Source organism: Pseudomonas sp. GP01-A4, assembly GCF_058780865.1.
This window is the reverse complement of sequence record NZ_JBYSWF010000045.1, coordinates 1-55,539: the sequence shown is the minus strand read 5'-3', so window position 1 is coordinate 55,539 and position 55,539 is coordinate 1. Positions and strand designations below refer to the sequence as shown.

Below are 55,539 nucleotides of genomic sequence, written 5' to 3'. Positions count from 1 at the left end.
GTTTTGCCGAGCTGCAGTTGGTGAAGCTGCGAGTGGCCGAACTGGGTGGGCTGGTGATGGAAGAAACCTTCACCGCCAATGGCGTCGACCTGCAGCTGGCCCTCGGCGAGGCACATATCGACACCCTGCAAGCGCAGCTCGCCGACCTGAGTCGCGGGCGCATTCTGCTGGAGCGCTGAAACTGCCCACATCTACTGTGCACCTGCCTGTGGATAACCTGAGCACACTCGCCTGTAACCCTTCTGTCACAAGGGTTTCAGGCGGTTGTACAGTTTTTGTTCAAGGCACTGCACGAAAGTATTAATCCAGCTCAAAAACAGTCAGTTAGGCGGGTTATGTCCTTTAGAACAAAGGGCCACAGCGCTTATATCCACCGGTCACGCTTGCGCACAATTACTGTGGAGCAACCTGTGGATAACCCGTGCAAGAGTCACCCCGCAGCAGAGCCTGCAACGTTCCGGCACAACTGAGCATTTTTTGATCAACTTGTTACTCGGCGCACCGGTATCAACTGAGCCACCGCCCACAGCACTTCAAACACCACGACAATCACCAATACAGTACTGGCACCATGGGCCAGCGCGTAGATCTGCCAGGTGGCAAACAGCACTCGGCCGGCGGCGTCGTAGCGGCCAAAGATCGCTTGTGGGTCGCGGATTCGCAGCACCGACCACACGCAGACAATCGAGCCCATCAGGTTCGCCATCAACATATGCACAGGCGCGAACGGCGGCAGCTCGCCGGGCAGGTTCAACGCCACCAGGGCGTTATGCAGCAGGACAAACGTCCAGGGTGTGACCAGTGCGGCGGTGACAATCAGGTCGTACCAACCGCTGGCCCGAACCAGTCGACGGTATTGGTGTGCGGTCCACATAGCCGTAAGCTCCTTAAATTCAAGAAGCCAGCAGGCTAAAGCCTGGAGTATACTCCAGGGTCAAGCCCCCTTGAGCCCTCTACATGCGTATCGGCGAATTAGCCCAGGCCAGCCAGGTCAGTCGCGACACCCTGCGTTTCTACGAGCAACGCGGGCTGATTGCCGCGCAACGCAGTGCCAACGGTTACCGTGACTACCCCGCCGACATGGTGCAACTGGTGCTGTACATCAAGACCGCCCAGCGCCTGGGCTTCAGCCTGGGTGAAATCGGCAACAGCGTCGGCGCATTATGGCAAGCTCCAGACCCCGACAGCGCCGTGACCCAGCTCCTGCAAGACAAGCTCAACCTGATCGAAACCCGCATCGCCGAACTCGACCAACTGCGCCAGGAGTTGCAGCAAAGGCTCGGCCAGCGTTGTCCACTGAACCCGTGAACCTCCACCGTCAAAGGAAGCCATTCATGTCCACTTCAAAAACCGCACTGATTATCGGCGCCTCCCGGGGCCTGGGCCTTGGCCTGGCCAAGCAACTGCTGACGGACGGCTGGGAGGTGACCGCCACCGTGCGCGACCCGCAAAAGGCCGATGCCTTGAAGGCCTTGGGCGAGGTGCAAATCGAAAAGCTCGACATGGATGACCAGCAGGCGGTAATCGCCCTCAGCCAGCGCCTCAAGGAAAAAACCTTCGACCTGCTGTTCGTCAACGCAGGTGTCAAAGGCCCGGCCAACCAGGAACCGGGCCACGCCACCCTGGCTGAAGTCGGCCAACTGTTTTTCACCAACGCCGTGGCGCCGATCAACCTGGCCCAGCGTTTTGTCGGGCAGATCCGCCCAGGCACCGGCGTGCTGGCCTTCATGAGTTCGATCCTGGGCAGTGTCACCATTCCCGACGGCTCGGACCTGGCGCTGTACAAGGCCAGCAAGGCCGCCCTCAACTCCATGACCAACAGCTTCGTCACCCAATTGGGCGATCAGAAACTGACCGTGCTGTCGTTGCACCCGGGCTGGGTGAAAACCGACATGGGTGGCGAAAACGCCCACATCGACGTGCCCACCAGCGTGCGCGGCCTGGTTGACCAGGTGAATGCCTACACCGGCAAGGGCGGCCATCACTTTGTGGACTACAAGGGCGACACCATCGCCTGGTAAAAAAACCGGGATCGTTATCGGCCGATTGCCGTCGATAACGATCCACACGTAAACTGCGCACCTCGCCCTCCCCGGCGACCCTGGATCAGCAGACAGGGCAACACTGAGCTGGCAAACCTGAACCCATCATTCAGAGGAGCCGGCCAATGCCTGCGACCCGTATCTGGTTAAAAAACCCCCTCGCGATTTTCACTGCCAATGGCCTCGACGCCCGTGGCGGCCTGGTGCTGCAAGACGGTGTGATCACCGAAGTGCTGGGCTGGGGCCAAGAACCCTCCGTGCCCTGTGGGCAAGTCTTTGATGCCCGCGAGCATGTGGTGCTTCCGGGGCTGATCAACACCCACCATCACTTCTATCAAACCCTGACCCGCGCCTGGGCGCCGGTGGTCAACCAGCCGCTGTTTCCCTGGCTGAAAACCCTGTATCCGGTCTGGGCCCGACTCACCCCGGAAAAACTCGCGCTGGCGAGCAAAGTGGCCCTGGCCGAACTGCTGCTCTCGGGCTGCACCACGGCGGCAGACCACCACTACCTGTTCCCTGACGGCCTGGAACAGGCGATCGACGTGCAGGTCGACAGCGTGCGCGAACTGGGCATGCGCGCCATGCTCACCCGCGGCTCCATGAGCCTGGGCGAGGCCGACGGCGGGCTGCCACCGCAACAAACCGTGCAGCAAGGCGAAGTGATTCTGGAAGACAGCCGCCGCCTGATCCGCCAGTACCACGAGCGCGGTGACGGCGCACAAATCCAGATCGCCCTGGCGCCCTGCTCGCCGTTTTCCGTTACCCCGGAAATCATGGAAGCCAGCGCCGAGCTGGCCAACAACCTCGACGTGCGCCTGCATACCCACCTGGCGGAAACCCTCGACGAAGAAGACTTCTGCCTGCAGCGTTTCGGCCTGCGCACCGTGGATTACCTCGACAGCGTCGGCTGGCTAGGCCCGCGCACGTGGCTGGCCCACGGGATTCACTTCAACCCGGAAGAAATCGCACGCCTCGGAGCTGCCGGTACCGGCATCTGCCATTGCCCGAGCTCGAACATGCGCCTGGCTTCCGGGATATGCCCAACGCTGGACCTGCTGGCCGCCGGCGCACCGATTGGCCTGGGGGTGGACGGTTCGGCATCCAATGATGCATCGAACATGATCCTCGAAACGCGCCAGGCCCTGTACATCCAGCGCCTGCGTTACGGGGCAGAGAAGATCACCCCGGAACGGGTGTTGGGTTGGGCGACAAAAGGTTCGGCGCAGTTACTCGGTCGCAGCGACATCGGCGAACTGGCCGTAGGCAAACAGGCCGACCTGGCGTTGTTCAAGCTCGATGAACTGCGCTTCTCCGGCAGCCATGACCCGATCTCGGCGCTGCTGCTGTGTGGCGCCGACCGAGCGGACCGGGTGATGGTCGGCGGCAAATGGCGGGTGATCGACGGGCAGGTCGAGGGCCTGGACCTGAAAGGCTTGATTGCCGATCACAGCCAGGCGGCACGGGAACTGATCAACCGGACTTAACTGAAGAAACACTTTTCAAATGTGGGAGCGGGCTTGCTCGCGAATGCGTTGGGTCAGTCAACATATCTGGCGACTGACACTCCGTATTCGCGAGCAAGCCCGCTCCCACACAAGCCCGGTTTCCACAATTATTTCTGCGGTGTTTTCAGGATTGGTTACAGTCCAAGCAGCGACAGCATGATAAACGTCGCAAACAACACAAAATGGGTCATCCCTTCGATGGCGTTGGTTTCGCCATCGTTGAGGTTGATCGCGCTGACAATCAACGTGATAAACACCATCACGGTCTGCACCGGCGTCATCGCCATCTGAAACGGCTGGCCGGTGTACAAGGCCATGGCTTCCATCACCGGCACGGTCAAAATCACCGTCGACAGAGAAGCCCCCAGCGCGATGTTCACCACCGACTGCATGCGGTTGGCCAGCGCTGCGCGCAACGCCGTCAAAATCTCCGGGGCGGCGGAAATCGCGGCCACGATGATCGCCGTGATCACGGGTGGGGCACCCGTTCCTTCCAGGCCCAGGTCGAGGGTCTTGGACATCACCTCGGCCAACGCGCCAATCACGATCACGCCAAACACCAGCGTCCCGATGGAAAACGCCAGGTTGATCGGCGGCGACTCTTCTTCCGGCTGTTTCTTGCGGCGTTTTTCCGGGTAGCTGTAGCTGAAGAAATAACTGTGGGGCCCCACCTGCATCCGCAGGAACAACGTGTAGAGCACTACCATCGCGCCGATGGTGAAGGCCGAGTAAATTTTCCAGTCGGCCTCGGGGATAAATTCCGGCACCACCATCGACACACCCATGGCGGTAAGGATCATCACGCTGTAGGTGCGCGCCGAATCGTCGTTGTAGGACTGTTCACCATGCTTGATGCCGCCCATCAGTGCAGCCAGGCCGAGGATGCCGTTGATGTCGAGCATCACCGCCGAATAAATGGTGTCGCGCACCAGGGTCGGCGAGGGCTCGTTGCTCATCATGATCGCCAGGATCACCACTTCCACCAGCACGGCGGCGAGGGTCAGGATCATGGTGCCGTAGGGGTCGCCGACCTTTTCCGCCAGTTGCTCGGCGTGATGGGCCACGCGCATCGAGGCCACGACGATAAAGCCGATCAGCGCTATGCCAGCCAACAGCGCCACCATCTGCCCGCTGTGCAGCATCCAGTGCTCCAGCGGGTAGGCAGCGATGGCGGCAATCAGCGCCAGCAGCATGAATTTTTCTTGCTTGATAGATGTGAGCATTGCAGGCCTTTTGAACGCGGCGAATCCGTCATTGATGGGGTACAGACTGCACCGCGCCGCTAACGTTTCGTTACACCTTAGTTCATGCACTGCTTGCACGGTGCCTGTGGATGCTCACCGCTTGGTCAGGTTTTGCCGATTATTTCGGCGTGCGCCTGTAGAATGCCGCCATTGCACCTGATGAGAATTTATAAATGTACGATTGGCTCAACGCCCTGCCCAAGGCTGAATTGCACCTGCACCTGGAAGGCTCGCTGGAGCCTGAGCTGCTGTTCGCCCTGGCCGAACGCAACAAGATCGCGCTGCCGTGGAACGACGTCGAAACCCTGCGCAAGGCCTACGCCTTCAACAACCTGCAAGAGTTTCTCGACCTCTACTACAAGGGCGCCGATGTACTGCGCACTTCCCAGGATTTCTACGACCTGACCTGGGCCTACCTGCTGCGCTGCAAGGCGCAGAACGTGATCCACACCGAACCGTTCTTCGACCCACAGACCCACACCGACCGTGGCGTACCGTTCGAAGTGGTGCTCAACGGCATTGCCGCCGCCTTGAAAGACGGCGAGCAACAACTGGGCATCACCAGCGGTTTGATCTTGAGCTTCCTGCGCCACTTGAGCGAAGAAGAGGCCGAAAAAACCCTCGACCAGGCACTGCCATTCCGTGATGCGTTTGTTGCCGTGGGCCTGGACAGCTCGGAAATGGGCCACCCACCGAGCAAGTTCCAGCGCGTGTTTGATCGTGCCCGTCACGAAGGTTTCCTGACCGTCGCCCACGCCGGTGAAGAAGGCCCGCCGGAGTACATCTGGGAAGCCATCGACCTGCTGAAGATCCAGCGTATCGACCATGGCGTACGCGCCATTGAAGACGAGCGCCTGATGCAGCGGATCATCGACGAACAGATCCCGCTGACGGTGTGCCCGTTGTCCAACACCAAGCTCTGCGTGTTCGACGACATGTCCCAGCACAACATCCTCGACATGCTTGAGCGTGGGGTGAAAGTGACGGTGAACTCGGACGATCCGGCGTACTTCGGCGGTTATGTCACCGAGAACTTCCATGCGCTGTACACCTCGCTGGGCATGACCCAGGACCAGGCCAAGCGCCTGGCGCAAAACAGCCTGGATGCACGGTTGGTCAAGCCTTAATCAGCGACCGGTCTGGCGAGCCGGGCAATTTCCAGTTGCCCGGCTTCACTGACCTGCAACGCCTGGGACTCATTGATCACGCTGACCCAGTTCGACTGCAGGCACAACTGCAACAACGCGGCCCCCAACGCACCACCCAGGTGTGGCTGCTGTTCGCTCCAATCAAAACAATCGCACACGATCGGCTGAGCCAGTGCCTGGGTAAAAATCCCCAGCGCTGCGAGTTTGCGCGCACCTGACGGCGTCACGTCCGTACGCTGTTCCGCGCGCTCGATCCACCCGGCCGCCATCATCCGTTGATACAAACCCGCTGCCAGCTCGCCCCCCAGGTGACCATGGCACAGCCGCGCTCGCCGTAAAGCCGCAGGCGCAGTCAATGACCGCGAATGAATGGGCGTGCTGCGGGCGACGCTGGCCATCGTGGTGCAGGCCAATGCATCCACGGCGGCCGCCACATCGGCGGCGGCCACCCGGAAAAAGCGTTTGCCCCTGCGGGCTTCGACACGCAACAGGCCACCGGCCGTCAATCGCGTCAGATGCGCATTCGCCGAGGCCGATGACAGCCCGGCAAGTGCCGCCAATTCATCGGAGGGTTTGGCCGAGCCGTCCATCAATGCCCACACCATCGCGGTGCGTTTCGGGTCGGCCAGCAAGGTGGCGATCTGACTGATGCAAGGTGCCTGTTCCATGTGCTCATTCACTCCCTGTTGAATCATTTGTCTGCTGCGTCTGGCGGAAAAGTATAAGCGTGAAAACGCCGGGTTCCGTGCCGTCTTACAGCGCAACCAAGGACAGAAGCTGAAGGAAATTTCCCGATATCCCCGGGGTTATGGTGTAGAAGCTGATCGCTCCGGCAATTGCGCAGTCAATGTCGCACAACGGGCAACGAGCATTTCCCGCAGAAGATTGATCGGCTTGCTCAGTTGCGCGCGATGGGCACACAACAGATTGAGCGGCGTACGTTCGCCCCGCAGCTCCGGCAGGATCAGCCGCAGGCGCCCCGCCAGCACATCCGAGCTGACATCCAGCCAGGACTTGTAGGCGATACCTACCCCCGCCACCGCCCAGCGTCGCACCACATCGGCATCATCACTGAAGCGGTCGCCCGTCACCGTCAGGCCGACATCACGCTTGCCATCGTTAAACCCCCAATGGTCATGCACCCGGCTGCCGAGCATGTACAGCAGGCAATTGTGCTGAGTCAGTTGCTCCAGGTGGCGCGGCTCGCCGTGCCGCGCCAGATAGCTGGGAGCAGCGCAGAGCACGCGGCAGTTGTCCGGGGCGATGGGCAACGCGATCAGGCTGGAGTCTTCGGGTTCGCCGTAGCGCAGGGCGATATCCACCGGCTGGCGGAACAGGTCGGCAATCCGGTCGCCCAACAACAGGCGTACGCTCAGGTCGGGGTATTCGCGCTGGAACTCATCGAGCCAGGGCAACAACTGGTTACGGCCAAAGTCCGACGGCGCCGAGAGTTGAAGCACCCCGCTGACCTGATCCTGGCCGCTGGCCAACAATCGTCGGCCTTCATCCAGGCTGCTCAAGGCGGCCCGGGCGTATTCCAGGAAGCCTTCGCCCTCGGCCGTCAGGCGCAGGCTGCGGGTGGAACGCGCCAACAACCGTGCGCCCAACTGCTGCTCGATGCGCTTCAACGCCGCGCTGGCCACCGCCGCCGACATGTCCATCACCCGTGCTGCCGCCGAAAGGCTGCCCAGGTCTGCCGCACGCACAAACAACTGCAAGTCATCAAAACGCAGCACGCCGACCGCCCATTATCAAAAAAGCATTGAAAGAGACTGCTCTTTTAGCGGGTTTTATCTTCCAGAGAAATAGCCAATCATCTGTCCATCCCGTTCATCACGTGTCTGGAGTCGAATATGTCTGCTGCCTTTAACGTCATCGCCACGCTGATCGCCAAACCCGGCCAACAGGCCACCCTGGAAACCCTGCTGCGCGAGCTGCTGGAACCGACCCGCATCGAAGCCGGCTGCCAGCAGTACGACCTGCACCAGGACCTGCAACACCCCGAGACCTTCTACATGCTCGAACGCTGGAGTGACGACGCCGCGCTGGCCGACCACGACCAGAGCGCGCATATCCAGAATTTCCGCACCAAGGCTGCCGACGTGCTTGAGCATTTCGAACTCAAGCGCCTGAAGTTTATTGCCTGATCAACCGCCCCCTTTTTGGAAACCATCATGAAAGCCATCGCCTACTACGCCGCACTGCCGATCAACGATCCAAAATCCCTGCAAGACATCGAACTGCCCGAACCGGTCGCCGGCCCCCGCGACCTGCTGGTGGAAGTCAAAGCCATCTCGGTGAACCCGGTGGACACCAAGGTGCGCCAGAACGTCGCCCCGGAAAACGGCGCGGCCAAAGTGCTGGGCTGGGACGTGGCCGGTGTGGTCAAGGCCGTGGGCAGCGAAGTCAGCCTGTTCAAGGTCGGCGACAAGGTGTTCTACGCCGGCTCCCTGGTACGCCCCGGCGGCAACAGCGAACTGCACACTGTCGATGAGCGCATCGTCGGCCATATGCCGAAAACCCTGGGTTTTGCCGACGCTGCTGCACTGCCGCTGACCGCCATCACCGCCTGGGAATTGCTCTTCGAACGCCTGCAAGTGCGTGAAGGCAAGGCCGATGAAGGCCAGAGCCTGCTGATTGTCGGTGCTTCGGGTGGTGTGGGATCGATCCTGACCCAACTGGCGAAACAGCTCACCGGCCTGAAAGTCATCGGCACCGCCTCCCGTCCTGAAACCCAGGCATGGGCCAAGGACCTGGGCGCCGACCTGGTGATCGACCACAGCAAACCGTTGAGCGAAGAGCTGAAAAACGCCGGCCATCCGCAGGTGAACTACGTCGCCAGCCTGACCCAGACCGACCAGCACCTGGACCAACTGGTGGAAGCGCTGATTCCCCAGGGCAAACTGGCGCTGATCGACGATCCCAAGGCATTGGACGTAAGCAAGCTCAAGCGCAAGAGCCTGTCGCTGCATTGGGAGTTCATGTACACCCGTTCGATGTTCGAGACCAGCGACATGATCGAGCAGCACAACCTGCTCAATCGCGTCGCCGAACTGATCGACGCCGGTACTCTGAAAACCACCGTGGGCGAGCACTTTGGCGTGATCAACGCGGCTAACCTGCGCCGCGCCCACGAACTGCTGGAAAGCGGCAAGGCCAAGGGCAAGATCGTGCTGGAAGGGTTCTAACGAAAGGTTCTGTCAGTGTCGTCTGTTATTCATGTGAGTAATGGACGACACCGCTAGTCAGAGACTTGATCCTTGTCATATTTGTGAGCGTATTCGGGTTTATATTGGCCGCCTTTGCCACGCAATTTACGTGAGGAAGTCAGCAATGAAGATCCTGATAAAAGCGCTAGCAAGATCCGAAGGCAACAAATGGCAGGTCCGTCTCGACCAGAACGCCTTTACCTTCCGCAGTGAGGCCGAGGCCCGCGCGTTTGCCGACACCCTGCAAACCCGTATCCAGGCGCCTCACCGATTCCCCGAAAGCCAGCAGCGCTCTGCTGGCTGATCCTGATCAGTCCGCCGCTTGCAGTGCCCGTTGGCGCTGCAGGCGCCGGGTCAGCATCGCGAACGTTACGGCCAATACGCCACACAAGCTGATGACCATTGCCATCGGCATCGCCGTGCCGTCGTGCAGCACGCCGACCAACGACGCTGCGCCTGCGGCCACACCAAACTGAATGCAGCCGAGCAACGCCGACGCGCTGCCCGCCCGAGCGCCCTGCCCGCTCATGGCGCAGGCCGAGGTATTGGGCAAAATGCAGCCCAGGCTGGCGATGCAGATAAACAGCGGTACCAGCAGTGGCCACAAAGCGTCCGTACGCAGCGCAGTAATTGCCAGCAACGACAGACCCGCCGCCAGGTAAACCCACACCGTGCGCGACAGCAAAAATGCCGGACCACGCGACGCGAGCAAACGCGCATTGACCTGTGCCACCAGGATAAAGCCCGCGGCATTCGAGCCGAATACCCAGCCATAGTGTTCGGCGGGCACGCCATAAAGCTTGATAAAGACGAAGGGCGAGCCCGCGATGTAGGCAAACATACCGGCAATCGAGATGCCGCCGGTCAAGGCATAGCCCAGGTACACCCGGTCCGACAGCAACCGGCCGTACTGGCGCAGTGCGCCTGACAGCGGCTGGCGCGGTTGATGGGCCGGGAAGCTTTCCGGCAGCCCGACTGCTACCGCAATGGCCGCCATCACACTGAACACCGTCAGCGCCAGGAAGATCGACTGCCAGCCCCAGACGCCAACCATCACCCCGCCCGCCAGCGGCGCGAGGATCGGCGCCAGCCCGGTGACCAGCATCAGTTGGGAAAACACCTTGGCCGAGCCCACCGCGTCGCATTTATCGCTGACCACCGCCCGCGAGATCACCATGCCCGCGCAGCCGCCCAGGGCCTGGACGAAACGCGCGCCGATCAGCCATTCCAGGGACGGCGCGTACGCACAGGCGAAGGACGCCAGGGTAAACAGGGTGACGCCGCTGAGCAGCGGCCCGCGCCGGCCAAAACGGTCTGCCAGCGGTCCATAGATCAACTGGCCGATCGCCAGGCCCGTGAAGTACACGGCCAAGGTCAGCTGAATATGTTTTTCGTCGGTGCCGAATGCCACGGCCATGGCCGGGAAACCCGGCAGGTAGAAGTCGATGGCCAGCGGCGCGAACGCGCTCAAGGCCCCCAAGATCAGGATTATACGAAGGTTCATCAGGCACCCAGGTGAGTCGGCAGCCCAACAGTCTAGCCGGGCTCGGGTGCCTTGAACATTAAGTTAGCTCGCTAACTATTCAAAAAGTCAGGCGAGCTTGGCGCTGTAGCCTTCTTCACTGATCAGGTTGATCACCTCTGCCGGCGACAGCAGGCTGCTTTCCACGCCGACTTCCTTTGTCGCGAGGTCGACGCGCACGCTGGCCGCCGGGTCCTTATCCTGCACCGCCTGGGTTACTGAGCGGACACAGTGGCCGCAGGTCATTCCTTCAACGCTGAATACTTGCATGACATGACTCCTTTAATGAGGTTGCCCGCAGTGTTGACCTTGCCACGATGGCAAGGTCAAGTTCTGAAAACATCGGCCGGGCTGGCATTCATTCGCGCCCTCGGCCAAGCTGCACTTATCCACGATGTGAACCTCGGAGAATTCGCCATGCGCTGGTCATTTTTTGGCCTTGTCAGCCTGATGGGCTTTTTTGCTGCTGTGCCACCGGCCAGCGCAGATGAAGATTATGCGGTGCTGATCATTTCCCGGGAGCGCCTGGAAGTGCCGACCAACTGCGAGATTGGCTTGTACATTCAGGACCAGTTGGCCGGGCGGCTGTTCCAGGAGCAGGCCACCTCCTTCAACTTGCCGGCCGGGAATGTGTCGTTGCGCCTGAAGTTGTTACCGGGGCAATCCCAGGGTTGCTTGCCGGGCATGCTCGCGCCACCTGCGCAAAACATCACGTTGAAGGCGGGTGACGTGCGCAAGTTGCGTATCGCGCAAGGGCCGGACGGCATGTACCTGAAACCGGCCGCATTGGAATACTGAAACATTGATCTAACGCCTTGACCTTCCCCACAGGTCAAGGTTGATCCTAGGGGCAATCTCTCCTGGAGTACTGCCCATGAACGGATCCACCACCTTCGACCTGCCGATCAGCGGCATGACCTGCGCCAGCTGCGCCGGGCGGGTTGAACGGGCACTGGGCAAAGTGCCCGGGGTGCAAAGTGTCAGCGTCAACCTGGCCAACGAACGCGCCCACATTGAAGTGCTCGGCCAGATGGACCCCGGCGTCCTGATCGCCGCCGTCGACAAGGCCGGCTACACCGCCACCCTGCCCCAAAGCGAAACCGCCACCCAGGCCAGCCAGGAACAACGCCTGAGCCATGAACGCTGGTCGCTGCTGCTGGCAATTCTGCTCGCCGCGCCGTTGGTGCTGCCGATGCTGGTGCAACCGTTAGGGCTGCACTGGATGCTCCCGGCCTGGGTGCAATTTGCCCTGGCCACCCCGGTGCAATTCATCTTCGGTGCGCGCTTCTATATCGCGGCCTGGAAAGCCGTGCGCGCCGGAGCGGGCAATATGGACCTGTTGGTCGCCATCGGCACCAGCGCCGGTTACGGCCTGAGTATCTATGAATGGCTCACGGCGTCCGCCGGCACAATGCCCCACCTGTATTTCGAAGCCTCGGCGGTGGTGATCGCCCTGGTGCTGCTGGGCAAATATTTGGAAAGCCGCGCCAAGCGCCAGACCGCCAGTGCCATCCGCGCTCTGGAAGCCTTGCGCCCCGAGCGGGCGATTCAAGTAATCGACGGCCGCGAGCAGGACGTCGCCATCACCGCCCTCAAGCTGAATGACCTGGTGCTGGTCAAACCCGGCGAACGCTTCCCGGTGGACGGCGAAGTGGTCGAAGGCCAAAGCCACGCCGACGAAGCCTTGATCAGCGGTGAAAGCCTGCCGGTGCCGAAGCAGCCTGGCGACGCAGTCACCGGCGGCGCCATCAATGGCGAAGGCCGGCTGCTGGTGCGTACCCTGGCCCTCGGCGCGGAAAGCGTGCTGGCGCGGATCATCCGCCTGGTGGAAGACGCCCAGGCCGCCAAGGCACCGATCCAGAAACTGGTGGATAAAGTCAGCCAGGTGTTCGTGCCGGTGGTGCTGGTGCTGGCCTTGGCCACGCTGGTCGGCTGGTGGCTGTATGGCGCACCGCTGGAAGTCGCGCTGATCAATGCCGTGACCGTATTGGTGATCGCCTGCCCTTGCGCCCTTGGCCTGGCCACACCTACCGCCATCATGGCCGGTACCGGCGTTGCCGCCCGCCACGGCATCCTGATCAAGGACGCCGAAGCCCTGGAGCGCGCCCATGAAGTCAGCGCCGTGGTGTTCGACAAGACCGGCACCCTGACCTCCGGCGCACCAAAAATTGCGCACCTGGCCGCCATTGACGGCAATCAAGGAGCGCTCCTGCAACAGGCCGGCGCGCTGCAGCGCGGCAGTGAACACCCATTGGCCAAGGCGGTGCTGGATGCCTGTGCCGAACAAGGTTTGAACGTCGCGGATGTCAGCGCCAGCCAGTCCCTTACCGGGCGTGGCATTGCAGGCACCCTAGATGGCCGGCAACTGGCGCTGGGCAACCGTCGCCTGCTGGAAGAAACCGGCTTGAGCACCGGTGATCTCGCCGATTCGGCCAGTGCGTGGGAGGCCGAAGGCCGCACCTTGTCCTGGCTGATCGAGCAAGGCCCGCAGCCCCGCGTGCTGGGTTTGTTTGCCTTCGGTGACACGCTTAAACCGGGCGCCCTGCAAGCGATACAAGCACTCAAGGCTCGGCATATCAGCAGCCACCTGCTGACCGGCGATAACCGTGGCAGCGCCCGCGTGGTGGCCGAAGCCCTGGGCATCGATGACGTGCACGCCGAGGTGTTGCCTGCGGACAAGGCGGCTACCGTCGCCGAGCTGAAAAAGACCGGCGTGGTGGCAATGGTCGGCGACGGCATCAACGACGCACCGGCCCTGGCCGCGGCCGACATCGGCATCGCCATGGGCGGCGGTACCGACGTGGCGATGCACGCGGCAGGTATTACCCTGATGCGCGGCGATCCACGGCTGGTGCCGGCAGCCCTGGAAATAAGCCGCAAGACCTATGCGAAAATTCGACAGAATCTGTTCTGGGCCTTTGTGTATAACTTGATCGGCATTCCGCTGGCGGCGTTCGGCCTGCTCAACCCGGTGATGGCTGGCGCGGCCATGGCCCTGTCCAGTGTCAGCGTGGTGAGCAACGCACTGCTGTTGAAAACCTGGAAACCCAAGGACCTGGAGGACGAGCGTCCATGAACATCGGCCAAGCAGCACGCCAAAGCGGCCTGAGCGCGAAGATGATTCGTTACTACGAGTCCATCGGCTTGCTGAAAGCCGCCCATCGCACCGACAGCGGCTACCGCATTTATGGCGCCGATGACTTGCACACCCTCGCGTTTATCAAGCGTTCGCGGGACCTGGGGTTTTCCCTGGAAGAGGTCGGCAAGTTGCTGACGCTGTGGCAGGACCGGGGACGCGCGAGTGCCGACGTCAAGGCGCTGGCCCGCCAGCATATCGATGAGCTGAACCAGAAGATCCTCGAGTTGGGGCAGTTGCGCGACACGTTGCAGGACCTGGTGGAACACTGCCAGGGCGATCATCGGCCGGATTGCCCGATTCTCAAGGAGTTGGCGTCGGGCAGTTGTTGCACCTGAGCAAGTTTAACCAGGCATGCACGGAACCTAATGTGGGAGCGGGCTTGCTCGCGAATGCGGAGTGTCAGTCAATACATCAGTTGACTGAACCAGCGCTTTCGCGAGCAAGCCCGCTCCCACATTTGGATATCCACTCGCCGTTGGATCACTGCATCCAGGGCGGCGGTGGCGGTTCTTCCGACGCCTTGCTCGGTGGCGCATCGTCTGCCGCACGAGTTGCTGACCCTCTGGCAGGACCGGGGCCGTGCGAGTGCCGACCTGAAGGCGCTGGCCCGCCAGCATATCGATGAGCTGAACCAGAAGATCCGCGAGCTGGGGCAATTGCGCGATACGTTGCAGGACCTGGTGGAACACTGCCAGGGCGATCACCGGCCGGATTGCCCGATTCTCAAGGAGTTGGCGTCGGGCAGTTGTTGCACCTGAGCAAGTTTAACCAGGCATGCACGGAACCTGGGAGCGGGCTTGCTCGCGAATGCGGAGTGTCAGTCAATACATCAGTTGACTGAACCAGCGCTTTCGCGAGCAAGCCCGCTCCCACATTTGGATATCCACTCGCCGTTGGATCACTGCATCCAGGGCGGCGGTGGCGGCTCTTCCGACGCCTTGCTCGGTGGCGCATCGTCTGCCGCGCGAATCGCCTGGCGACGCTCTTCATCGAGCCGCGCCGCTTCGATCTCGCGGATAACACCGCCCACGTCAGCCAGCTCTTCCGGTTCGTCGAACTCGCCGGTCAACACACTGGCCGGGTGCAGAGTGCCGGCTTCATACAGCGCCCACATCTCCTTGGCGTACTTGGTCTTCTTCAATTCCGGGGCAAAGCGCCCGAAGTAGGAAGCCATGTTGCCCACATCCCGTTCCAGCATGCTGAACGCGTGGTTGTTGCCCGCGGCATCCACCGCCTGAGGCAGGTCGATGATCACCGGGCCCGTCGGCGTCAGCAGCACGTTGAACTCGGAAAGGTCACCGTGCACCAGGCCGGTACACAACATCAGCACGATCTGGGTAATCAGGAAGGCGTGATATTCACGGGCCTGGTCCGGCTCCAGCGTCACGTCGTTCAAACGTGGCGCCGCGTCGCCGTATTCATCGGCCACCAGCTCCATCAGCAGCACGCCTTCGAGGAAGTCGTACGGCTTGGGCACGCGAACACCCGCACCGGCCAGGCGAAACAGCGCCGCTACCTCAGCGTTCTGCCAGGCATCTTCGGTTTCTTTCTTGCCGAACTTGGAGCCCTTGGCCATGGCCCGGGCCTGACGGCTGTTGCGGACCTTGCGGCCTTCCTGGTATTCGGACGCCTGACGAAAACTTCGTTTATTCGCCTCCTTGTAGACCTTGGCGCAACGTAACTCGTTGCCGCAGCGCACCACGTAAACAGCTGCTTCTTTACCACTCATGAGTGGGCGCAGCACCTCGTCGACCAGACCGTCCTCGATCAGGGGTTCAATGCGTTTAGGAGTCTTCATCAGCTTTTATTGTGGGTCCTTTATTACCAAACACGCGTATGGCACTCGTTATACGGCAATCCTCTCGCCGCGGGGAGAGGGTACCGACCTTTGACCGCTTAAGAATGCATCCAATATGCCAAATTGACCGGCGGCCCGATCATAGCCGAGATCAGCGCTCAATAATCGCGGTGACGCCCTGGCCCCCGGCGGCGCAGATCGAGATCAGGCCCCGGCCCTTACCGGCTGCGTCCAGCAGCTTGGCCAGGTTGGCGACGATACGCCCGCCCGTGGCAGCAAACGGATGGCCGGCGGCCAATGAGCTGCCCTTGACGTTCAAGCGGCTGCGGTCGATAGAGCCCAGCGGTGCATCCAGCCCCAGGCGGGTCTTGCAGTATTCCGGATCTTCCCAGGCTTTCAGCGTGCACAACACTTGGGCAGCGAAGGCTTCGTGAATCTCGTAGTAATCGAAGTCCTGCAGGGTCAGGCCATTCCTCGCCAGCAGGCGCGGCACGGCGTACACCGGCGCCATCAGCAGGCCTTCGGCGCCGTTGACGAAATCCACCGCCGCCGCTTCGCCATCGCGCAGGTAGGCGAGAATCGGCAAGCCGCGCTCCTTGGCCCAGGCTTCACTGCCCAGCAGCACCAACGAGGCGCCATCGGTCAGCGGCGTCGAGTTACCGGCGGTGAGGGTGCCCTTTTCACTGCGCTCGAAGGCGGGCTTGAGGCTGGCGAGTTTTTCCAGGGTCAGGTCGGGGCGCAGGTTGTTGTCGCGGGTCAGGCCAAGAAAGGGCGTGAGCAAATCGTTTTGCCAGCCTTCGGCGTAGGACGCGGCCATTTTCTGATGGCTTTCCAGCGCCAACTGATCCTGCTCGGCGCGGGGGATCTGCCAGGTCTGCGCCATCAACTCGCAATGCTGGCCCATGGACAACCCGGTGCGCGGTTCGCCGTTGCGCGGCAGCTCCGGCTTGAGGTGATGGGGACGAAGTTGTAACAAGACTTTAAGTTTATCCGCCATGGATTTGCTGCGATTGGCTTGCAGCAGGATTTTGCGCAGGCCCTCATTCACCCCGATAGGCGCGTCGGACGTGGTGTCGACGCCGCCGGCAATCCCGCTTTCGATCTGCCCCAGCGCAATCTTGTTCGCCACCAGCAACGCGGCTTCCAGCCCCGTGCCACAGGCCTGCTGAATATCGTAGGCCGGGGTTTGCGGCGACAGGCGCGAGCCCAGCACGCACTCGCGGGTCAGGTTGAAGTCGCGGGAATGCTTGAGCACCGCCCCGGCGGCCACCTCGCCAATACGCAGGCCGTGCAGGTTGTAGCGTTCGATCAGGCCTTCGAGGGCGGCGGTCAACATCGCCTGGTTGCTCGCCGTGGCGTAAGGGCCGTTGGAGCGGGCGAAGGGGATGCGGTTACCGCCAATGATCGCTACACGGCGCAATTGAGTCATGGAAAGCTCCCTTGAGGTTATGGGGTGAATCTCTGAGCCTAGCCTAGGCTCAATCGAACGACTTTCACCTATTGATGGTCCACCGTTTGAACCCCAGCACTCGGAGAGCGTTCCATGTCTGACCGTTATATCGACTTCGCCAACTCCAGCCTCGGCCATCGCCTGGTCGCCGCCATTGGCCTGCCGTCACCGGTACGCCTGGAACGCTGGCAGGCCGGACGCCTGCGCCCGGTGGAGGGTGCGCTGCTGATCGGCGGCGGCCCGCTGGCGACAAAAATCCTGCCGTTCGCCAACAAGCTGACCGACGCTATCTATAGCTACGGCACCGAACCGTCGACGGCAACCACCTGGATTCCCGGCCACGGGCCCAAGCTCAAGGCCGTGGTATTTGACGCCAGCCAACTGCAGCACACCGATCAACTCAAACAGGTGCGGGAATTCTTTCAGCCGCTGATGAAAAATCTCGATCACAGCGCGCACCTGGTGATCCTTGGCCGCGCCCCGGAAAGCCTCGGCGACCCGTTTGCCGCCAGTGCCCAACGGGCCCTTGAAGGCTTCAGCCGGTCGCTGGCCAAAGAGCTGCGCAGCGGCGGCGTCCTGCAATTGCTGTACGTGGGCGACGGGGCCGAGGATCAATTGGAGGGTGCGTTGCGGTTCTTCCTCTCGCCGAAAAGTGCCTATATCTCCGGCCAGGTCATTCGCCTGAACCCTTGCGCGACTCAGGTCGCGGACTGGACGCGCCCGCTCGCCGGGCACAAGGCCCTGGTGACCGGCGCCGCCCGCGGCATCGGTGCCTCGATCGCCGAAACCCTGGCCCGCGACGGTGCCGAGGTGATCCTGCTGGACGTGCCACAAGCCAAGGCCGACCTCGATGCCCTGGCCGCGCGCCTGGGCGCCCGCAGCATCGCCCTGGATATCTGCGCCGAAGACGCCGCCACCCAACTGATCGAACACCTGCCGGACGGCATCGACATCGTGGTGCACAACGCCGGCATCACCCGCGATAAAACCCTGGCCAACATGACGCCGGAATATTGGGACGCAGTCTTGGCGGTCAATCTCAACGCGCCGCAAGTGCTGACCAAGGCGCTGCTGGACAGCGGCACCCTGCACGACAACGGTCGCGTGGTGCTGCTGGCATCCATCAGCGGCATCGCCGGCAACCGCGGGCAAACCAACTACGCCGCGAGCAAGGCCGGGCTGATTGGCCTGGCCCAGGCCTGGGCGCCGTTGCTCGGTGAGCGCGGGATCAGCATCAATGCCGTGGCCCCCGGTTTTATCGAAACCCAGATGACCGCACACATTCCCTTCGCCCTGCGTGAGGCCGGGCGCCGCATGAGTTCGCTGGGCCAGGGCGGCTTGCCCCAGGACGTCGCCGAGGCGGTGGCCTGGCTCGGCCAGCCGGGCTCGGGCGCGGTGAGCGGGCAAGCGTTGCGGGTGTGTGGGCAAAGTCTATTGGGAGCGTAAGCATGGAGTGGCACACATTAGGCAGCACCCCGTTCCTGCCACCGCTGTATTGGCGCGCGGCACTCAAGCGCAAGATCACCGGCACCACGCTGCCCGAGCAAGGGTTGCGCTGCCGGGTCAGTGTGAACCCCAGGGAAGTCGCGGCCTATCGCAAGGTCTGCGGGTTTGCCGACAGCCCGGTCTTGCCGGCCACCTATCCGCATATCCTGGCATTCGGCCTGCAGATGCAATTGCTCACCGACAAGGCATTTCCTTTCCCGCTGCTGGGATTGATCCACCTGAGCAACCGGATCCGCATCCTGCGCCCGTTGGGCGGTGTGAGTGACTTGACGGTCGGCGTTTACGCGCAGAATTTGCAGCCCCATGCCAAGGGTGCGACATTCGATATTGTGACCACGGTCGAAGATTCACTGGGGCTGCTGTGGGAAGCCGAAAGCCGAATGCTCTGTCGTGGGGTGAAACTCGATGGCGCAGCAACGGACAACCCGCTGCAACCCCCTGCCGCTGTCGCCGAACTGACCCGCTGGAAAGCCCCCGCCGATGTTGGCCGTCGCTACGCCCGGGTGTCCGGCGACTACAACCCGATTCACTTGAGCGCCCTCACTGCCAGGTTATTCGGCTTTCCCCAGGCCATCGCCCATGGGCTGTGGAACAAGGCCCGCACACTGGCGGCACTGAGTGAGCATTTGCCAGCCGCCAATCTCGAGATAGATGTCGAGTTTAAAAAGCCGGTGCGTTTGCCCAGTGAGGTAACGTTGTTCACGAGCGCCCCCGGCTCCAGCGGTGAGCTGCAACTTAAAGGCGCCGGGGACATTGAACACATGGTCGGCCGCTGGCGGCCCATCGCCTGATAAATTGTATATATACATCTTAAGTTATAGCGAGCTATCGATAGCTCGCTACTCTTATCAACTCATTGATTTTAATAAACTTACAACTTAAACACCGCTGCCTTCTACACCCTTGGTATTAGTCGTTAAGTAAACTAACTCTTCGTGTATATAAATCGTTAATACCAAGTTGAGCGTTGCGAGAGTGCGCACCCGGGACTGTTATAGCCATAACGGACGAATGTATCGCTGCCCCTAGAAACAGCGAACTTCGAAAACAACAAAGGCTGTACCAGGTGCAAGGAACTCAATCATGAAAACTCAAGTCGTGTTGTGGAAAGCAAGTACCGCGCTGGCCCTGATTCTGGCAGTAAGCCTCGGAGGCTGCAGCAGCGGTGGTGGTGGTCATCACAGTAGCGTCGCAGCCTCCTCTCCGGATGCTGGCGGCGGTACTGGCGGTGGAACAGGTGGAGGCACCGGCGGCGGTACCGGTGGTGGCACTGGCGGCGGCACTGATGGAGGTACCGGTGGTGGCACCGGTGGTGGCACCGGCGGCGGCACTGGTGGAGGTACCGGCGGTGGTACTGGCGGCGGCACCGGTGGTGGCACCGGCGGCGGTACTGGTGGAGGTACCGGTGGTGGCACCGGCGGCGGCACTGGTGGAGGTACCGGCGGTGGTACCGGTGGCGGCACTGGCGGTGGTACTGGCGGCGGCACCGGCTCGACCACTCCCCTGGTCACCGGCCAGATAGTAGGCGCTGTGGGCGGTGTCGTCGGTAATGTCGGCACCACGGTAGGTAACCTGGGCACAACCCTGACCACGGTTCCCATTGTCGGCACCACTGCCGGCGGGCTGGTCACCGCGACAGGCACCGCCGTCAACAGTATCGGCGGCGGCTTGAGCAACGGCCTGGGCACGCTGGGTACCAATAGCAACTCCGTGGGCACAACCGTTGCCGGTGTGGCCGATGGCGTTGCCGACCTGGGCACCGGCGTTTCCAACACCGGCAAATCCCTGGGCACCACCCTCGGCGGCATTCCCGTCGTCGGCGGCTTGACCGGTGGCGTGGGCGGTGCGGCAGGTGGCGTGGTTGATCAGGTCGGCCAGGCCGTCACCATGCTCGGCGATACCTTGAGCACTGCCAGCACCACCGGGCCATTGGGCAGCGTGACCAATACGGTGGGTAAAAGCGTATTGGTACCGGTGGTCTCCCTGGTGGAAAACACCACCGGCAACCTGGGCAATAAAACAGGCCTGGGCAACCCGGTCGGCGGCGTACTGGATAAAGTCGGCTCCACTGTCACCGGCCTTGGCGGCCAGGTGGCCAGCGCCGGCGGCGCAGGCAACCCTGTCGGGACACTCGTCGGTGGCGTGTTGACGGGTGTTGGCACCACCCTTGATAAGTCGAGCGGTTACGTCAACCCGGCCACCACGACCCCTCAATCGGGCCTGCCTGAACTCGTCGGCGGTCTTGTCGCCAACGTCGGCAACGGCCTGAATGCCGGCAACACCAACGGCACTGTCAGTGCAGCCGGTGTAACCGGTGGCCAAGTGGGTAACACCGTCGCGTCGCTCGGCACCCTGATCGGTGGCAATGGCGTGGCCAACACTGCAGCCACGGCTCCTGTTGCAGGCCTGGCGACCAATGTCGGCACCGCACTCAACCCAGTGACCTCGGGTGTTGCCAACCTGACGCAAAACATCGGCACCAGCACCGGGATCGGCGCACCGGTGAATGGTCTGGTTACCCAGGTCGGCGGCGCAGTCAGCAGCCTGGGCACCAACCTGACGGCGGCGAATGCCAATCCGGTGACTAACGCTGTGGGCGGTACCCTGAATGCCGTCGGCAATACCGTCGGCTCGGTGGGTGGCCTGGTAACCGGCGGCACCAGCAGTAACGGTGGCGGTCTGCTCGGTGGCTTGAACGTGGGTGCCGGTGCCACCGCTACGGGCACTGCCAATGCAAATGCAAACACAGGCGGCGGCCTGGGAGGTCTGCTCGGTGGGCTGACCGGCAAAAAATAGAATTGCACCTGGCCATTAGACGGCCTCCCCTACAGCGCCTACGCTTGGTTGAGACGAGAGATTCCAACGAGTCTCTCGTCTTTTTTATTGGCCAATGAATGGCTTTGCGAACCGTGTCCCAGAACCCGGCGGGCCTAGCGAAAACGCTGCAGCAGTTTTGACCATGGAGTGTCCTATGCGCGCCTTGACGCCTTTGTTTCTGCTCACCCTCATTGCTGCCAGCGTCCATGCCGAGACCCTGCCCAGCTACCTCAACAGCAACGACACCATTCGCAACCTGCCGGTACCCAACCTCCCCGCCGATGCCTATCGCCCGGTCACCCCACAGACACAACTGCCCGAGCCGGCGGCAACACAGGGCCAGCCATTGTTGATGGACACCAAAGTGACCATCCGCAAGCTGCAAATCGACGGTGGGGCGATCTACCCGCTCCAGGATGTGGCCAAGGTTTTCGAACCGCTGATTGGCCATGAAACCAACCTGGCACAACTGATCGAAGCCACCCGCGGCATCACCCGCCGCTACCAGCAGGACGGCTATCTGTTGTCCTACGCGTACCTGCCCGACCAGCGCTTCGAAAACGGCCTGGTGCGCGTGGTGCTGGTGGAGGGCTACATCAAGGATTACAACGTGCAGGGCGACATTGGCTCGGTCTCGGCCTACGTCGACAAACTGGCGGCCAAGCTGCTGGCCGAGCGCCCGCTGACCCGCAAGACCTTCGAACGCTACACCACCTTGATGGGCCGCATTCCAGGTGTAACGCTGCAGGCGCAAGTACCGCCGCCGGGCACCACCGATGGCGGCACGCGCATGCAGATCCAGGCCTCGCGCAAACCCTTCACCAGCAGCATGAGCATGACGGACGACAGCCGTGGCGGCCTGCAAGCCCTGATCACCGGCACCAGCAATTCCCAGACATCCATGGGCGAACAACTGAGCGTCAGCGGCCTGTTCCCGCCCGGCGAGGACAAGGAGCACTACTACCGCCTGGGCTACAGCCAGTTCGTGAATGCCGAGGGCACTCAACTGGTGGTCAACGCCGAGCGCTACCGCGCCGACCCGCGCAGCAACGTGCAGCTGGACGGCGGTTTTGAACTCAAGCCACACCAGGAGGTTGACCGCTACTCCGTCGGCCTCAGCCATCCGCTGATTGCCTCCCCTACCGAGTCATTGACCCTGGGCACGCGACTCTATGCCGTGGACCAGACCACCCGTTATCAACTGGTGGGTTTCCCGCAACGTTTCGACCTGGAAACCAACCTGCGCGCCCTGGCGTTCGAAGGTGACTGGCGCAAATCCGACACGCGCCAACTGCGCATTCTCAGCGCCGGCCTGTACCAGGGCATCGACGGCCTGGGCGCCAGCACCCGGAGTGACTTCGAGGGTATAAAACCCGACATCGACTTCTTCCGCCTGCGCGTCTCGGGCGTACAGAGCGACAAGTTCTTCGACAACTGGCAAGGCGTGGCATCGGGTGCCTTCTACTGGAGCAACGACACCCTGCCCGACAGCGAACGCGCGACGTTCGGCGGGCAGAATTTCGGGCGTGGCTACCCGGATGACCAGGGCTCGGGCGACAAGGGCTGGGGCGTGGCGTATGAGGTCAACTACAGCTTCAACCGCAGCGGTGAATGGGTAAAAATCCTGCAGCCGTACGTGGTGCTCGACAAGGCCAAGACCTGGTTCAACGAACTGCCGGCCAAGGGCAACAACATGTCATCGGCAGCGGTGGGCCTGCGCTTCGGGGATAACAAGTACTACAACATCGCGCTGGAAGCGGCCAAGCCAATGTCGGATATCGCCCTCGACAGCTTCAATCGGCGGCCACGGTATACGCTGAGTTTCAGCTACCAACTCTGAACCCTGTGGGAGCGAGCTTGCTCGCGAAGAACGTCCAGCCAACGCGGGGAACCAGACTGCCCGCGTTATCGTTGACGTTTTTCGCGAGCAAGCCCGCTCCCACACAAGCTCACTCCTACATCAATCTGATCTTGGGGATGGGGAAGAGGTTGTTGAGGGTATCGATCAAGCGCACCAGGTAGATCGGCTTGCGGAACAGGTCCAGCACCTGCAGACGCAGCATGTCACTGACATCATCCATCTCGGCGTGGCCGGACATGACGATCACCGGCAAGTGCTGGCGAGCGGTGTGTTCGCGCAGACGCTTGATCAAGGAAATACCACTTTCCTCGGGCATGCGCAGGTCGGTAATCACCAGTGCGATATCGGGGTGCAGGGTCAGCTCCTGCAAGGCAAAGGTGACCGAGGTCGCGGTAAAACAGACAAAGCCTTCATTCTCCAGCGACTCGGCCAGTTCAATAAGGGCGTCCTCTTCGTCATCCACCAAAAGGATTTGTTGCCGGGGAGGCGAAGAGGAGTTCATGTGGAAATGCCTGATACGCAATAGATCATTCAGCGGAACCTGCACGTGTTTGCGCGAGTACCTGGGTCAGGTATGAATGGCGCCTTGTATCGAAGTAAATACGTTGGTTACCGCCGTCTTGATGGGTGTAATAAAGGCAGCCAGCGCCACGGCAACCATCGCCGCAACCAGTGCGTACTCGATACCCGATGCGCCCTCTTTGGAATAGAAAAAAATCTGGACTTTGATGAAACCCATGCGAATAAGATCAAGGAACATAATGACTTCTCCTTTGCGCCCACGGCGCTGGTATCGCGGCATCACAAAAATGATTTCGGTGTGCCACTAGAGCATTGTCAACAAACCCCAGACCAACAACTGTAAGAACTGATTAATCACAAAGTATTAGTCGGCCGGCTGACGCCAAAAATCCCACTTTCGCAGAGGTTTCTGGAGATATTTTTCGCCCGGTAATGGCGTTTTGTCTTAGCTGAACTACCTTCAAATAGCGAAATAGTTAGAAGCTTGAAGCGATCCGGATACGCAAGCATTAGTGGGAACAGCAGTGGATGCAGCAGGAAAGGGAGAGCCTTCATGAACAGTCGGATTAGCTTGATCCTCGCCGGGCTGCTGTTGGTAGGTGCACTGATTGCAGGCTACTGGGGCCTGGTACTCAGCCGCCCTGCCCCTGTCGCACCGCCCGTGCCCCAAACGCCTGAAGTCGTGCAACCCGTAGCCGAAGACCAGACACGCCAACCCGTGGTGGTGCTGGCCCATGACGTTGCACCTTTTGTTGCGCTCACCGCCGCCGACCTGACCCTGGAAAAACTGCGCACGGTTCCCGCCGGCAGCCTCACCAGCCTCGACCAGGCCGTGGGCAAGATCCCGTGGCGGCCGCTGTCGGCCGGGACCTGGCTGACCGAGGAGAGCTTCAACTCCGGCGGCACCCTGGCGCGAATGATCCGCCCTAACGAACGCGCGCTTGCCGTCGCCGTGGATGAAGTGATCGGCGCCAGCGGGCAACTCTCCCCGGGGGACTATGTGGACGTCCTGCTCTTCCTGCGCCAGGAAGCCAGCAACCCGCAGCAGTCCGCACAAATCGTGGTGCCCGCCTTGCGCCTGCTGGGCGTCGGCGATCAACTGGGGCTGACCAACGACGGCACGCCCGGCTCCGTGCCACCGACCACCCCAGACGAAAAACTCAAGGCGCAGCAGAGTCGCGCCAGCGCGCGCACGGTACTCCTCGCCGTACCGGAGGAGCTCCTGAGCCGGCTGATGCTCGCAGCCCAGTCCGGCGTATTGCGCCTGGCTGTGCGCAGTGCCGACGAACAACTGCTGAGCCAATACTGGGCCGGTGAAACGGAGTCCGCGACCCACCTGGAAAACACCCGGCGCGAGCTCTACCAGTTCAACCAGCTGGCCTTCAGTACAGCGCCGGTCAACGGCCTGAGTCCCGCCGGCAATGGTGCGCCAAGGCGTTCAGGCGTCGAAGTAATACGTGGCAATCAGGTTACCCAACAAACGCCCTGAAAGAGCTAAGGATGCCTTGAATGAGCAGTCGTTTCGTGTGGTCTTTTTCGCGAATTTTCTGGGCACTTCTCACCCTGAGCCTGCCCGTCGGCGTTGCACTGGCAGCACCCGGCAACTGCACGGGCCTGGGCCAGCTGCCGGCGGTGCTGGAGGTGGGTGAAGGCGCTCAACAGGCTATCCAGTCGCCGGTGCCGATTACGCGGCTGGCCATTGGCGATCCGAAAGTGGCCGATGTGCAGGTCAACGGCAACCAGGCGTTCCTGCTCACCGGCATCGCCTCGGGCACCACCAGCCTGATGGTCTGGACGGCCTGCTCCAGCAGCCCGCGCCAAAGCATGGTGTTCGTCAAGGGCAAGGCCACGTCAGCCCTGACCAGCCTGGCCCTGGCGCCGTCCGATGACCCGACGCTGCCCAGCCAGGTGCAAACCGACATCCGCTTTGTGGAAGTGAGCCGCACCAAACTCAAGGAGGCCAGCACCTCGATCTTTGGCCGGGGCGGCAACTTTCTGTTCGGCGCCCCGAACAATGTTGCCAACGCGGCGGCCACAGGATTCCGTGGGCTCCCGGTGAACAACGACACCTTCAACATTGGCTTTGGCGGCGGGCGTGTCTCGGCCATGATCAACGCCCTGGAAAGCAGCGGTTTTGCCTACACCCTGGCCCGGCCGAGCCTGGTGGCGCTCAGTGGACAAAGTGCGACCTTCCTCGCCGGTGGTGAAGTACCGATCCCGGTGCCCAGCAGCGGCAGCAACAGCATCTCCATCGAATACAAAGAGTTCGGTATTCGCCTGACGCTGACCCCGACCGTCATCGACCATGGGCGGATTTCCCTGAAGGTCGCGCCAGAGGTCAGTGAGCTGGACTACAGCAACGCGGTCACCATCCAGGGCATCTCCGTGCCGGCCCTGACCATCCGGCGCACCGACACCAGCATCTCCCTGGCCGACGGCGAAAGCTTCGTGATCAGCGGCCTGATCAGCACCAACAACAGCTCCAACGTGAGCAAATTCCCGGGGCTGGGTGACATCCCGGTCCTCGGTGCGTTCTTTCGCGACTCCAGCATCAACCGCCAGGAAAAAGAGCTGCTGATGATCGTCACCCCGCACCTGGTACAGCCGCTGGCCGCCAACGCCCAGTTGCCCTCGTTGCCTGGGGAAAAACTGCGCAATTACGACCCTAACTGGTACCGCCTGTATTTCCTCGAAAACGGCAATTTCGACCGCCGCAGTGGACTGTCCGAATGAGTGAGAGCCTGAGCCAGACCTTTTTGGCAATTACCCGCAACACCACGGATCTGGAATGGCTTCAGGGCGCACTCGCGCCCCTGGGGCAAGTGGTCAGCGCCGGTGCCGGCAGCCTCGACGAACTGTTGGCACTGGTAGACGTGACGTTCGCCAACCTGGTGTTCATCGGCCTGGACCGGGAACACGTCACCACCCAGTGCGCCCTGATCGAAGGTGCCCTGGAAGCCAAGCCGATGCTTGCCATCGTGGCCTTGGGCGATGGCATGGACAACCAGCTTGTACTGAACGCGATGCGCGCCGGCGCACGGGATTTCGTGGCCTACGGCTCGCGCTCCAGTGAGGTTGCCGGCCTGGTTCGGCGCCTGAGCAAACGCTTGCCGGCGGTCACCCCGAACGCCCATTTGGGCGGGCTGACCGTGCTCTACGGCACCCAAGGCAATGCCGACGGCGCGCTGATCGCCAGCCACCTGGCGCTGGTGGTGCAAAAAAGCGGGCAGCAAACGCTGTTGCTCGACCTGGGCCTGCCACTCGCTGACAGCCTCGCACTGCTGGGGCTGGAGAGTTCTTTTCATTTCGGCGACGCCCTGCGTCACTTGCGGCGCCTGGACTCAACCCTGATCAACAGCGCCTTCACCACCGCCGAAGCCGGTCTGCGCATCCTCGCCTACCACAACAACGATGAGCCCCTGGAACGAACCAGCGCGGCCGAGCTGTACATGTTGCTCAGCGCCCTGCGCCAGCACTTCCAGCACATCGTGGTGAACCTGACCGGCCAACCCGACAGCGAAGCCTTGCGCACCTTTGTCAGCCATTGCGACAAACTGCTGTGGTGCACCGACCAAAGCGTGCCGGACTGCCGTCGCAACCTGGCCGTACTCAACCTGTGGCGGGAAAAAGGCATGAAACTCGACCATGCCCGCCTGCTGGTCGACCGCTACCTCAAGGGGGCCGCCCCGGACTCGGAGGCACTGGGCAAGAGCTTCGGGCTGGAGGTAATCGCCGTACTGCCCTGGAGCCCGGAAGTGCGCCTGAGTGCCAAAAACCAGGCCCAGACCCTGTTCGCCCTGGCCCCACGGGAAGCCCTGACACAGACGTTGCGCAGCTTGGGCGAGCGCCTGGCAAAACGCTCCGAGGGCCTGGAAAAACCCTCCACCAATTGGCTCAACCGCCTTCTGGGGACCAAATGAACGGCGAGAAGCTGTTTGGCGTCGCCCCGCGCGGCAGCGTCGGCAACACCGATCACGACGGCCTGAAGCTGGTGCTGCATCGCTACATCATCGATGCCATCGAGGATTCGGGAAAAAATCTGCTGGAAGGCACACGCCAGTCCCTGGCGCAGTTTGTGATCGACAAGGTGGCCGAATACATCACACGTATGCACCTGGCGATTTCCCGCTATGAGATGGAGCGCCTGGCCGAAGAGATCGTCGATGAGCTGACCGGTTTCGGCCCGCTGGAAGTGCTGCTGCGCGACCCGACCGTCACCGAGATCCTGGTCAACGGCCCGCACCGGGTATTCGTCGAGCGCGATGGCCTGCTGCAACAAAGTGACTTGCGCTTCATTGACGACCACCATGTCGAGCGGGTCATGCAGCGCATCCTCGCGCCCCTGGGACGCCGGCTGGATGAGTCGTCGCCGATGGTCGATGCGCGCCTGCCCGATGGCAGTCGGGTCAATGCGATCATTCCGCCGATTGCCCTGGACGGGCCGTGCCTGTCGATTCGAAAGTTTCGCAAGGACATGCTTAAAAGCAGCGACCTGGTGGCCATGCAAACCATCGACCAGGCCATTTTCGACTTTTTCAAGGAAGCCGTCGGCAAGCGCTGCAACATCCTGATCAGCGGCGGTACCGGCACCGGTAAAACCACACTGCTGAACATTCTCAGCCAGTTGATCAACCCCCGCGAGCGCCTGGTCACCATCGAAGATGTGGCCGAGTTGCAACTGGGCCATCCCCACGTTGTGCGCCTGGAAACCCGCCCACCCAATGCCGAGGGGCATGGGGAAGTGAAGGCCAGTGACTTGATCCGCAACGCCCTGCGGATGCGCCCCGACCGGATCATCCTCGGCGAGATCCGGGGCGTGGAAGTCATCGATGTGTTGACCGCCATGAACACCGGTCACGACGGCTCGATGAGTACCGTGCACGCCAACAACGCCCAGGACGCCTTGCTGCGCCTGGAAACCCTGGTGGGCCTGACCGGCCGGGTCGTCGCGGAAAAAACCCTGCGGCAAATGATCTGCGCGGCGCTGGATGTGGTGATCCAGCTGACGCGCCTGCCCGATGGCCGCCGCTGTGTCAGCGAAGTGGTGGAAGTGGTGGGCATCCGCGAAGACGTGTACGTCACCAACACCCTGTTTCGCCACGACAAGCGCACCGGCTTTGGCTTCCTGCGCGAAGCGGTCAACCCGGCCGGTGACAAGTTGCGTCACGAAGGTCACCTGCCGGTGTAGGAGGCAACCCGATGATCGGTCCGATTCTGCTCGCCCTGCTCGCCGTAGCCCTTCTGGTGCTGGGGATAGGCCTGATGCGCAACGGTTTGCGCAAGGCCCAGACCGACCGGGTATTGGAACGCCTGGCCGAAGGGCAACCCCAGGCCAGGAAAGACAACGCGGTGACCACCAGCCTGGAACGCACGTTTATCCGTGCAGGCCTCGGCCGGCCAACCGAGCGCCTCGGCCTGTGGCTGACCCTGTGGGCCTTTGGCGCCCTGCTGGGGGGGCTCGTGGGCCAGTGGATAGGCTTGTTTGTAATGGTGGCGGCACCGCCCTTGGCACTGCGCCTGTACATCGCCGTACGCTACCAGCGGCGGCTGCGCCGGATGATCGAACAACTCCCGCAATTGCTCGATCACGCCGTACGCAGCCTGAAATCCGGACGCACCCTGGCGGACGCCATCCTGAGCGGAATCGATGCCAGTGACGACCCGTTGAAAAAGTCCATGGGCCGTATCAAGCGCAATGTGCAATTGGGTGTCAGCCTGCCGGAGGCCGCTCATGACTATGCCGAGTTTTATGAACAGGATGAATTGCGCCTGTTTGCCCTGGGCCTCAAGGTCAACCACCGCTACGGCGGCAACGCCAGTGAGCTGCTGGAAAACCTGATCAAGATGATCCGCGAGCGCGACCAGGGCGCACGGCAATTACGCGCCATGACCGGTGAAACCCGGGTGACCGCGCTGGTGCTGGCGGTACTGCCGGTGAGTGTCGCGGGCTACTTCCTGCTCGTTAATCCGACGTACCTGATGGCCATGTGGGATGACCACAGCGGCCAACGCCTGATGCTCGGTGCGTTCGCCTTGCAAGTCATCGGATGCGTGGCGCTGTGGCGCATGTTGCGGAGTATCTGAGATGGCGATACTGATCAGTGCCGTATTGTTTCTTGCCGCGTTATCACTGCTGCTGGCGAATATCCTGAGCAGTCGTCGTCAACAACGCGTGGTCGCCCAGCGGCTGCAGGGCGAGCCAGGCCGTAATGACAAAATGAGTGAGTGGTTGCACCAGTTGGGCAGCACCCGGATCGGCCAGCGCACCATCAGCCTCGATAACGAAACCCAAATCCTGCTCAACCGCATGGGCTGGAGAAAAGCCAGCCAACGCTCGATGTTCGCCGCTTGCCAGATCGGTTCACCGATAGTTTTGCTGGGCCTGACCGCGATGACACTGGAGCTGTTCTTTCCCGGCACCGAGCATGGGTGGGTGATCTCCCTGCTGGGCCTGATCATTGGCTACTTGCTGCCCAAGCGAATACTGGTGGCACTCGCCAAAAGGCGCCAGGGGAAAATCTCCCGAGAAGTAGCGACCTTCATCCCCCTGGTGCGCATTCTGTTTGAGTCAGGCATGGCCGTGGAGCAGGCGCTGCGGGTCATGGCCTACGACGCGCAAAAGTTGCTGCCGGTACTGACCGCCGAACTGCGCCTGGTGCTGGCACGCGTCGATTCCGGGCTGGAGTTGGGGGAGGAATTGAACAAGGCCAGCCAGATGCTGGACGTCGATGAACTCAGCGACACGTGCCTGATCCTCCAGCAGCTTCTGCATCAGGGCGGCGGGGCGATGAAGTCGCTGCAATCGCTCAAGCAGTTGCTGGATGACCGGCGCCTGACCCGCCTGCAGGAATACATTTCCAAGATGTCCGCCAAAATGTCCGTGGTGATGATGCTGTTCCTGTTTCCCGCATTACTGATCGTATTGGCCGGCCCTGGCTTTATCGCCATCGCCAAAGCCTTCGTGCCTTGAGAGGACATGCAATGAAGACATTGATGGTCGCCTGCAGCCTGTTGTTGTTAAGTGGTTGCGCCAGTAACGGGCAACTGCCGTGGGCGGGTTTCAGCGCGCAGGGCAGTTGTGCCAAGCCCAACTCCAATCAGGAGTTATCGCTGAACCTGGCCGACGACATGGCCAACGAGGGCAAGCTGCACGCCAGCCTGGCCAACCTGCAAAACCTGCCGGACAACCTGCCCCAGGTGCGCCAGCGCCAGGCCAAGGTGTACCGCCTGCTGGGCCGCAGCGAAGCCGAACCGTTGTACCGCAGCCTGCTCGGCACCTGCATGGCTGCCGAAGGCGAGCACGGGCTCGGCCAGCTGGCAGCGGCCAGGGGAGACAACGGCCAGGCCATGGCGCACTTGCAACGCGCGGCCAGGATGTCGCCCACCGACGAGAAAATCCGCAACGACCTGGGCGTGGTGTACCTCAATCAACGGCGCCTGGAAGACGCGCGCTTCGAATTCCTCACGGCGATGGAACTCAAGCAGAGCGACCAACTGGCCGCGCTCAACCTCGTGACGCTGATGATTTACCAGGACAACTGGGAACAAGCCGCACAAGTGGCGAGCCGCATGGGCCTGAGCCCGGAACAAGTGACGCAAGCCCAGGCCCGGGCGCAGCAACTCAAGGCGCCCGTCTCAACGGCGACAGCGCCAAAAGATCAGGTCGCAACCGTAGGCGACGTGCTGCAAGCGCCGGTCAAATAGGTCTCTGAAGGGAGTACACACGATGAAACTCACACTGCTCGCCACGCTGCTGTTCGCCAGCCTGCCGCTGACGGTGCTGGCTATTGAGCCGGGGCCTTCTTCGCCACAGCAAAAACAGACCGAAGGCTGGCTGCAACTGCAGGTCAGTGGCGAACGGGCGTCTTCCACCCCGCAAAAGACCACGCCCGCTGAACGCGACCTGGCCATGCAACGCCTGCTGGACAGTTACAAACACACTATTCCTGAGTACTACGACCAGAAACTGGGCGGCAACACCCCAAGCGGCAGCAACTAATGCGCAGTGACGCGCTGGCGCGCCGCAGAATTGTTCGGCGATAACGCCAGCGCCAACTGGGTTCGGTTGTGCATATGGGTCAGGCGCAGCACTTGGGACACGTAGAGTTTCACGGTGTTTTCAGTGATGCCCAGTTCACAGGCAATCTGGTAGTTGGTCTGGCCCTTGCCTACCAGCCTTGCAACATCCAGTTGGCGGGGCGACAACTGATTGAAGATCGCCGGTATTTCAACCCGGTCAGTGTCGCTGACTTCACCCTCGGCTTCAGTCGACAGGCCGGATTGCGGACTGCTGCGCACCTTGTCGAGGTCATGATAAAGGTCATCGATGGACGCCGAGAGAAACTGCAGCTTCTGGTTCAGGTGCCCCAGGTCGAGATCTTTCTGCCGGTCCTGCAGCGCGACCACCTGGCGTTGCAACCCTTCGAGCAGCTCGCCCAAATTGATCGGCTTCTGGTAGTAATCGGCAATCCCGGCGCGCAAGGCCTTGATCACGTCCTGCTTGTCTGCACGCCCGGTCAGCATGATGGCCTCAAAGGCCCGTTGCTTGCCGGCCAGGTGTTGCAGGGCCTGGACCAGTTCGATGCCATCCATCTCGGGCATATGCAGATCGCACAGCACCAGGCCGATCTCGGCATCGTCGCGAAAACGCTCGATGGCTTCCTGGCTGGATGCGCAAGGGACGCAACGGTAACCGTTGCTTTCAAGAAATTCGCAAAGCTCTTCCACGATCAAAGGCTGATCGTCCACCACGAGCACTTTCACTTGAGAGGTAAGCTTGTTCACGCGCTACTCCATGCCTGGCAAGCAAAAGGACCGATGTATCCATTCCGACCATTTTTCCTATACAACCTACCCATAAACGTAGACGTACTTTCCTACTATGTACATAGCGATACCCTACGTGGCGACTAATGGGATCCAAAACCAGGACAGGCAAAAACCGATCAGTAAAAACGGCACGAACGGCTGCCTGGCCGAATGTGCCGGATCAAGGTACTGCAAGGTATTCCTAAGCCCTTGATTCATCAGCGGCCACACCCTGGGCGCCAGCAACAGCCAGGCTGCGCTCGCGAGGCCGGCGCCGATAAAAGTGCCCAGTACGTAGAGGTAGTCGGTTGCCAGCCCCAATGCCGCGATCAGCTTCACGTCACCGGCGCCCAGGCGGCCCAGCGCGTACCCCGGCAGGGTGAACAACAACGCCAGGACAAAGGCCACGCCGCCCTCGACAGCCGGTGCACCGAGCCAGGTCGTACCGCTCCAGAACAGGTAACCCAACGCCAGCAAGGCTGCGCCGAGGGTCAAACGGTTGGAGACCTGACGTAGACGGATATCTTGCACAGCGCACAGCGCGAGCCAAACGACCAGGACGAGGCTTTGAATCACGTAAAAAAAATCCCTTTTTGCTGAATGATTCTATGCTGATATCAGGTAGTAGTAGTCAGGGTAGACGAGTCATGAAAAAAGGCCTCGCTAAAAAGCAAAAAGGTGCCGCCGCGCTGGAGTTCGCGATGGTCTTCATGATTTTTTTTGCCATTTTTTATGGCCTGGTCAGCTACAGCTTGCCGTTATTGCTGATGCAGTCCTTTACCCAGGCCGCCGCCGAAGGCGTAAGACGTAGCGTCGCGCTGGACCCCGCCACGCCTGGCTACGTCACGGCACTGCCGCTGCAGGCCGTCAGTGCGGCGCAGGCACAACTGGCGTGGATCCCCTCCCAGTTCAAATTCCTTCCCGGGTACGTGACGGCCGTCTACAACTCGTCAGGCGTGTTGACGGTGTACATCAATTACCCGACGTCCAGCCTCCAAAGTGTGCTGCCGTTCCTGGTACTGCCAGGCATCGGTACCGTCCCCGCCCTGCCTCCCATGCTGTCCGCCCAGTCGAGCATGCAGTTTTGACCTCAGGCGATAAACTCTTCGGCCGCCTGCTCGGACGCGGCAACCAGCTGCCTGCTGACGCACCGGCAGCGATCCCGGCAACCGCCGCGTTGTTGTTCTACCTGGACGCCCAGGGCCGCGTAATGGATGTCCATGGCCCGCTTCGCCATCGACTCGAACACCCCGCTGCGCAACAGCAACAGGCACCCTCGCTGCTCGACTACCTCACTGCGGCGAGCCGCCTGGTGATCGAGGGCACGCCCAGCGACTGGCAGGGGCAAAGCCTGGACCTGGAGCTCAAGGGGCTCGCCGGGCAAACCCTGCATACCCGTGGCTGGGTTCAACCCGAAGGCAAGGGCTGGCTCCTGCAATTGCTGGACATTGGCGACCTGATTGCCCATAGCCAACTCACCCAGGTGCGCGAACACAATCAACGGGTGAGCGACCAGATCAGCGAGCAACTGCGGGTCTGCAGCCTGGTGCGCCTGCCCGAAGTACTGCAAGACACTCTGCAGGCTATTTCCCAGCACTGGCACATCCCCTGCGTCGCCATCGCCTTGCTGGATGAGCAGGGCCAGGCGTGGTGCATCGAGGGCTGTTACACCGCCCACGATGCGCCGGTACTCTGGAGCAACGGCCAAGCCCTGGGCTCCAGCCTCGACAGCCTGGGCGGCACGGCGCCAGTGAGCCTGGAGGTAAACCGTGGCCACAGCGAACACCCACGCCTGCAAGGCCTGTTTGGCAATACCGATGGTTTTCTGGTGCCCTACCGCGACGGACTGGGCGTGGGCGCATGGCTGCTGTGCGGGGTGTATCACCGCCAGGAACACACCAGCGACCGTGACTGGTTGCAACTGACCGCCGCCCTCGCGGCACCGCTGCTCGGCCGCCTGCGCGAACTGCGCCATCAACAGCAACTGGAACGCCTCGACGCGCTGCAAGGATTGCTCGGCACCGGCTGGTGGGAGCTGTCCCCACACACTGAAGACCTCGAACTCGCCCCACCGCTGCTGCACACCCTGAGCCAAGGCGAGGCGATCACACAGCTGTCGCTACCCATGTGGCTCAAGCTGATTCACCCTGCCGACCGGGAAGAACTCGCCAGCCGCCTGCAAGACCTGAAGACCCTGGGCAAACCGCTGTCCACCAGTGTGCGCCTGCAACGTGCCGACGCGGCGCTTAACCCCATCTGGTATCGCGTGCAGGGGCAAGCGTTGGGCTCGGGTGAGCATCGCCGCCTGGTGGGCTTCATGCTCGACATCAGCGACATAAAAAACCAGGAGCAACAGGCCGCCGCCGCCCACGCACGCCTGGATAACCTGATCGCCAGTTCCCCGGCTGTGATCTATGTGCAGCGCTACGTCGAGGGCACGCTGCAACCGGTGTTCTTCAGCGACAGTTTGCTGCCGCTGCTTGGCCGCACCCTGGCCGATTTCACCCCGGCGACGCTGAACCAGTGGATCCACCCCGAAGACCGCGACCTCTACTTCGACCGTACCCGCCAACTGCTGCGCGAAGGCAGCGTGCGCAGTCGCTACCGGGTGCTCGACACACAGGGCAATTACCACTGGCTGCTGGATGAAGCCCGGCTGCTGCGCGACGACCTCGGGTTGCCCGTGGAAGCCGTGGGCCTGTGGCTGGATGTCACCGAGACGACCCTGGCGGCGCAACGGGTCAAGGAAAGCGAGGAGCGCTATCGAATCCTCGTGGAAGACTCCCCGGCCATGATCTGCCGCTACCTTCCGGACCTGACCCTGACCTTCGGCAACACGCCCCTGGCCAACTACATGGAATGCCTGCCTGGACAGCTGCCGGGCATGAACCTCCGCCAATGGTTGTCGGACGAACAACACGAGGCGTTTGTACTGCGCATCCGCCAGCTCACCCCGGAATTCCCGGTGAGCACCGCCGAAATCAGCCTGCAACTGCCGGGGCGCACACATGCCTGGTGGGTGTGGTCGGACCGGGGCGTGTTCGACGAACAGGGCCAGTTGCAGGAAGTGCAGGCCGTGGGCCGCGACAACACTGAAGTGCGCCGCTCCCAGCAGCAACTGACCCAAAGCGCCAAAATGGCCACCCTCGGCGAAATGGCCACCGGCCTGGCCCACGAGATCAACCAGCCGTTGAATGTGATGCGCATGGCCATCGTCAACGTGCTCAAGCGCTTGAGCAACGGTGATGCACAGATCGACTACCTGACGGAAAAACTCCAACGCATCGATTCCCAGGTCCAGCGAGCCGCCCGCGTGGTGGACCATATGCGCGTGTTCGGCCGCCGCTCTGAAGTCGAACAACAGCCCTTCAACCCGGCGCAGGCGGTGGAAGGCACCTTGTCGCTGCTCACGGAAGGCCTGCGTGGCAAAGGCATAGAACTGCGGGTGACGCAGACGGACATTGCGGTGCAGGTCAAAGGCTATGTCGACCAGCTGGAGCAGGTGCTGATCAACCTGATGGTCAACGCCCGCGATGCCCTGCTGAGCAAACGCGAACACGACCGCGACCTGCAACCGTGGATCTCGGTGCAGATCGAGCAGGACAGCCGCCACGTACGCATCTGGGTCGAGGACAACGGCGGCGGGATTGACCCGCGGCTGCTGGAGCGGATTTTCGAGCCGTTCTTCACCACCAAGCCGATTGGCGTGGGCACCGGCCTCGGGTTGTCAGTGAGCTACGGCATTGTCGAGAACATGGGCGGCCGGTTGAGCGTCGCCAACAGCGAGCATGGGGCGAAGTTCTGTGTGGAGCTGCCGGTGGTTGAAGCCTAATTCACCAGGGCCGCTTGCCCATGCGGCCGGCAACTGAGGTTGGCGCCCACTTCCACCGCGTTCAGGTTAACCCCAAGGTTCGACAACAGGCTGTTCACCACCGGGTCCAGAATAGGGCTGAGCACTCCGCCAATCACGGTGCCCAAAGTGCTGTTGAGCCCGTTTAGCACTGTGCCCGCCGTCGTCAATAACCCTCCCAGCAGATTGAACCCCGTTGGCTTGTAGACCTGGAACTGGATACCGCTCAACGCGTTACTGATCGCGCTGAGAAGGCTGGCTGTCGATGAGGCGTAGTACTGCGGCGGCAGGTTGATTTCCGGCGGTTGGAGGTACGTGTGGGGGGGCAAGGCACTTGTCGCAGCGCCCACCGGACTGTTGACGCTCAAGCCCAGGCCGCCCCCGTAAAACGCTTTGCGGGTGGACGGATCACAAGTGGTAGGCCCCAGGCCCAGCAAGGGTTTGAAACAGGTAATGGATCCGATATCCACCACCGGCACTGGAGGAATCGGATTAAGGGTGGTGTTGCTGTTAAACGCGTTGATCAGTTGCGGGCTCTGGCCAATTTGCACGGTAACGATCGAGGCATTGGTCTGGGTGGTCAGGGTCTTGGTAGCGTCGCTGACGCAGGTAAACCCGGTGACATAGCTTTCAGCCGTGCCCAGTTGAAGGACCACATCTATCCTGGCGGCCGGCGGGTTTGAGGATGACGACAGCACCTGCAAATTCGTCATCTGGCAATAACCACCCAGTACACACAGCACCGAGCTGATGGTTCCTCCCAGGTTCAAGCTCAACAAGTTGTTCAAAACGTCCGAAAGCGGCCCGACCAAGCCGTTCAGGGCGGCCTGCACCGCGGGAGAATCCAGCGGTGGCAACCCTAACGTCAGGCCGACGCTGATCTGAGCCGTTTTTACGTAAATGCGGGTTGCTGAAGTTTTATCCACGGCAAACCGCGGATCGCCAATAGCGGACAACTGCGGTGGCTGAATCACCTTGACCTGAACACCTGCATTCACCAGGCCCGGAATATTCACCGGGATGGTCGCCACCACCCCGTTCTTGGTATTGGCCAATTGCACAAAGGCTTCGGCCAGCTGGAACACATTCAGGCTGGTATTCAGCCCCGCCGACACCGCCCCCGTTTGCAGCTGCAGCAGGCTGCCCAGGGTGACATCAAGGTTGCCGATTATCGCGTTGATACTGGTAAGACCGCTGACCGCCACGCTGGCTGTATTGCCTCCGGCACTGAGCACCGTAATGGCTGCGTCGACCAGTTGACTGATCTTGACCGTCTTGGTCAGCAGTTGATCGTAGGCTCCGGCCGTGACGCCCACGTTCAACGCCAACTGGTTGAGGTAGCTGAGCAAGTTGATGTTGGTGTCTACCAGGCCCTGCCAGCCTGCCACGCTCAGGTTCAGTGAGCCGCCCAAGAGTTGGCCGAACAACAGGTTCAGTGCTGCTGATTTGCTCGAGTCCACGGTGACCAGGGTCGATTTGATCGTCAGTTGCGCCTGAGGCGGCAGGATCTTCGGCGCCGCCACCGCGACGGCAGACAACTGGGTGTTGAAGTTGTAGCCGCTACCACTGAACAACGCCCAGACCCCCCCGGCAACGCTGGTCATGATCGGGCGCGAGGCAGTCACCTGGATGGCATCGGTCTTGGTCGCGTCTGCGGAGAACACCCGCTGGTTGGTGGCGCCGGTGGTCAGCACGCCGCATTTCACTATCAGGGCGTTTGCCGGCGGGATGACATAACCGTTGCGCACCGCGCTGGCACCGGCATAGGTGGGCGCGGTATTGGTGGCGGGCAGGCAATCCCCCTTACGCTGCACTGCCTCCAGTGCCGCCATATCGGCAATCCCCTGCAACTGGCGTTTTTCCAGGTACAAACGGCTGCTATCAACCACCAGCAACATGAATACCAGCACCATGCCCAGGGTCAAGACCGCCACCAAGCCAACCGCACCGCGCTGCCTTGCAGGCCCGGCGTGGTGACCGGAACGAAGTCGAAGAGACATCGAGCACTCCTTTGCCGGCACACTGCCGAGCGCTTACTCTCCTGTGTTGCTTGGGAGTGTAGTCAAGAGCGGCGGGGGCTGCAGGCCAGTCGCCATAGATCGACGACTGGCGGAGGGCTGATCAGGCGATCAATGCGGCGGGTAGTTGGAAAGCACCTTGGTCACCGTGGCACGAATAGCGGCACTGCGGTCTTGGGGTTCAGGCGAGCTGGCGAGGATCTGCTCATCGCTGCCACGCCACACCAGCTTGCCATCCTTGCCGTCGAGCAAGTCAATCTGGATGGTCGCGACCTTGTAGGTGATGTTGCGGGTTTCGTTATACATCGGCGCGCCCCAGTAACCATTCCACGGGCCGCCCCAGGCGCCGCCGTAATTGGTGGTGACTTGTTGCTGGCGGTCTTCGACGATCAGGTAGGTCTGTACATTCAGGTCAGCCTTGGTGCCCGGCGCGGCAGGACGCAGGCCACGCTGGTCGAGCTGCTCGCCCACGGCCTGGCGGATGCGCTGTTCGGTGAGGTCACTCTTGATCCGCGGGTCATCCGGGCGGTATTGCAGCGCGGGTTCTTTCCAGCTCCAGCTGCGGTAGGCGCCAAAGTCCCGGCTGGCGTCGAAATCATGGTTGACCTGGCTGGTCTGGCAACCGCCCAGCAACACAACAACAGCAAGTGCAGCAATACGACGAAGCATGGTTTTTCTCCAAAAGACAATCCGGGCCTGAGATGAGAATAGCTGCTAACTGGGTGGGTAGGCAGTCATTGCCTTTTGCATCGCCTCACGCAGCGAGTCGGCGCGCTCGCTGAGGCTGCCCTGGCTCGTGGTTTCGGCGCTGGTGCTCCATACCGGCTGGCGGGTGCGCGCGTCGAACAGGCTGATGCGCGCCACGGCCACCGTCACTTCATAAGTGCGTACCACCGGCACCGTGTTGTACATGCCGTAGCCGTTGCCGTATCGGTTATAGCCGCCGTAACCGTAGCCATAGTCGTCCTGGACCTGGCGCAGGCGTTTTTCCAGGCGCACGTCGGCGCTTACCAGCAGGTCGGGGGCGCGGTTGTCATGCAAGGGGCGCAGGCCGCGCTGGTCGAGGGCGCCGCTGACCGCCTCGGCAATCTGCGCCGAATCCGCCCAGGCCGAGCCCGCCGGCAGCTGGTTGTTGAGCCAGGCCCAACTGCGGTAGGCGCCGTAGTCGCGCACCGGCGCCGGGTAGGCGCTGGCATCAAAGGTGTTGGCCGCCTGGGCAGGCGCCGGCGGCATCGGGGCAGACGCCGCCACATACGGGTTGGGGCTTTGGCAACCCGCCAGGCCCAGGCCCAGCAGGATCAGTCCAAGACAGCGCTTCATTTCGACCTCCGCAGACTGGGCCGCTTAAACCGGACGGCAGATCCAGTGCAAATAACGCCCAAGTCCGGCAAAGCTTGGGTGACGACGGTGTGCGAGCTCCATCTCCAACAAATCCTGCAACTCGGCGCGGGCCTGGAATTCCACCGGCATATAGTCGTGGAACACCCGCACGCCACTTTGGGTTTCGACCTGCCACAGGCCCTCTAGTTGCGTCGCCAACTCCCGTGGGTCCAGGGGTTGCTGCGGCGTAAGGCTCTGCTTTTCGCCGGCCATGTCGTTCTTGCGCATTTTGCGGAAGTGGCCTTTGAGCAGGTTGCGGTAAATCAAGGCGTCGCGGTTATAGAAAGCCAGCGACAGCCAGCCACCGGGCGCGGTCAACTGGTGCAGCACCGGCAGGATCGCATGGGGTTCGGCCAGCCATTCCAGCACGGCGTGGCACAGCACCAGGTCATAGGGTTCGGTAAGCTGGCCCAGCAGGTCCTGCCAGGGTGCCTGAATGAAGGTGGCGGTCTGCCCGGCTTCGGCGAAACGCTGGCGGGCGCCTTCGAGCATCGGCTCGGCGGGTTCGGCCAGGGTTACATCGTGGCCGCGCTCGGCCAGCCACAGCGACATATGGCCCAGCCCCGCGCCGATATCCAGTACCCGCAACGGGCGGTCCGGCAGCGCTTCAATCAGGTCGGCCTGCAGCACCGCCAGGCGAATCGCGCCCTTGGCACCGCCGTAGATCTTCTCGGCAAAGCGGGTGGCCAACTGGTCGAAATGACGGTCGCTCATTTGGCAAATCGCCGTTCGCTGTCGGCCAGCTTGGCCTTTACCACCTGATCCATGTCCAACCCCAATTCACTGCACAACAGCAGCAGGTACAGCACGATGTCACCGACTTCCTGGCCGGCATGGGCGAGTTTGTCGGCGGGCAACTGGCGCGACTGGTCTTCGCTCAACCACTGGAATATCTCCACCAGCTCGGCCATTTCAACGCTGGCGGCCATGGCCAGGTTCTTGGGGCTGTGGAACTGCTTCCAGTCGTTGGTATCGCGGATGCGGTGCAGGCGTTCGGTGAGGTGATCGAGGTTCATGGGGGGCTCCTGAAGGTGTATAGCTTCGGGCGCAAGCCGCGCGAAGGCAAGTGAATCCCTGCGGCCCGTAAACCTCTATGCTAGAAGGGAACTAGCTTGGGCCAATAACGAACAAAGGCTCAGGTTCGGCAGCTACGCCCACCGTCTTATCAGGACACACACATGCAAACAGACTTTTTCGGATGGCTGGGTCTCAAGATCGGCCAGATCATCCACTTTATCGTCGAGTTGTTCAGCGGGCTGTTCAATACCCTGTCCCACGCGGGCGGCGACTTTGTCGACGGGCTGTCCAGATCCTTGGGGATGGACACCTCGATCATCAGCATCCTCATGCTGATTATCGGCCTGATGCTGCTGTACTCGGCGGTGCGCGCGTTTATGCGGGCTTCGATCATCATGGGGATTATCTGGTTGATGCTCGGGCTGTGGGTGCTCAGTTGGGTGGTGCATTAATAAAGGGCCAGCAGGGTAAATCCCTTTAATTTGAGGGACGTTTCCGAGACAATCTTTCGGCCTTGTGCCTGTTGGGATGGGTGGCTAGTCTTCGGCCCTTCACTGCATATCAGTGATCGGGTTTAGTCGCCCGGAATTAGTGAGCGCAAGTTGTCGCCATGCTTCATGGCGGCTGTGCGCAGGGCACCTTCGGGTGCGCCGGGTTCCACTAGCCGGTCGACTAACCTGCGTACAGCCGCCACCCTCGTTTAGTCGCGCGGGTGTCAGCTCCTTACCTTCTAGTGGAGTTACACCATGCATAAGCTCGTCCCCGATCCACCCAGCGACCTCCTCAACGACCGCGCCGCCTTCAATCGCGCGCTCGAACATTACCTGCCATCCCAAGGCTTCCACACCATCAACGAAGACCTGAGCTTCGAAGATTCCCTGCTCTACACCGCCAGCCTGCTGAGCAGCGCCTCGGCCACTGCGCTTGATTGCGGCGAACTGCTGGAAAGCCCGCAGCGCGCGAAGATCCTGGCCGTTTGGCACTTGCTGGAAATTGCCAAGACCACCGTCGACCGCTCCATCGAATGCCTGCACCCGCGCAAAACCTGACACTACGCGGTCAAAAATGTGGGAGCGGGCTTGCTCGCGAAAGCGGTGGATCAGCCAATACATCCGGCGACTGACACACCGCTTTCGCGAGCAAGCCCGCTCCCACATTGGCCCTGCGGCGCAGCTAATGGACAGTTACACTACCGCTCCCCAAAGGAGCCCGCATGACTTCCCTGCTAACCGACTGGCGCGACCGCCCCACCCACCGCCGCGTGTGGGCCCTCGCCGCGCCGATGATTTTGTCGAACATCTCCGTACCACTGGTGGCGCTGGTGGACAGCATGGTCATCGGCCACCTGCCCCACGCCCACCAACTCGGCGCCGTGGCCGTTGGCGCCAGCCTGTACACCTTCCTCGCCTGGGCCATGGGTTTCCTGCGCATGGGCTCCACCGGCTTTGCCGCCCAGGCCGCCGGGCGTGGTGATGGCGCGGCGCTGCGGCAGATTCTGTTGCAGGGGCTGTTGCTGGCGCTGGGCCTGGCCATAGTGCTCGGCAGCATCGGCATTCCGTTAAGCGGCCTGGTGCTGGACTGGATGCAGCCCTCGCCCGAGCTGAACCAACTGACCCGCGAATTCTTCCACACCCGCCTCTTCGGCCTGCCCGCAGCGCTGGCCAGCTACGCGCTGGTGGGCTGGTTCCTCGGCACCCAAAACGCCCGCGCACCGCTGGCGATTCTGCTGACCACCAACCTCGTGAACATCGCGCTCAACCTGTGGTTCGTGCTGGGCCTGGATTGGGGCGTGGTCGGCTCGGCCCGCGCCTCGGTGATCGCCGAATGGACCGGCGCCCTGCTCGGCCTGGCCCTCACCCAAAAAGCCCTGCGTGCCTACCCTGGCCATATCGCCTGGGCGGCACTCAAGCTGTGGCAAAGCTGGCGCCCGCTGCTGGCGGTGAACCGCGATATCTTCATCCGCAGCCTGGCCCTGCAATCGGTGTTTTTCATGATCACCGTGCAAGGCGCTCGCTTGGGGGATGCCACGGTGGCGGCGAATGCGCTGCTGCTCAATGGTCTGTTGCTGACGGCCCACGCCCTGGACGGACTGGCCCACGCCGTGGAAGCCTTGTGCGGCCACGCCATCGGCGCCCACGACCGCCAGGCCTTGCGCCGCTCGCTGGTGGTGGCCTGTGGTTGGTCGTTGCTGGCGAGTATCGGCTTCGCGATCCTGTTCGCCGTGTTCGGCCACCTGTTTATCGCCATGCAAACCGATATCCCGAGCGTGCGCGAAACCGCCGACATCTACCTGCCCTACCTCGCCGTACTGCCGTTGATCGCCGTGTGGAGCTACCTGCTGGACGGCCTGTTCATCGGCGCCACCCGCGCCCGGGAAATGCGCAACGGCATGCTGCTGACGGTGGTGATTGTGCTGCCCTTCGCCTGGGCCTTGCAGGGCCTTGGCAACCACGGGTTGTGGATAACCTTCCTGCTGTTCATGGCCCTGCGCAGCCTGACGCTGTGGGCAATTGCCTGGCGCCTGAACAAGCAGGACCGCTGGCTTACTGGCCCGGCGTGAACGTGATAAACGCCGTGACCCGGTCCAATACGGGCGCCAGCCAGCGCAGCGGCCGGGACATGGACGCCACCAATGTGGCGTGGCTGGTCCTGGTGAAGTAGAACTCCTCCACCGGCACACCCGCCGCTCGCAGCTTTTTCGCCAACCCGCCGGTGTTGCGCTTGGGGTTGACCAGGTTGTCGTCCACCGAAGCAATCAACAGGCTGGGGGGTGCGCTTTGGCTCACGTGGTTGATGGGTTGGGAATCGGGCGGCGAGTCCGGGTAGAAGAACACCGGGCGCACATCACGGTTTTCAATCGGCAGGAAATCATACGGCCCGGCGAGGCCGATCCATCCCTTGAAGACTGACGGCGACAGCCCGACCCCGGCCAGCCACTGCGGGTCCAGCGCCAGCATTGCCGCGTTATAGGCACCGGAACTGTGGCCCATCACATACAGCTTGCGGGGATCGCCGCCGTATTCGGCACTGTGCTGATACACCCAGGCCACCGCTTGGGCGCCGTCCTGCAAAAACAGCGGGTAACGCACTTGCGGGTAAAGCCGGTAGTCGGCGATCACCACCACGATGCCGCGCGCAGCCAGGGCTTCGCCGACGAAACCGTAGTCATCCTTGGAGCCGCTGTTCCAGCTGCCGCCATAGAAAAACACCACGACGGGCGCGTCGGGCAAGGCGGTGACGGGGCGGTAGATATCGAGTTTCTGGCGGGGGTCATCGCCGTAGGCGAGGGAGGAGGTTTTGGTGAAGGTGCTGGTGGGGGTGAGTGCGTTGAGCACTTTGATCGGGGAGCAGGCTGCGAGCAGCGTCGCGATGGCCAGGGTGAACACTTGCAGGAGCTTTTTCGACATTATTCAGGCCCTATAAAAACTGCAGGACTTGCGGCGATCCAAATGTGGGAGCGGGCTTGCTCGCGAAGGCGGTGTATCAGTCTGCACATGTATCGACTGACACACCGCCTTCGCGAGCAAGCCCGCTCCCACACTGGATCTCTGTCACATTGAGATCTTTGTCAGCCTGGAAGCGGTGTGCTTAAGAGGACAGGTACGACGAACGCGTCAAACCAAGACGCAACGCATCCAGGAACTGAGTCCGCTCCGCCGCCGTGATCTTCGCGCTGGCGCACTTGTCACGGTAGTGAGTCATCAACTCCTCCGGCGACAAGTGCACGTAGCGCAGCATATCTTCGATGGTGTCGTGGGTCTCGATCCCGGCGCTGTACACCGAACCGTCGTCACGCTGGTAGATGTTCACCGAGTCGGTGTCACCGAACAGGTTGTGCATGTCGCCGAGAATTTCCTGGTAGGCACCCACCAGGAAGATCCCCAGCAGGTAGTCCTCGCCTTCTTTCACAGCGTGCACCGGCAAGCTGGTCTCGATGCTTTGCTCATCCACGTACTGCTTGATCTTGCCGTCGGAGTCGCAGGTCAAATCCTGCAGCACCGCACGGCGCAGCGGCTCTTCGTCGAGGCGATGCAGCGGCAATATCGGCAGCACCTGGCCGATGGCCCAGGTGTCCGGCAGGCTCTGGAATACCGAGAAGTTGCAGATGTACTTGTCGGCCAGCTTGTCGTTGAGTTCGTCCAGCACCTGGCGGTGGGAACGCTGGCGGGCTTTCAGCGAGTCGTGCAGGCGGCGGCAGACGGCGAAGTAGCATTGTTCAGCCAAGGCCTTCTCGGCCAGGGTGATCTTGCCGTCGGCGTACTGGGTTGCCACGTCGCTCATGTAGTGAGTGGCGCGCCAGTAGGTTTCGGTGACCATTTCAATGTCGGTCGGGCCCAGCAGGTCCACCAGCCATTGCACGGTTTCCGGCAGGCTTTCCTTGTTCTCGATCAGCGGCACGTCGTCGTTGTGCTTCTCGACGTCGGTGACTTGCACCACCAGCATGGCGTGGTGGGCGGTCAGGGAACGGCCGCTCTCGGAGAAGATGTTCGGGTGCGGCAGGCTCTGCGCGTCGCAGAATTCCTTGAGCATGCCCACGACCACGCCGGCGTAGTCGTCCATGTCGTAGTTGATCGAGCTGGCGTTACGCGAGTGGGTACCGTCGTAGTCCACGCCCAGGCCGCCGCCCACGTCGATGTGGTCTACCGGCAGGCCGAGGTTGCGCAGTTCGCCGTAGTAACGAATGGCTTCCTTGAACCCGTGCTGGTAGTCGGCCAGGTTGGCGATCTGCGACCCCATGTGGAAGTGCAGCAGGCGGATGCCCTGGTCCAGGCCCGCCGCGCGGAAGCGTTCGACCACCGACAACAATTGCGCCGCCGACAGACCGAATTTGGATTTCTCGCCGCCGGTGTCCGCCCACTTGCTCGACGCCAGGGACGACAGGCGCACCCGCAGGCCCACCTGAGGCTTGACCTTGAGGTTGGCAGCTTCTTCGATCACCAGGCCGACTTCGGATTCTTTCTCGATCACGATGAACACGTTGTGGCCCAGCTTCTGGCCCATCAGCGCGAGGCGGATGAACTCACGGTCCTTGTAACCGTTGCAGACGATGGTGCCGCCTTTCGGCGCCAGGGCCAGCACGGCCAGCAGCTCGGGCTTGGAGCCGGCTTCCAGGCCAATGGACACGTCCTGGGTGGCGATGATGTTCTCGATCACCGCTTCCTGCTGGTTCACCTTGATCGGGTACAGCGCGGTGTATTTGCTCTGGTATTCCAGGCGCTCGATATTGGAGTCGAACGCGCCGGTCAGCTGGCGCACGCGGTCTTGCAGGATGTCGGGGAAGCGCACCAGCAACGGCAGGGACAGGCCGCTTTTGCGCAGCTCGTCGACTTGCTCGTACAGGTCCACAGGCGTGCTGTTCGGGCCGTTCGGACGGACTTCAACGCGACCGGCATCATTGATCGCGAAATACCCGGCCCCCCAATGGCGAATCCCGTAAACACTGCGGCTGTCCGCAACTGTCCATTGGCTGCCATCGTCTTTGCGTGTGCGTCGTACGGACATCGAAGTCCCCTATAAATGAAGTCGAAGTGCACCGGCCTGATCAGAGGCTGGCGCAGTCTAAAGAATGAAAATGACGATTTGCCTGTGAGAGGGGTAGACCCCACTTGCAGGACAGAGTTTAGACACCGGTCAGGAACAGGCTCTGTGAAAACCATGGGGACGACAGTTCGCGTTCAGCCAGCGGGCTATCGGGGTGGTTTTCACAGAGGCTGCTAGCCGCCGGATTTCTTCGCCTTGTAACCCAGCTTGATCAGCTCGGCCAACAGCAACTCGACGTGGTCGCCCTGGATCTCGATCACGCCGTCTTTCAGGGCGCCACCGGTGCCACAGCGCTTTTTCAGCGTGGTGGCCAGTTCCTTCAAGGCTTCTTCGGCCAGGGGCACGCCAGTGATGGTGGTCACTGTCTTGCCGCCACGGCCCTTGCTCTCGCGACGAACGCGGGCAATACCATCGCCTTCGGGAATCAGGGTTGTTTTGCAGGTACAAGCGTCCACGGGCTGGCGACAGTCCGGGCAGTGTCGACCTGCGTCGGTGGAAAATACCAGGCCACCAAGGGCGGCGAAGGATGCGGCTTTTTTGGCCACCGGCAATCCTCTTGGGAGGACAAAGACTGATCGATGGGATCATCGACCGCGAAGCCCCACTCAGGCAGGGGCAGCGCTACTGAGCCGCCGATGTTCAAACCACTGTAGGAGCGAGCTTGCTCGCGAAGGTCGTCAACGATAACGCGGGCCTTCAGACAGCACGCGTCGTGCTTACGTTTTTCGCGAGCAAGCTCGCTCCTACAGGGTGGAACAACAGCGGTTCAGCCTGAAAAGTCGCGCAGTGTAACGGCAAAAAGGCCCCTTGCTAAGAGCCAAATGGCGCCAATTTATGCAACTTTAGCGACGCAGGGCCAAATAACGACGCAACCCTTCCTGGGCATCCGGGCAATAGGGCTTTTGCTCGGCCTCCTGAAGCACCGTGGCCAGGGGCAGAAAGCGCGCCTCCATGACTTCTTCCGGCTGGATTCGCAGCGGCCCGTCCCACACGGCCGAGAACGAGGTGCACCAGAGCCGGCTGTCGCCGTCTTCGAAGTAGAAGTGATCGTGGGCGGTCAGTTCGACGCCGCTGACGCCCAACTCTTCTTCCAGCTCACGGGCCGCCGACTCGGCATAGGACTCGTGGGCCGCCACCATTCCGCCCGCCGCCGTGTCCCAGAAACCCGGGTACATGGCTTTGCTCAGGGTGCGCCGGTGCACACACAGCTCACCGGCCGAGTTGAACAGGAAAATAAAGGTGCAGCGCCCGATCAGCCCGCGCCGGCGCAGATCGGAACGTACGAGGCTGCCGAGCAGGTTGTCCTGCTCGTCGACCCAGGCAATCAGTTCGGCGTCGGAGGCGGCGCGGTGCGCTGCCTCCCTGGTGGAAGCGTCCATCATCAACCCTGGTTCAGGAGCTGACGCAGGTCGATCACTGCAGCGTTGGCCCGGGAAATATAGTTGGCCATGACCAGCGAATGGTTGGCCAGGATGCCAAAGCCACTGCCGTTGAGAATCATCGGGCTCCATACCGGCTCTTGCGAAGCTTCCAGCTCACGAATGATCTGGCGCACGCTGACGGTGGCGTTCTTCTTGGCCAGCACATCGGCGAAGTCGACTTCAATGGCGCGCAGCAGGTGCGACAGGGCCCAGGCCTGGCCGCGGGCTTCGTAGAACACGTTGTCGATCTGCATCCATGGGGTTTCCACCACTTCTTCGTCGACCTGCGGCACTTCACCCGGCGCCAGCGCTTCGGTTTTCAGCGCGGTGTTGAGCTTGACCCGACCCACACTGGCCGACAGCCGTTGCGACAGCGAACCCAGGCGAGTCGCCACATCACCCAGCCAGTTGTTCAGGTTGTCGGCACGTGCATAGAACAGCGCGCCTTTTTGATTCGGGTCGGACAAGCGCGCTTCGTAGCGGCTCAGGGAATTGATGCCTTCCTGGTATTCCGACTCGCTGGACGGCAGCACCCAGCTCTTGTTGTCGAAGTTGAAGCGCGGTTCGGCCTTGGCCAGGTCTGCGTCTTCCGCCGACTGCGACTGGGAGCGGGCGAAGTCCTTGCGCAGGGCACGGGTCAGGTCACGCACCTGCACCAGTACGCCATATTCCCAACTCGGCATGTTGTCCATCCACAGGCCCGGCGGGAAACGGTCGTTGGAAATGTAGCCACCCGGCTTGTTCAGCAGGGTGCCCACCACCGTCTTGAGGGTTTCGACGGTGGTAAAGCCCACCACCATCTGCTTGCCATCCTTCTCGGCGGCAATTTGCGCATTCTGCTGGACCGGGAACAACGCAGGCTCTTCGCTCCAGTACCAACCCAGGGCACCGGTGACCAACAGGTACAACGCAACCAGCGAGAGCAACGCACGGCTCATCAGCAGGTTACGGAAATAGCTGCGGGGGGCCGACTTGGTTTCAGGGGCCGGGCCCTTTGCACTGCCTGCGCGGTTTTTCCAGTCCAGCATGGCGATATCCTTTCAATCACTTGAGTTCAATAGCTACGACCACAACCCTGCCCCATCGTGCCGAGCAGTGCGGCGCTTTTAGCCAGGGTGGCGCGAGTACGCGGTTCGACTATAAAGGATGCACGCTGTTTACGCCCGCGCGACTGCATGGTCGATAAATGAATCTCTGCGACCTTGCAGTTAATTGACGTATGACACTCGTGCAACGGAAAAGAGGTGCTAGCATAGAGCCATCAGTTCGACCTCAGCATGCAGCCTAACTAGTAGTCAGGATATGACCGAGCCAGAAGACCCCAGCCGTGAGCGTCTCAAGCACCATTTTGCCCAGCGGGTAATTCATCAGGCACGTCAAATTCTTGAGATCTGGCAGCGCCTGCAACGCAGCGAATGGTCGACCACTGACTTGTCCGAGCTCAGTGAGGCCAACCTGCGCCTGCTGCGTTTTGCCGAGCGCTTCGAGCAGCCGGAACACGGCCAGCTGGCGCACCAGATCGGCGCTTCACTCAAGGCGGTGGACGACAACCGCGGCCGCCTGAGCAGCCACCTGATCACCGAACTCAACCGTTTGATGCAGCGCCTGTCGCGCACCGGACTGCGCCAGGGCGACCAGCTGGAACAAACCCTGCTGCCGCCGATGCGCAAGCCGATCTACGTGATGCTGGCCGATCACGACCGCGCCGACCGTCTGGCCAAGCAGCTGGAATTTTTCGGCTTGAGCGCCCAGTCCCTCGACAGCGTGGCGGCGTTTCGCTCATCCATGGCCGAGCGCTTGCCGGCGGCTATTGTGATGGATGTGGATTTCTGCGGCGCCGGCCTCGGCCTGAAGCTCGCCGCCGAAGCCCAGGAAGGCCTGGAGCAGAAGCTGCCACTGCTGTTTTTCAGCCTGCACGAAACCGACACCCCAACCCGCCTGGCCGCCGTGCGCGCCGGCGGCCAGGAGTTCCTCACCGGCACCCTGGAGGCGTCGAGCCTGCTGGAAAAAATCGAAGTGCTGACCTGCGTCGCCCAGTACGAACCTTATAAAGTGCTGATCATCGACGACTCGCGGGCCCAGGCGATGCACACTGAGCGCCTGCTCAACAGTGCCGGTATCGTTACCCGCACCCTGATCGAACCGATCCAGGCCATGGCCGAGCTGGCGGACTTCCAGCCCGACCTGATCATCCTCGACATGTATATGCCGGCCTGCACCGGTACCGAGCTGGCCAAGGTGATCCGTCACAATGACCGCTACGTCAGCGTGCCGATCATCTACCTCTCGGCCGAAGACGACCTGGACAAGCAACTGGACGCCATGAGCGAAGGCGGCGACGACTTCCTCACCAAGCCGATCAAGCCCCGGCACCTGATCACCACCGTACGCAACCGCGCCGCGCGGGCACGCAACCTCAAGGCGCGGATGGTGCGCGACAGCCTCACCGGGCTGTACAACCACACCCACATCCTGCAACTGCTCGAAGACTGCAGCTTCCGCGCGCGCCGCGAGAGCAAGCCACTGAGTTTTGCGATGCTCGACATCGACCACTTCAAGCGGGTCAACGACAGCCACGGCCACCCCATGGGCGACCGGGTGATCAAGAGCCTCGCGCTGTTTCTCAAGCAGCGCCTGCGCAAGACCGACTATATAGGCCGTTACGGCGGCGAAGAATTTGCCATCGTGATGCCCGACACCGACCTCGACAGGGCTTGCCAAGTACTTGACGAGATTCGCGGGCGCTTTGCCGAGATTCACTATCCCGCCCAGCCCCAGGATTTGTGGTGCACGTTCAGTGCCGGCGTGGTGGAGCTCTGCGACGGCTCCGACAGCCTGATGATGGCGGCCCAGGCCGACGAGGCGCTGTACCGCGCCAAGGATGCCGGGCGTAACCGGGTGATGTCGGCGCGCGCATCAAAGCAAAGTGCCACCTTTTCACCGGAATCCACCGAATCCGTCATAACTCTGTAATGGAAACGCAATAACTTCAGGCACTTACTTCTGCTGTCGGTTGAAACCACGCATGCGCCTGAAGCTGCTGACGAATCTGAACACCCTCCTTCTGGTCGCCGTTTGCCTGGCCCTGGGCGCTACGCTCTGGTGGTCGCAACGTGCCCTGGAACGGCCTTACCTGCTGATGGAGCGCTACCTTGGCCTGTCGCAGACGTTCCAGAACCAGGCCGCGCGCAATATCGACGATTACCTCGCCAGCGGCGACGCCCTGCGCCTGAGCAGCGCCAGCCAGAGCCTGGAAAACCTGTTGCAGCAGCTGGATGAGTTACCCGCAGAGCTGGCGCAAAACCTGCGTCCCAGCCTTGCCGACCTGGACACCTTCGGCAAGACCGACCTGCTGGCCGCCGGTAAGCTGGCCGGCGACCCGCAAGCCCTGTTGCTGCAAGCCGAACGCGAACTCGGTGCCAACCTGGAGCAACTGAACCAGTACGCCAGCGGCGTCAGTACGCCCGAGGCGGCGCGCTATCTGCCGCCGTTGCTCGCTGCGTCCCAGCACCTGGCGAAACTCTCCCTGGCCCGGGACAAGCTGGTGAGCAGCGGGCGCAGCGAACTGGCTGACGATGTGGAGCGCGAAGTCAGTAATATCCGCAGCCAGGCTGACGTGCTGGGGCAGCTGCCATTACTGGGGGTGACCGCCAGCAGCGAGTCCAGTACCGACGATTTCTCGGCCATGATGGGCCTGGAAAACACTGAAAAAACCGTGGCCCAGGACACCGGCGTCGACCTCAAGCGCGAACTCAACAGCCTGCTGACCCGCTACCCCGCCGAGCTGAAACGCACCCGCGAGCAAATCCAGCAACGCACCGAACTGGCCACCGCCACCCACCTGAAAATCAACGCCGTGCAGCAAGCCATCGCCGGGCTGGAGCCTGTGGTGCGCGCCCAGCACGCGCAGATCCAGGGCGAAGTGCGGCTGATGCAAGGCGTGATGATCGGCCTGATTCTACTGATCGCCCTCTTGATCGACACCTTGCAGCGGCGCCTGGCGCGGGTGCTGACCAACCTGGCGCCGGCCTTGTCCACCTGGGCCGAAGGTGACTTCAGCCAACACATTGCCCTGGGCAAGACCAACCGCGAACTGCACGATATCGAAGAGTCCCTGAACCGCCTGCGCGCCTACCTGGTGGACCTGGTGGGCACCATCAGAGGCAACGCCGAGCAAGTGGCCGGCAGCAGCAGCGTGCTGGCGGAGTTGAGCAGCGGCATGCACGACGGGGCCGAGCGCCAGGCCGGTGATACCGCGCAGATTCGCGATTCCCTGGGCGAACTGGAAGCGACTATCCAGCAGGTTGCCGGCGACGCCAGCCAGGCTGCCGAGGCCAGCCGCAGCGCGGGCCAGGCCGTCGAGCAGGGCCAACGGGTGATCGGCCTGAGCCTGACCGGGTTGCACGCATTGGTCGGCGAAGTGCAGATAAATGCGCAGATGATCGAGAAACTCGCCGAAGAGTCCGCGACCATCGGCGGCGTACTCACGGTGATTCGCTCGATTGCCGACCAGACCAACCTGCTGGCGCTGAACGCCGCCATCGAAGCCGCCCGGGCCGGTGAAGCCGGGCGCGGGTTCGCCGTGGTGGCCGATGAGGTGCGCTCCCTGGCCCAGCGCACCGCTGGCGCCACCGCCGAAATCCAGCATCTGATCGCCGGCCTGCAAACCGCCGCCCGGCAATCGGTAGAAGGCATGCGCGCCCAGGTCGAACACGCCGAGGCCACTGCCGAACAAGCCCAGGCGGCTGACGGCGCGCTGGATGAAATCGTCGGGGCGATCCAGACCATTTCCGACACCGCCGTGCGGATCGCCGATGTGACGGCCCAGCAAAGTGGCGCCGTGAGTGAAATCCGCGATAACAGTGAGCGGATTCACCAGCTGGGCGAGGACAACTTGCTGCGAATTGGCCAGGGACGCCGCCAGGGCGAGCACTTGCTGGTACTTGGCGGGCAACTCAACACCGCCGTGCAGGCATTCCGCGTCTGACCGGCTCTCCCGTCTTGTGAAGATCAAAATGTGGGAGCGGGCTTGCTCGCGAAGGCGGCGCACCCGTCAACGCATGTGGCGGCTGAACCACCGCCATCGCAGGCAAGCCAGCTCCCACACTGACCGGATTCAGCCTTGCGGTCACATATTTTGCGCAATCCTCGCTAATCGTGCTGCCTACTGCATAGAACTGGACAGTCACAAAGGCTTTGCGGCATAGTCGCCGGGTTCTACCGTGCCCACATCAATAACAAGGAACAGCCGATGGCAACCTTACTGGTTCTTCACGGACCCAACCTGAACCTGCTCGGCACCCGCGAACCGGGCGTCTACGGGGCAGTGACCCTCGAACAGATCAACCTCGATCTGGAACGACGGGCACGTGATGCCGGCCACCATCTGCTCTACCTGCAAAGCAATGCCGAGTACGAACTGATTGATCGTATCCATGCCGCGCGCAGCGAAGGCGTGGACTTTATTCTGATCAATCCCGCCGCTTTTACGCACACAAGCGTTGCATTACGTGACGCGCTGCTGGCGGTGAGCATCCCATTCATCGAAGTGCATTTATCGAACGTGCACAAACGCGAACCTTTCCGCCATCACTCTTACTTCTCCGACGTTGCGGTAGGAGTGATCTGCGGCCTTGGCGCCAGCGGTTACCGACTGGCCCTGGAGGCCGCCCTGGAACAGCTTGAAGACACGGCCAAGCGCCCCTGACCGACCCTTTGGGAGTTGATGATTCATGGATATCCGTAAAGTTAAGAAACTGATCGAACTGCTGGAAGAATCCGGTATCGACGAGCTGGAGATCAAGGAAGGCGAGGAATCCGTACGGATCAGCCGTCACAGCAAGACCCCGGCCCAACAGTTCTACGCACCACAGATGCAAGCGCCGGCTCCGGCCGCTGCACCCGTGGCGGCTGCTCCGGTCGCGGCTGCTGCCGAAGCCCCGGCGGCTCCAAAACTGAACGGTTTCGTGGTCAAGTCGCCAATGGTCGGTACCTTCTACCGCACCCCGGCACCGACCTCGCCAGCCTTCGTTGAAGTCGGCGCAACCGTGAAAGTGGGCGACACCATCTGCATCGTTGAAGCGATGAAGATGATGAACCACATCACGGCTGAAAAAGCCGGCGTCATCGAATCCATCCTGGTAGAAAACGGTCAGCCGGTTGAGTACGACCAGCCGCTGTTCACCATCGTTTGAACCGCGGAGCGCCTTCGATGTTGAAACCTGCGAAGAAACTGCAAAAAGTCCTGATCGCCAACCGCGGCGAGATCGCGCTGCGTATCCTGCGCGCCTGTAAGGAAGAGGGCATCAAGACCGTCGCTGTTTACTCGACGGCCGATACCGAATTGATGCACGTGAAACTGGCGGACGAAAGCATCTGCATCGGCCCGCCACTGGCCACGAACTCGTACCTGAAAGTCTCGAACATCATCGCCGCCGCTGAAGTGACCGGCGCTGATGGCATCCACCCCGGCTACGGCTTCCTCGCGGAAAACGCCGATTTCGCCGAACAGGTGGAGAAATCCGGGTTTGCCTTCATCGGCCCGAAAGCCGAAACCATTCGCCTGATGGGCGACAAGGTATCGGCCAAGGACGCCATGATCGCGGCCGGCGTACCTACCGTTCCAGGTTCCGACGGCCCGCTGCCTGAAGACGAGGCAACCGCCCTGCGCATTGGTCGCGAAGTCGGTTACCCGGTGATCATCAAGGCCGCCGGTGGCGGTGGTGGTCGCGGCATGCGCGTGGTGCACAAGGAAGAAGAACTGATCGAAGCCGCCAAGCAGACTCGCTCGGAAGCTGCCGCCTGGTTCGGCAACCCGATGGTCTACCTGGAAAAGTACCTGACCAACCCACGTCACGTGGAAGTGCAGGTACTGTCCGACGGCCAGGGCCACGCCATCCACCTGGGCGACCGCGATTGCTCGCTGCAACGTCGTCACCAGAAGGTACTGGAAGAAGCGCCGGCACCGGGCCTGGACGAAACTGCTCGCCAGGAAGTACTGGCTCGCTGCGTCAAGGCGTGCATCGACATCAACTACCGTGGCGCGGGCACTTTCGAGTTCCTGTACGAAAACGGCCGTTTCTACTTCATCGAGATGAACACTCGTGTGCAGGTAGAGCATCCGGTTTCGGAGATGGTCACCGGTATCGACATCGTCAAGGAGATGCTGAGCATCGCCGCTGGCAACAAGCTGTCGTTTACCCAGGATGATGTGAAGATCCACGGCCACTCCCTGGAGTGCCGGATCAACGCCGAAGACCCGAAAACCTTTATCCCAAGCCCTGGCCTGGTCAAGCATTTCCACGCGCCCGGCGGCAACGGCGTACGTGTGGATTCGCACCTGTACAGCGGCTACAAGGTTCCGTCCAACTACGACTCGCTGATCGGCAAGCTGATCACCTGGGGCGCCACCCGCGACGAGGCCATGGCCCGTATGCGTAATGCCCTGGACGAAATTGTGGTAGACGGCATCAAGACCAACATCCCGCTGCATCGGGACCTGGTTCGCGATGAAGGCTTCTGCGAAGGTGGTGTGAACATTCACTACCTGGAACACAAGCTGGCTAATCAGTAAGCGAAGTGCTCCACCCAACAAAGCCGCCTTCGGGCGGTTTTGTTGTTTCTGCCCACCCGATTTTTCTGGATGGATACATTCCCCTTGTGGGAGCGGGCTTGCTCGCGAATGCGGTGTGCCAGTCAACACATCCATTACTGACACACCGCATTCGCGAGCAAGCCCGCT

The 55,539-nt window shown here is 61.8% G+C and carries 54 protein-coding genes and 2 pseudogenes (1 of these 56 only partly in view); 34 read left to right on the top strand and 22 right to left on the bottom strand.

Annotated features, from left to right (window positions below; genetic code table 11):
- Positions 1-179: the 3' end of an IMPACT family protein gene (locus AC3WKX_RS22980; protein ID WP_102368022.1), read on the top strand. 403 nt of this gene lie to the left of the window's left edge; 179 of the gene's 582 nt are visible here — the last part of the coding sequence; its start codon lies beyond the left edge, outside the window; its stop codon occupies positions 177-179.
- 302 nt (positions 180-481) lie between these two features.
- Here the strand turns inward: AC3WKX_RS22980 and AC3WKX_RS22975 are convergent, their stop codons facing one another.
- Complete coding sequence (locus tag AC3WKX_RS22975) at positions 482-874, bottom strand: hypothetical protein (protein ID WP_102605233.1); 393 nt, start codon at positions 872-874, stop codon at positions 482-484.
- An 83-nt stretch (positions 875-957) separates the two neighbouring features.
- On the opposite strand from AC3WKX_RS22975, the gene AC3WKX_RS22970 reads away from it, so the two are divergent.
- From AC3WKX_RS22970 to AC3WKX_RS22960, 3 genes are all read left to right on the top strand, one after another.
- The gene (locus AC3WKX_RS22970; RefSeq protein WP_003211171.1) at positions 958-1,308 is read left to right on the top strand and encodes a MerR family transcriptional regulator; all 351 of its coding nucleotides are present in this window, start codon (positions 958-960) and stop codon (positions 1,306-1,308) included.
- A gap of 26 nt (positions 1,309-1,334) precedes the next feature.
- The gene (locus AC3WKX_RS22965) at positions 1,335-2,021 is read left to right on the top strand and encodes an SDR family oxidoreductase (RefSeq protein ID WP_102605232.1); all 687 of its coding nucleotides are present in this window, start codon (positions 1,335-1,337) and stop codon (positions 2,019-2,021) included.
- A gap of 146 nt (positions 2,022-2,167) precedes the next feature.
- The gene (locus tag AC3WKX_RS22960) at positions 2,168-3,526 is read left to right on the top strand and encodes an 8-oxoguanine deaminase (RefSeq protein WP_102605231.1); all 1,359 of its coding nucleotides are present in this window, start codon (positions 2,168-2,170) and stop codon (positions 3,524-3,526) included.
- A 155-nt stretch (positions 3,527-3,681) separates the two neighbouring features.
- On the opposite strand, the gene AC3WKX_RS22955 is transcribed toward AC3WKX_RS22960, so the two are convergent.
- Positions 3,682-4,770 (bottom strand): calcium:cation antiporter, encoded by a 1,089-nt coding sequence (locus AC3WKX_RS22955; protein ID WP_003211166.1) that lies wholly within the window; start codon positions 4,768-4,770, stop codon positions 3,682-3,684.
- A gap of 194 nt (positions 4,771-4,964) precedes the next feature.
- Here AC3WKX_RS22955 and AC3WKX_RS22950 point away from each other — a divergent pair, with 194 nt between their 5' ends.
- On the top strand, positions 4,965-5,918 hold the full coding sequence (locus AC3WKX_RS22950; RefSeq protein WP_008430770.1) for an adenosine deaminase: 954 nt from the start codon (positions 4,965-4,967) through the stop codon (positions 5,916-5,918).
- On the opposite strand, the gene AC3WKX_RS22945 is transcribed toward AC3WKX_RS22950, so the two are convergent.
- Both AC3WKX_RS22945 and vimR read right to left on the bottom strand, forming a co-directional pair.
- Positions 5,915-6,607, bottom strand: coding sequence for an ArsR/SmtB family transcription factor (locus tag AC3WKX_RS22945; RefSeq protein ID WP_102605230.1), 693 nt, complete (start codon positions 6,605-6,607; stop codon positions 5,915-5,917). The two genes, AC3WKX_RS22950 and AC3WKX_RS22945, sit on opposite strands and share 4 nt — an antisense overlap.
- A gap of 138 nt (positions 6,608-6,745) precedes the next feature.
- Entirely contained in the window at positions 6,746-7,675 is a 930-nt protein-coding gene (gene vimR, locus AC3WKX_RS22940) for a transcription regulator VimR (RefSeq protein WP_087693475.1), read from the bottom strand.
- 117 nt (positions 7,676-7,792) lie between these two features.
- Here vimR and AC3WKX_RS22935 point away from each other — a divergent pair, with 117 nt between their 5' ends.
- The 3 genes from AC3WKX_RS22935 to AC3WKX_RS22925 all read left to right on the top strand — a co-directional run bounded on the left by AC3WKX_RS22935 (position 7,793) and on the right by AC3WKX_RS22925 (position 9,452).
- Positions 7,793-8,086 (top strand): putative quinol monooxygenase, encoded by a 294-nt coding sequence (locus AC3WKX_RS22935; RefSeq protein WP_003211158.1) that lies wholly within the window; start codon positions 7,793-7,795, stop codon positions 8,084-8,086.
- A gap of 27 nt (positions 8,087-8,113) precedes the next feature.
- Complete coding sequence (locus AC3WKX_RS22930) at positions 8,114-9,127, top strand: zinc-binding alcohol dehydrogenase family protein (RefSeq protein WP_003211156.1); 1,014 nt, start codon at positions 8,114-8,116, stop codon at positions 9,125-9,127.
- 145 nt (positions 9,128-9,272) lie between these two features.
- Positions 9,273-9,452: a hypothetical protein gene (locus AC3WKX_RS22925; RefSeq protein WP_003211153.1), complete on the top strand. Its 180-nt coding sequence runs from the start codon at positions 9,273-9,275 to the stop codon at positions 9,450-9,452.
- Between the two features lie 6 nt (positions 9,453-9,458).
- Here the strand turns inward: AC3WKX_RS22925 and AC3WKX_RS22920 are convergent, their stop codons facing one another.
- Positions 9,459-10,652: a multidrug effflux MFS transporter gene (locus tag AC3WKX_RS22920; RefSeq protein WP_087693476.1), complete on the bottom strand. Its 1,194-nt coding sequence runs from the start codon at positions 10,650-10,652 to the stop codon at positions 9,459-9,461.
- 87 nt (positions 10,653-10,739) lie between these two features.
- Entirely contained in the window at positions 10,740-10,940 is a 201-nt protein-coding gene (locus tag AC3WKX_RS22915) for a heavy-metal-associated domain-containing protein (protein WP_003211150.1), read from the bottom strand.
- 147 nt (positions 10,941-11,087) lie between these two features.
- Between AC3WKX_RS22915 and AC3WKX_RS22910 the strand changes: the two genes are divergently transcribed.
- The 4 genes and pseudogenes from AC3WKX_RS22910 to AC3WKX_RS22895 form a co-directional block, all read left to right on the top strand.
- Entirely contained in the window at positions 11,088-11,468 is a 381-nt protein-coding gene (locus AC3WKX_RS22910) for a hypothetical protein (protein ID WP_087693477.1), read from the top strand.
- A gap of 76 nt (positions 11,469-11,544) precedes the next feature.
- Positions 11,545-13,746, top strand: a complete 2,202-nt coding sequence (locus AC3WKX_RS22905) for a heavy metal translocating P-type ATPase (protein ID WP_102605229.1) — start codon at positions 11,545-11,547, stop codon at positions 13,744-13,746.
- A complete protein-coding gene (gene cueR, locus AC3WKX_RS22900) occupies positions 13,743-14,144 on the top strand; it encodes a Cu(I)-responsive transcriptional regulator (RefSeq protein WP_008430758.1) in 402 nt (133 codons plus the stop codon). The genes AC3WKX_RS22905 and cueR overlap by 4 nt, the downstream gene beginning before the upstream one ends.
- Before the next feature lie 213 nt (positions 14,145-14,357).
- A pseudogene (locus AC3WKX_RS22895) lies at positions 14,358-14,567 on the top strand (MerR family DNA-binding protein); the annotation flags it as partial.
- A 140-nt stretch (positions 14,568-14,707) separates the two neighbouring features.
- Here AC3WKX_RS22895 and AC3WKX_RS22890 read toward each other — a convergent pair.
- Both AC3WKX_RS22890 and AC3WKX_RS22885 read right to left on the bottom strand, forming a co-directional pair.
- Positions 14,708-15,607 carry a PA4780 family RIO1-like protein kinase gene (locus AC3WKX_RS22890; RefSeq protein WP_008438985.1) on the bottom strand — a complete coding sequence of 300 codons (900 nt, stop codon included), beginning with the start codon at positions 15,605-15,607 and terminating at the stop codon, positions 14,708-14,710.
- Between the two features lie 151 nt (positions 15,608-15,758).
- The gene (locus AC3WKX_RS22885; RefSeq protein WP_087693751.1) at positions 15,759-17,036 is read right to left on the bottom strand and encodes an acetyl-CoA C-acetyltransferase; all 1,278 of its coding nucleotides are present in this window, start codon (positions 17,034-17,036) and stop codon (positions 15,759-15,761) included.
- Between the two features lie 114 nt (positions 17,037-17,150).
- Between AC3WKX_RS22885 and AC3WKX_RS22880 the strand changes: the two genes are divergently transcribed.
- The 4 genes from AC3WKX_RS22880 to AC3WKX_RS22865 all read left to right on the top strand — a co-directional run bounded on the left by AC3WKX_RS22880 (position 17,151) and on the right by AC3WKX_RS22865 (position 23,220).
- Entirely contained in the window at positions 17,151-18,503 is a 1,353-nt protein-coding gene (locus AC3WKX_RS22880) for a 3-oxoacyl-ACP reductase (RefSeq protein WP_102605228.1), read from the top strand.
- Positions 18,504-18,505: 2 nt separating this feature from the next.
- Entirely contained in the window at positions 18,506-19,354 is an 849-nt protein-coding gene (locus AC3WKX_RS22875; RefSeq protein ID WP_102605227.1) for a MaoC family dehydratase, read from the top strand.
- 292 nt (positions 19,355-19,646) lie between these two features.
- Complete coding sequence (locus AC3WKX_RS22870) at positions 19,647-21,359, top strand: collagen-like triple helix repeat-containing protein (RefSeq protein ID WP_256579804.1); 1,713 nt, start codon at positions 19,647-19,649, stop codon at positions 21,357-21,359.
- A gap of 175 nt (positions 21,360-21,534) precedes the next feature.
- Entirely contained in the window at positions 21,535-23,220 is a 1,686-nt protein-coding gene (locus AC3WKX_RS22865) for a ShlB/FhaC/HecB family hemolysin secretion/activation protein (RefSeq protein ID WP_102605226.1), read from the top strand.
- Between the two features lie 115 nt (positions 23,221-23,335).
- Here the strand turns inward: AC3WKX_RS22865 and AC3WKX_RS22860 are convergent, their stop codons facing one another.
- Positions 23,336-23,743, bottom strand: coding sequence for a response regulator (locus AC3WKX_RS22860; RefSeq protein ID WP_102605225.1), 408 nt, complete (start codon positions 23,741-23,743; stop codon positions 23,336-23,338).
- Between the two features lie 66 nt (positions 23,744-23,809).
- On the bottom strand, positions 23,810-24,001 hold the full coding sequence (locus tag AC3WKX_RS22855) for a Flp family type IVb pilin (protein WP_102605224.1): 192 nt from the start codon (positions 23,999-24,001) through the stop codon (positions 23,810-23,812).
- Positions 24,002-24,316: 315 nt separating this feature from the next.
- On the opposite strand from AC3WKX_RS22855, the gene cpaB reads away from it, so the two are divergent.
- From cpaB to AC3WKX_RS22815, 8 genes are read left to right on the top strand one after another with little or no spacing between them, the layout of a single operon-like run.
- Positions 24,317-25,252, top strand: a complete 936-nt coding sequence (cpaB, locus tag AC3WKX_RS22850; protein WP_102605223.1) for a Flp pilus assembly protein CpaB — start codon at positions 24,317-24,319, stop codon at positions 25,250-25,252.
- A gap of 20 nt (positions 25,253-25,272) precedes the next feature.
- Positions 25,273-26,496: a type II and III secretion system protein family protein gene (locus tag AC3WKX_RS22845; RefSeq protein WP_003212903.1), complete on the top strand. Its 1,224-nt coding sequence runs from the start codon at positions 25,273-25,275 to the stop codon at positions 26,494-26,496.
- Positions 26,493-27,683 (top strand): CpaE/TadZ family protein, encoded by a 1,191-nt coding sequence (locus AC3WKX_RS22840; protein ID WP_003212905.1) that lies wholly within the window; start codon positions 26,493-26,495, stop codon positions 27,681-27,683. The genes AC3WKX_RS22845 and AC3WKX_RS22840 overlap by 4 nt, the downstream gene beginning before the upstream one ends.
- Positions 27,680-28,951: a TadA family conjugal transfer-associated ATPase gene (locus tag AC3WKX_RS22835; RefSeq protein ID WP_003212907.1), complete on the top strand. Its 1,272-nt coding sequence runs from the start codon at positions 27,680-27,682 to the stop codon at positions 28,949-28,951. Before AC3WKX_RS22840 ends, AC3WKX_RS22835 begins: the two co-directional genes overlap by 4 nt.
- An 11-nt stretch (positions 28,952-28,962) precedes the next feature.
- Entirely contained in the window at positions 28,963-29,847 is an 885-nt protein-coding gene (locus tag AC3WKX_RS22830; RefSeq protein ID WP_102605222.1) for a type II secretion system F family protein, read from the top strand.
- 1 nt (position 29,848) lies between these two features.
- Positions 29,849-30,733: a type II secretion system F family protein gene (locus tag AC3WKX_RS22825; RefSeq protein WP_102605221.1), complete on the top strand. Its 885-nt coding sequence runs from the start codon at positions 29,849-29,851 to the stop codon at positions 30,731-30,733.
- An 11-nt stretch (positions 30,734-30,744) separates the two neighbouring features.
- Positions 30,745-31,467 carry a tetratricopeptide repeat protein gene (locus tag AC3WKX_RS22820; RefSeq protein WP_102605220.1) on the top strand — a complete coding sequence of 241 codons (723 nt, stop codon included), beginning with the start codon at positions 30,745-30,747 and terminating at the stop codon, positions 31,465-31,467.
- A gap of 22 nt (positions 31,468-31,489) precedes the next feature.
- Entirely contained in the window at positions 31,490-31,762 is a 273-nt protein-coding gene (locus tag AC3WKX_RS22815) for a DUF3613 domain-containing protein (protein WP_102605219.1), read from the top strand.
- Here AC3WKX_RS22815 and AC3WKX_RS22810 read toward each other — a convergent pair.
- Complete coding sequence (locus AC3WKX_RS22810) at positions 31,759-32,547, bottom strand: response regulator transcription factor (RefSeq protein WP_102605218.1); 789 nt, start codon at positions 32,545-32,547, stop codon at positions 31,759-31,761. The genes AC3WKX_RS22815 and AC3WKX_RS22810 overlap by 4 nt on opposite strands.
- 114 nt (positions 32,548-32,661) lie before the next feature.
- Complete coding sequence (locus AC3WKX_RS22805; RefSeq protein WP_003212917.1) at positions 32,662-33,147, bottom strand: prepilin peptidase; 486 nt, start codon at positions 33,145-33,147, stop codon at positions 32,662-32,664.
- 71 nt (positions 33,148-33,218) lie between these two features.
- Here AC3WKX_RS22805 and AC3WKX_RS22800 point away from each other — a divergent pair, with 71 nt between their 5' ends.
- Together AC3WKX_RS22800 and AC3WKX_RS22795 are read left to right on the top strand one after the other, a co-directional pair.
- Complete coding sequence (locus AC3WKX_RS22800; protein WP_003212919.1) at positions 33,219-33,659, top strand: TadE/TadG family type IV pilus assembly protein; 441 nt, start codon at positions 33,219-33,221, stop codon at positions 33,657-33,659.
- Positions 33,656-36,403 carry a PAS domain-containing sensor histidine kinase gene (locus AC3WKX_RS22795; RefSeq protein ID WP_102605217.1) on the top strand — a complete coding sequence of 916 codons (2,748 nt, stop codon included), beginning with the start codon at positions 33,656-33,658 and terminating at the stop codon, positions 36,401-36,403. Before AC3WKX_RS22800 ends, AC3WKX_RS22795 begins: the two co-directional genes overlap by 4 nt.
- Here the strand turns inward: AC3WKX_RS22795 and AC3WKX_RS22790 are convergent.
- From AC3WKX_RS22790 to AC3WKX_RS22770, 5 genes are all read right to left on the bottom strand, one after another.
- Positions 36,400-38,421: a pilus assembly protein TadG-related protein gene (locus tag AC3WKX_RS22790; protein WP_032899854.1), complete on the bottom strand. Its 2,022-nt coding sequence runs from the start codon at positions 38,419-38,421 to the stop codon at positions 36,400-36,402. The two genes, AC3WKX_RS22795 and AC3WKX_RS22790, sit on opposite strands and share 4 nt — an antisense overlap.
- Before the next feature lie 129 nt (positions 38,422-38,550).
- On the bottom strand, positions 38,551-39,108 hold the full coding sequence (locus AC3WKX_RS22785; protein WP_003212927.1) for a DUF4136 domain-containing protein: 558 nt from the start codon (positions 39,106-39,108) through the stop codon (positions 38,551-38,553).
- 45 nt (positions 39,109-39,153) lie between these two features.
- Positions 39,154-39,759, bottom strand: coding sequence for a DUF4136 domain-containing protein (locus tag AC3WKX_RS22780; protein WP_008439011.1), 606 nt, complete (start codon positions 39,757-39,759; stop codon positions 39,154-39,156).
- 24 nt (positions 39,760-39,783) lie between these two features.
- On the bottom strand, positions 39,784-40,533 hold the full coding sequence (locus tag AC3WKX_RS22775; RefSeq protein WP_076017967.1) for a methyltransferase: 750 nt from the start codon (positions 40,531-40,533) through the stop codon (positions 39,784-39,786).
- A complete protein-coding gene (locus AC3WKX_RS22770) occupies positions 40,530-40,835 on the bottom strand; it encodes a MazG-like family protein (RefSeq protein ID WP_087693104.1) in 306 nt (101 codons plus the stop codon). Before AC3WKX_RS22770 ends, AC3WKX_RS22775 begins: the two co-directional genes overlap by 4 nt.
- A gap of 162 nt (positions 40,836-40,997) precedes the next feature.
- Here AC3WKX_RS22770 and AC3WKX_RS22765 point away from each other — a divergent pair, with 162 nt between their 5' ends.
- The 3 genes from AC3WKX_RS22765 to AC3WKX_RS22755 all read left to right on the top strand — a co-directional run bounded on the left by AC3WKX_RS22765 (position 40,998) and on the right by AC3WKX_RS22755 (position 43,396).
- Complete coding sequence (locus AC3WKX_RS22765) at positions 40,998-41,288, top strand: hypothetical protein (protein ID WP_003212934.1); 291 nt, start codon at positions 40,998-41,000, stop codon at positions 41,286-41,288.
- 294 nt (positions 41,289-41,582) lie between these two features.
- Positions 41,583-41,885 carry a DUF6124 family protein gene (locus tag AC3WKX_RS22760; protein WP_023659366.1) on the top strand — a complete coding sequence of 101 codons (303 nt, stop codon included), beginning with the start codon at positions 41,583-41,585 and terminating at the stop codon, positions 41,883-41,885.
- Positions 41,886-42,049: 164 nt separating this feature from the next.
- Entirely contained in the window at positions 42,050-43,396 is a 1,347-nt protein-coding gene (locus tag AC3WKX_RS22755; protein WP_003217292.1) for an MATE family efflux transporter, read from the top strand.
- Here AC3WKX_RS22755 and AC3WKX_RS22750 read toward each other — a convergent pair.
- From AC3WKX_RS22750 to AC3WKX_RS22730, 5 genes are all read right to left on the bottom strand, one after another.
- Complete coding sequence (locus tag AC3WKX_RS22750; RefSeq protein WP_102605216.1) at positions 43,380-44,243, bottom strand: alpha/beta hydrolase; 864 nt, start codon at positions 44,241-44,243, stop codon at positions 43,380-43,382. The genes AC3WKX_RS22755 and AC3WKX_RS22750 overlap by 17 nt on opposite strands.
- A gap of 181 nt (positions 44,244-44,424) precedes the next feature.
- Positions 44,425-46,338: an arginine decarboxylase gene (gene speA / locus AC3WKX_RS22745; RefSeq protein ID WP_003217295.1), complete on the bottom strand. Its 1,914-nt coding sequence runs from the start codon at positions 46,336-46,338 to the stop codon at positions 44,425-44,427.
- Positions 46,339-46,550: 212 nt separating this feature from the next.
- Positions 46,551-46,922 carry a translation initiation factor Sui1 gene (locus AC3WKX_RS22740; RefSeq protein ID WP_003217297.1) on the bottom strand — a complete coding sequence of 124 codons (372 nt, stop codon included), beginning with the start codon at positions 46,920-46,922 and terminating at the stop codon, positions 46,551-46,553.
- A 297-nt stretch (positions 46,923-47,219) separates the two neighbouring features.
- Positions 47,220-47,756: an NUDIX hydrolase gene (locus AC3WKX_RS22735; RefSeq protein WP_008439015.1), complete on the bottom strand. Its 537-nt coding sequence runs from the start codon at positions 47,754-47,756 to the stop codon at positions 47,220-47,222.
- 2 nt (positions 47,757-47,758) lie between these two features.
- The gene (locus AC3WKX_RS22730; protein ID WP_003217301.1) at positions 47,759-48,826 is read right to left on the bottom strand and encodes a DUF2333 family protein; all 1,068 of its coding nucleotides are present in this window, start codon (positions 48,824-48,826) and stop codon (positions 47,759-47,761) included.
- Positions 48,827-49,100: 274 nt separating this feature from the next.
- Between AC3WKX_RS22730 and AC3WKX_RS22725 the strand changes: the two genes are divergently transcribed.
- From AC3WKX_RS22725 to accC, 5 genes and pseudogenes are all read left to right on the top strand, one after another.
- Complete coding sequence (locus AC3WKX_RS22725) at positions 49,101-50,771, top strand: response regulator (protein ID WP_008439016.1); 1,671 nt, start codon at positions 49,101-49,103, stop codon at positions 50,769-50,771.
- A 1,519-nt stretch (positions 50,772-52,290) separates the two neighbouring features.
- A pseudogene (locus AC3WKX_RS22720) lies at positions 52,291-52,785 on the top strand (methyl-accepting chemotaxis protein); the annotation flags it as partial.
- A 264-nt stretch (positions 52,786-53,049) separates the two neighbouring features.
- The gene (gene aroQ, locus AC3WKX_RS22715; RefSeq protein WP_003217307.1) at positions 53,050-53,505 is read left to right on the top strand and encodes a type II 3-dehydroquinate dehydratase; all 456 of its coding nucleotides are present in this window, start codon (positions 53,050-53,052) and stop codon (positions 53,503-53,505) included.
- A gap of 25 nt (positions 53,506-53,530) precedes the next feature.
- A complete protein-coding gene (gene accB, locus AC3WKX_RS22710) occupies positions 53,531-53,992 on the top strand; it encodes an acetyl-CoA carboxylase biotin carboxyl carrier protein (protein ID WP_003217309.1) in 462 nt (153 codons plus the stop codon).
- Positions 53,993-54,009: 17 nt separating this feature from the next.
- A complete protein-coding gene (gene accC / locus AC3WKX_RS22705) occupies positions 54,010-55,371 on the top strand; it encodes an acetyl-CoA carboxylase biotin carboxylase subunit (protein ID WP_003217312.1) in 1,362 nt (453 codons plus the stop codon).
- Positions 55,372-55,539: the final 168 nt, after the last annotated feature.

What these genes read in the sequence shown, in the direction of transcription:
- AC3WKX_RS22760 (WP_023659366.1), top strand. Translation starts at nt 41,583, where the DNA reads ATGCATAAGCTCGTCCCCGATCCACCCAGCGACCTCCTCAACGACCGC.
- AC3WKX_RS22880 (WP_102605228.1), top strand. Translation starts at nt 17,151, where the DNA reads ATGTCTGACCGTTATATCGACTTCGCCAACTCCAGCCTCGGCCATCGC.
- AC3WKX_RS22730 (WP_003217301.1), bottom strand. Translation starts at nt 48,826, where the DNA reads ATGCTGGACTGGAAAAACCGCGCAGGCAGTGCAAAGGGCCCGGCCCCT.
- AC3WKX_RS22825 (WP_102605221.1), top strand. Translation starts at nt 29,849, where the DNA reads ATGGCGATACTGATCAGTGCCGTATTGTTTCTTGCCGCGTTATCACTG.
- AC3WKX_RS22835 (WP_003212907.1), top strand. Translation starts at nt 27,680, where the DNA reads ATGAACGGCGAGAAGCTGTTTGGCGTCGCCCCGCGCGGCAGCGTCGGC.
- AC3WKX_RS22970 (WP_003211171.1), top strand. Translation starts at nt 958, where the DNA reads ATGCGTATCGGCGAATTAGCCCAGGCCAGCCAGGTCAGTCGCGACACC.
- AC3WKX_RS22845 (WP_003212903.1), top strand. Translation starts at nt 25,273, where the DNA reads ATGAGCAGTCGTTTCGTGTGGTCTTTTTCGCGAATTTTCTGGGCACTT.
- AC3WKX_RS22930 (WP_003211156.1), top strand. Translation starts at nt 8,114, where the DNA reads ATGAAAGCCATCGCCTACTACGCCGCACTGCCGATCAACGATCCAAAA.
- AC3WKX_RS22865 (WP_102605226.1), top strand. Translation starts at nt 21,535, where the DNA reads ATGCGCGCCTTGACGCCTTTGTTTCTGCTCACCCTCATTGCTGCCAGC.
- AC3WKX_RS22935 (WP_003211158.1), top strand. Translation starts at nt 7,793, where the DNA reads ATGTCTGCTGCCTTTAACGTCATCGCCACGCTGATCGCCAAACCCGGC.
- AC3WKX_RS22925 (WP_003211153.1), top strand. Translation starts at nt 9,273, where the DNA reads ATGAAGATCCTGATAAAAGCGCTAGCAAGATCCGAAGGCAACAAATGG.
- AC3WKX_RS22775 (WP_076017967.1), bottom strand. Translation starts at nt 40,533, where the DNA reads ATGAGCGACCGTCATTTCGACCAGTTGGCCACCCGCTTTGCCGAGAAG.
- AC3WKX_RS22960 (WP_102605231.1), top strand. Translation starts at nt 2,168, where the DNA reads ATGCCTGCGACCCGTATCTGGTTAAAAAACCCCCTCGCGATTTTCACT.
- AC3WKX_RS22945 (WP_102605230.1), bottom strand. Translation starts at nt 6,607, where the DNA reads ATGGAACAGGCACCTTGCATCAGTCAGATCGCCACCTTGCTGGCCGAC.
- AC3WKX_RS22875 (WP_102605227.1), top strand. Translation starts at nt 18,506, where the DNA reads ATGGAGTGGCACACATTAGGCAGCACCCCGTTCCTGCCACCGCTGTAT.
- AC3WKX_RS22815 (WP_102605219.1), top strand. Translation starts at nt 31,490, where the DNA reads ATGAAACTCACACTGCTCGCCACGCTGCTGTTCGCCAGCCTGCCGCTG.
- accC (WP_003217312.1), top strand. Translation starts at nt 54,010, where the DNA reads ATGTTGAAACCTGCGAAGAAACTGCAAAAAGTCCTGATCGCCAACCGC.
- AC3WKX_RS22885 (WP_087693751.1), bottom strand. Translation starts at nt 17,036, where the DNA reads ATGACTCAATTGCGCCGTGTAGCGATCATTGGCGGTAACCGCATCCCC.
- AC3WKX_RS22765 (WP_003212934.1), top strand. Translation starts at nt 40,998, where the DNA reads ATGCAAACAGACTTTTTCGGATGGCTGGGTCTCAAGATCGGCCAGATC.
- AC3WKX_RS22750 (WP_102605216.1), bottom strand. Translation starts at nt 44,243, where the DNA reads ATGTCGAAAAAGCTCCTGCAAGTGTTCACCCTGGCCATCGCGACGCTG.
- AC3WKX_RS22780 (WP_008439011.1), bottom strand. Translation starts at nt 39,759, where the DNA reads ATGAAGCGCTGTCTTGGACTGATCCTGCTGGGCCTGGGCCTGGCGGGT.
- AC3WKX_RS22975 (WP_102605233.1), bottom strand. Translation starts at nt 874, where the DNA reads ATGTGGACCGCACACCAATACCGTCGACTGGTTCGGGCCAGCGGTTGG.
- AC3WKX_RS22820 (WP_102605220.1), top strand. Translation starts at nt 30,745, where the DNA reads ATGAAGACATTGATGGTCGCCTGCAGCCTGTTGTTGTTAAGTGGTTGC.
- AC3WKX_RS22800 (WP_003212919.1), top strand. Translation starts at nt 33,219, where the DNA reads ATGAAAAAAGGCCTCGCTAAAAAGCAAAAAGGTGCCGCCGCGCTGGAG.
- cueR (WP_008430758.1), top strand. Translation starts at nt 13,743, where the DNA reads ATGAACATCGGCCAAGCAGCACGCCAAAGCGGCCTGAGCGCGAAGATG.
- AC3WKX_RS22830 (WP_102605222.1), top strand. Translation starts at nt 28,963, where the DNA reads ATGATCGGTCCGATTCTGCTCGCCCTGCTCGCCGTAGCCCTTCTGGTG.
- AC3WKX_RS22770 (WP_087693104.1), bottom strand. Translation starts at nt 40,835, where the DNA reads ATGAACCTCGATCACCTCACCGAACGCCTGCACCGCATCCGCGATACC.
- AC3WKX_RS22860 (WP_102605225.1), bottom strand. Translation starts at nt 23,743, where the DNA reads ATGAACTCCTCTTCGCCTCCCCGGCAACAAATCCTTTTGGTGGATGAC.
- AC3WKX_RS22725 (WP_008439016.1), top strand. Translation starts at nt 49,101, where the DNA reads ATGACCGAGCCAGAAGACCCCAGCCGTGAGCGTCTCAAGCACCATTTT.
- AC3WKX_RS22950 (WP_008430770.1), top strand. Translation starts at nt 4,965, where the DNA reads ATGTACGATTGGCTCAACGCCCTGCCCAAGGCTGAATTGCACCTGCAC.
- AC3WKX_RS22965 (WP_102605232.1), top strand. Translation starts at nt 1,335, where the DNA reads ATGTCCACTTCAAAAACCGCACTGATTATCGGCGCCTCCCGGGGCCTG.
- AC3WKX_RS22870 (WP_256579804.1), top strand. Translation starts at nt 19,647, where the DNA reads ATGAAAACTCAAGTCGTGTTGTGGAAAGCAAGTACCGCGCTGGCCCTG.
- AC3WKX_RS22790 (WP_032899854.1), bottom strand. Translation starts at nt 38,421, where the DNA reads ATGTCTCTTCGACTTCGTTCCGGTCACCACGCCGGGCCTGCAAGGCAG.
- accB (WP_003217309.1), top strand. Translation starts at nt 53,531, where the DNA reads ATGGATATCCGTAAAGTTAAGAAACTGATCGAACTGCTGGAAGAATCC.
- aroQ (WP_003217307.1), top strand. Translation starts at nt 53,050, where the DNA reads ATGGCAACCTTACTGGTTCTTCACGGACCCAACCTGAACCTGCTCGGC.
- AC3WKX_RS22955 (WP_003211166.1), bottom strand. Translation starts at nt 4,770, where the DNA reads ATGCTCACATCTATCAAGCAAGAAAAATTCATGCTGCTGGCGCTGATT.
- AC3WKX_RS22855 (WP_102605224.1), bottom strand. Translation starts at nt 24,001, where the DNA reads ATGTTCCTTGATCTTATTCGCATGGGTTTCATCAAAGTCCAGATTTTT.
- AC3WKX_RS22910 (WP_087693477.1), top strand. Translation starts at nt 11,088, where the DNA reads ATGCGCTGGTCATTTTTTGGCCTTGTCAGCCTGATGGGCTTTTTTGCT.
- AC3WKX_RS22785 (WP_003212927.1), bottom strand. Translation starts at nt 39,108, where the DNA reads ATGCTTCGTCGTATTGCTGCACTTGCTGTTGTTGTGTTGCTGGGCGGT.
- AC3WKX_RS22920 (WP_087693476.1), bottom strand. Translation starts at nt 10,652, where the DNA reads ATGAACCTTCGTATAATCCTGATCTTGGGGGCCTTGAGCGCGTTCGCG.
- AC3WKX_RS22890 (WP_008438985.1), bottom strand. Translation starts at nt 15,607, where the DNA reads ATGAAGACTCCTAAACGCATTGAACCCCTGATCGAGGACGGTCTGGTC.
- AC3WKX_RS22905 (WP_102605229.1), top strand. Translation starts at nt 11,545, where the DNA reads ATGAACGGATCCACCACCTTCGACCTGCCGATCAGCGGCATGACCTGC.
- AC3WKX_RS22840 (WP_003212905.1), top strand. Translation starts at nt 26,493, where the DNA reads ATGAGTGAGAGCCTGAGCCAGACCTTTTTGGCAATTACCCGCAACACC.
- AC3WKX_RS22755 (WP_003217292.1), top strand. Translation starts at nt 42,050, where the DNA reads ATGACTTCCCTGCTAACCGACTGGCGCGACCGCCCCACCCACCGCCGC.
- speA (WP_003217295.1), bottom strand. Translation starts at nt 46,338, where the DNA reads ATGTCCGTACGACGCACACGCAAAGACGATGGCAGCCAATGGACAGTT.
- AC3WKX_RS22915 (WP_003211150.1), bottom strand. Translation starts at nt 10,940, where the DNA reads ATGCAAGTATTCAGCGTTGAAGGAATGACCTGCGGCCACTGTGTCCGC.
- AC3WKX_RS22735 (WP_008439015.1), bottom strand. Translation starts at nt 47,756, where the DNA reads ATGGACGCTTCCACCAGGGAGGCAGCGCACCGCGCCGCCTCCGACGCC.
- cpaB (WP_102605223.1), top strand. Translation starts at nt 24,317, where the DNA reads ATGAACAGTCGGATTAGCTTGATCCTCGCCGGGCTGCTGTTGGTAGGT.